The following is a 56360-nucleotide window of genomic DNA, read 5'->3' on the forward strand; positions in this document are numbered from 1 at the left end:
CACCTGGGCAGCAGCTACCTCGACGTCAACGAGCTACGCACCCGCGCCATCAACTGGGCCGACGCGCTGGCGGGGCGCAGCAGGGAGAGCGCCTGGATCGGCACCCTGCACGAGGGCCACGTGCTGGTGATCCATCACGTCTTCCGGCCCGACGACAGCATGCAGACGCTGCAGGTGGGCACGTACCTGCCGACACACGCCAGCGCGCTGGGCAAGGTCCTGCTGGCCTGGGACCCGTACGGCGAGGCCATCGCGCGGCCGCTGCAGCCCCACACCAAGAAGACGATCGTCGATCCCGGACATCTCGAGGCGGAGCTCGAGCTTGTCAGGACGCGCGGCTGGGCGGCCGAGATGGAGGAGCTGACCGAGGGCGAGGTGGCCATCGCCGCGCCCATCAAGGACTCGCGCGGCATCGTGGTGGGCGCCATAGGAATCCGCGGCGCGGTCGAGCGGCTGGCGCCGGAAGGACACCTGCACATGGAGTTCGTCTCCTACGTGCGGGACGCGGCCCGCACGATCACGCGCGACCTGGCCCGCTGATGAAAAGAGTTGAACGCCCCCGCGCGACCGAATAATATTTCTCATGTTGTTCGACATTGTCGAACCTGAACCTTGCGAGGAACCCCAGTGCCTCGACCGCACTACGTCGCAGCCATCGACCAGGGCACCACGTCCAGCCGGTGCATCGTCTTCGACCAGGCCGGCAACATCATCTCCGTCGCCCAGCGCGAGCACCGCCAGATCTTCCCCAAGCCGGGCTGGGTGGAGCACGACGCGGAGGAGATCTGGCAGGCCGTGCGGGGTGTGCTGGCCGAAGCCACGGGTGAGCTCGACATCGCCGCGCTCGGCATCACCAACCAGCGGGAGACCACCGTGCTGTGGGACCGGGCGACCGGCCGGCCCGTGTGCCCGGCGATCGTCTGGCAGGACACCCGCACGGCGCCGCTGACGCACGCGCTGGCCGAGCACGAGGGGCTGTTCAAGGAGAAGGCCGGGCTGCCGCTGGCGACCTACTTCTCCGGGCCGAAGATCCGCTGGCTGCTGGACGAGCACCCAGGGCTGCGGGAGCGGGCCGAGCGCGGCGAGGTGCTGTTCGGCACGATGGACAGCTGGCTGCTGTGGAACCTCACCGGCCGCCACGTCACCGACGTCACCAACGCCAGCCGCACGATGCTGATGAACATCCACACGCTGGCCTGGGACGACGAGCTGCTGGCGGCGCTGGGCGTGCCGCGCGCGATGCTGCCGGAGATCCGCCCGTCCGCCGAGGTCTACGGGCGCACGCCGGACGGGATCCCGGTGGCCTCGGCGCTCGGTGACCAGCAGGCGGCGCTGTTCGGGCAGACCTGCTTCGCGCCCGGCGAGACCAAGAGCACCTACGGCTCCGGCAGCTTCCTGCTGATGAACACCGGCCACGAGCCCGTCGTCTCCAAGCACGGCCTGCTGACCACGGTCGGCTACCAGATCGGCGAGACACCGGCCACGTACGCGCTGGAGGGCGCGATCGCGGTCACCGGCTCCCTGGTGCAGTGGCTGCGCGACAACCTCGGCCTGATCTCCAGCGCGGCAGAGATCGAGACGCTGGCCAAGACCGTCGACGACAACGGCGGCTGCTACTTCGTGCCGGCGTTCTCGGGCCTGTTCGCACCGCACTGGCGCTCGGACGCGCGCGGCGTGATCGCGGGGCTGACGGGGTTCGTCACCAAGGGGCACATCGCGCGGGCCGTGCTGGAGGCCACCGCCTGGCAGACGCGCGAGGTCGTGGACGCGATGAACGCCGATTCGGGCCTCGACCTGACCACGCTGCGCGCCGACGGCGGCATGACCGCGAACAACCTGCTCATGCAGACGCTCGCGAACGTGCTCGCGGTGCCCGTGATCCGGCCCATGGTGTCGGAGACCACGGCCCTTGGGGCCGCGTACGCCGCGGGCCTGGCGACCGGCTACTGGCCGGACATCGACAGCCTGCGCGCCAACTGGCACAAGGCCGCCGAATGGCGCCCGGCGATCGACGAGACCGCGCGCGAGCGTGAGTACCGCAACTGGAAGAAGGCCGTGGCCCGCACACTCGACTGGGTGGAGCAATAGATGGAAACCGCGATGGGGACATACCGTGCGGAGATCCGGGAGGAGCTGTCCAGCGCCGCCTTCGACCTGCTCGTGATCGGCGGCGGCATTCTGGGCACGTCCGTGACCTGGATGGCGGCGCAGGCCGGGCTGCGGGTGGCGATGGTGGACGCGGGCGACTTCGCCGGCGCCACCTCCAGCGCCTCGTCCAAGCTCGTCCACGGGGGCCTGCGCTACCTGCAGACCGGCAACGTCAAGCTGGTCGCCGAGAACCACCGCGAGCGCCGCGCGCTGGCCGCCGACATCGCTCCCCACCTGGTCAAGCCGCTGACGTTCCTGGTGCCGATCTACAAGGGCGGGCCGCACGGGGCCGCCAAGCTGGGCGCCGGGGTGTTCCTGTACTCGGCGCTGTCGGTGTTCGGCGACGGCATGGGCAAAGTGATCACCCCGCACCAGGCCATGGCCAGGGTGCCGGCCCTGCGCGGCGAGGGCCTGCGGGCCGCCGCCGTCTACGGCGATCACCAGATGAACGACAGCCGCGTCGCGGTCATGACCGTGCGGGCCGCGGTGGACGCGGGCGCGATCGTGCTCAACCACGCCGAAGTCGTCGGCCTGCGCACGACCGGCGGCACCGTGGCGGGCACCGTGACCGGGGCCGAGCTGCGCGACCGGCTCGACGGGACCGAGTTCGGCGTGTCCGCCCGCCTGGTCCTGAACGCCACCGGGCCGTGGGTGGACCACCTGCGGCGGATGGAGGACCCGGACGCGGCCCCGAGCATCCGGCTCTCCAAGGGCGCGCACCTGGTCCTGCGCCGGCACGAGCCATGGAAGGCGGCGCTGACCACGCCGATCGACAAATACCGCGTGTCGTTCGCCATCCCGTGGGAGGACCACCTGCTGCTGGGCACGACGGACGAGGCGTACGAGGGCGACCCGGCCGAGGTGCGTCCCACCGAGGGCGACATCGCGCAGATCCTGGACGAGGCGGGGCATTCCGTACGCGACTCGCAGCTCAGGCGCGAGGACATCACCTACGCCTTCGCGGGGCTGCGCGTGCTGCCCGGAGGCCCCGGCGACGTGGCGGCGGCCAAGCGGGAGACCGTGCTGACCAGGGGAAAGGGCGGCATGTTGTCGGTGGCGGGCGGCAAGTGGACGACGTACCGGCACATCGGCCGGCACGTCTTCGACATGCTCTCCCGCCTGCCCGGCCGGCCGCTGGGTGACGACCTGGCCGACATCCTGCCCGCCGTGCCCCTACCGGGTCTGGCCAGTCCGGACGCGGTGGCCATGCGGCTGTGGACCGACCGGGAGCGGAGCGCCCGCATGGACCCGCTGGTGGCGCGGCACCTGGCCACGCACTACGGGTCGATCGCGTTCGACCTGGCCAGGCTCATCCGCGAGGTCCCGGCGCTGGGCGAACGCATCCACCCGGACGGGCCCGACATCTGGGCCCAGGCGGTCTACGCGCGCGACCATGAGTGGGCGGCCACGGTGGACGACGTCGTACGCCGCCGCACCACGCTCACGGTCCGGGGCCTCGACACGCCCGAGGTGCGCGCCAGGATCACGGAGCTGCTCGGTGGCTAGACCCCGTACCTGACCACCGCATCGTCCTAGGGGATCGACGCCGCGCGACCGGCCCTCTGCCTCACGCCATGCACGCCGCCGCGGCGGAGTGGAGAGCGGCCGCTGCGGGGACGCTGAGTAGTTCGGCGAGATCGGTGGTCAATCCGCCTGTCGGGGAAGAAGGGAGTCATGCGCACTCCCATGAACGAAGCCCTGATCCGCCACTTCCGCGACCTGCGTGACGGCGTCCACGGCCGGGCCGTCTCCCGGGAGGACAAGGAGCGCCTGTTCGTCATGGCGGTCGAGCTGCTCGACCCCGTGGCACGGCAGGTGCTGGACGAGTTCAACGCCGACCTGCTGCTCGGCACCGGCGAGGTGGTGGCCAGCGGGGTCACCCGGTCCAAGGAGGGCGGGCTCAACGCCATGTGGTCGCTGACGTGGGCGGAGCAGCGCGCGAGCCACGTGCAGCCGATCGCGGTCGTCGCCCACTACGGCGTCGGCTTCCACCACCCGCACCTGCGAGGGAACACGGTCGGGGACTGGCCGATGAACGTCTTCGACGCGGCGGACGCGCGGGCGCAACTCGACATCCTGCGGGTGATCGCCGGCGGCGACGCCCACAACCTGGTCTTCCAGGAAAGCTACCGCCTGATGCCCGCCATCACCCAGTCGGCGGACACGACCCGATAAGGCCCACCGACCCGGGGCGAAAGCGTCCTCCGCAGACGCCACGGCCCACTCCGCACGTACGGGTGACGCGGACCTTCAGGCGCGGGCCGGCAGCGGCCGCGGTTGGCGTGCCCTTGGCCCCCGCCGTAACGAAAAATACCCGGCGGCAACGGACGAACGCATCGCCGCCGCCACGAGGGGGCGCGCTACGCCTCGGTGAAGCCGCGGGCGCGCCCGCCGGCCGATTCGCGCACCGCCGCCGCGACGGCGCTCGCCACGTCCGGGTGGAACACGCTCGGGATGATGTAGTTGGGCCCCAGCTCCTCCGGCGAGACGACGGCGGCCAGGGCGCCCGCCGCGGCCAGCAGCATCTCCTGGGTCACCCCGACGGCCTGCGCGTCCAGCAGTCCACGGAACACCCCCGGGAAGGCCAGCACGTTGTTGATCTGGTTGGGGTAGTCGGAGCGTCCGGTGGCCACCACGGCGGCGTGCTCCCGCGCGTCGTCCGGCGACACCTCGGGCTCCGGGTTGGCCAGCGCGAACACCACCGCGTCCGTGGCCATCGTGGCGATGTCGTCCCCCGTCAGGATGCCCGGCGCGGACACCCCCACGAAGACGTCGGCACCCTTGATCGCCCCTCGCAGATCCCCGGCGTAGCCCTCGGCGTTGGTGTGGTCGGCGATCCAGCGCAGCGACTCGTCGAGGTCGTCGCGGCCCTTGTGCACGGCCCCCAGGTAGTCGCAGACGATCACGTTGCGCGCCCCGGACGCGAGCAGCAGCCGCAGCACGGCGTTTCCGGCCGCCCCCGCGCCCGCCATGGTGATCTTGACGCTCTCGATGCCCTTGTTCACCACCCGCAGCGCGTTGGTCAGCGCCGCCAGCACGCAGATCGCGGTCCCGTGCTGGTCGTCGTGGAAGACGGGGATGTCGAGCAGCTCACGCAGCCGCCGCTCCACCTCGAAGCAGCGCGGGGCGCCGATGTCCTCCAGGTTGATCCCGCCGAACCCGGGCGCGATCACCTGCACGGTGCGCACGATCTCGTCCACGTCCTGCGTGTCCAGGCAGATCGGCCAGGCGTCGATGCCCGCGAACCGTTTGAACAGCGCCGCCTTGCCCTCCATGACAGGCAGCGCCGCCTCGGGGCCGATGTTGCCGAGCCCCAGCACGGCCGAGCCGTCGGTGACGACGGCGACCGAGTTGCGCTTGATCGTCAGACGCCGGGCGTCCTCCTTGTTGCGCGCGATCGCCATCGACACGCGCGCCACGCCCGGGGTGTACGCCATCGAGAGCTCGTCGCGGTTGCGCAGCGGCACCTTCGACTTCATCTCGATCTTGCCGCCGAGGTGCATGAGGAACGTGCGGTCCGACACCTTGTGGATGACGACGCCCTCGACGGCCTCAAGCTGGTCGACGATGGCCTGCGCGTGGTCGGTGTCCCGGGAGGCGCACGTGACGTCGATGCGGATCTTCTCGTGACCGGCGTTGGTGACGTCGAGGGCGGTCACCACGCCTCCAGCCGACTCGACGGCATGGGTGAGCTGGCTGACGGCCTTGCCGCCTGCGGGCACCTCGAGCCGCACGGTGATGGAGTAGGACACACTCGGGACGGTCGCCACGTCAATCGCTCCTTCGGGACTGACCAAGAAGTCCTCCCATGTTAGGGGGCGTCAGGTCAATCCAATGCCTCGGCCGCGGTCACGATGATATCGACGCAGGCAGAGACGGGAATCGTGGTGCTGTCGACGACCAGATGATATTGGCACGGATCCGCCGGATCCGTGCGGTAGAAGGTGCGCCAATAGGCCATCCTGGCGCGGTCGTTGTCGTCGATGATCCGGCGGGCCTCGCGCTCGCTCATCTCGCCCAGCGTGGCCGTCTGCCGGATCCGGCGCTTGACCGGGGCGTCGAGCCTGACGTGCAGCGCGCCGGGATGGTCGGCGAGGACCACGGCGCCGGCCCGGCCCAGGAAGACGCCGCCCTGAATGCGGGCGGTCTCCTTCATCATGCGCTCGGTACGCCGGACGAACTCCTCGGCCGCGAGGGGCATCGCGCCCGGGACGTACATGTCCACGCCCCCGAACGTGACGGTCGGCAGCCGCATCGCCCCTGACAGCAGCCTGCCGAGGCCGTGCTCGGCGCGGTCGTCGTGCGCCAGCGCCTCCTCGAGCGTGCAACCGAGCTCCTGGGCGACGGCGCTGGGGATGGCGCGGTCGACGAACGGCACGCCGAGCCGCTCGGCCACGGCCGGGCCGATCTGGCCGCCGGCCGTGCCGTATGTCGCCGATATGGTGACGACCTGCATAGAGCCAGGTTAGAACAGTGCGCTCGCCAAAGCTCTACGTGCTTTCGCCAAAGATGGGTCGTCGGCGGGCAATGCGTCGAACAGGCCGAGCAAATGACGCCTGGCCTTGTCGCGCTCGTCGCCGGAGGTGCGCTTGACCACCGCGATGATGCGGTCGAACGCCTCGTCGATCGCGCCGGAAAGCATCTCCAGGTCGGCGGCGAGCAGCTGCGCGTCGATGTCGGCCGGATCCTGCAGGCGCCGCTGGATGTCGGCGGGGTCGGTGCCCTCCGTGCGCTTGATCAGCTGGACGCCGGCGAGGCCCATCTTGGCGTCCTCGTTGCCGGGCACGCGGGCCAGCAGCCGCTGGTAGGCCTCGGCCGCCGCGTCGAGGTCGCCGCGCTCGACGGCCTGCTCGGCGGCCGCCATGTCGGGGTCGGCGGGCGGGCCGGCGGGCTCCTGCTCGTCGCCGTCGGCCGGGGGCCGGGCGTCGGGGTTGGCCTGGTAGAACTGCTCGACCGCGGCCATCAGCTCGTCGAGCCAGCGCCGCACCTCCTGCTCGGGCAGGACCTGCTGGAAGCCGGTGACGGCCTGTCCTTGGAAGATCGCCAGAACGGTGGGCACGGCCTGCACGCGCAGCGCCTGGGCGATCTGCGGGCTGGCGTCGACGTTGACCCTGGCCAGGACCGCCCGGCCGCCCATGTCGCCGACGACCTTCTCCAGCACCGGGCTCAGCTGGGCGCTGCCCGGCGCCCGGGGAGACCAGAGGTCGAGGACGACCGGCACCCCCATGGAGCGGTCGACGACGTCGGTCGTGAACGTCTCCTCGGTCACGTCGACGACCGAGGCCGACGCGGCCGCCTGGGGACCTGCCGCCTCCCGCCGGGTCTGCGCCTCCAGAGCCTGCTTGCGCGCGCCCAGGTCTATCGCTCCGTAGAGCGACCCGGGCTTAGAGAAGTCCGCCATGCTCCTCATCTTGCCGCATCGGAGGGACCTCGAAGTCACCGGCCGCGACGCGGAGCGTGCGCAACTGGTCGAACATCTGGTGAAGTTCGTCCTCGGCGTACATGCCCAGGCCGAAATCGGCGGCCATCAGATCGCCGGTGGCCCGCCGCACGACGGCTCTCCCCGCGTCGGTGATCTCGGCCAGGACGCCGCGACCGTCGCGCGGGTTGGGGAGCCGTCGCACGTATCCGGACTTCTCCAGCCGGTCCACCGTGTTGGTGACGCTGGTGGGGTGGACCATGAGGCGTTCGCCGATCTTCGACAGCGGGAGCGCGCCGGTCTTGCTGAAGGTCAGCAGGACCAGCGCCTCGTACCTGGCGAAGGTCAAGTCATATGGCTTCAGGAGCGAGTCAAGTTGCGACAGCAGGATCTGATGCGCTCTCATGATCGAGGTCACGGCCGCCATGGCGGCGGAGGGCCCGAAGTGGGCGCGCCAGCTCTCCGCGGCGCGGTCGATGGGGTCGAACGGCAGATTGAGAGGCTTCGGCTGCGACACAGCGCTACGGTAGCGCGCCGCTGATCCCGATTCGTCTGGCCACCTGGAGCGACAGGCTTTCTCGCTTGACCAAGAATACGGACATCAATCATCACGCTCAGTTATGGTTCTCGTACGTATGGTGACGCGGAAGCCAAGTCCATCAGCCTGTGGGGACCGGCCGGACTGATCGCTTCCGCCTTGCCGAGGGGCACGGGGGGTGCTTGATGAACTTCAACGGGACAAAGGTTGCGTGAGCACGCGGGCGTTTCACGAGAGGAGCTGAAGCAGAGCGCGGCCGTCACGGTTGCCGTGCTCCTGGCTGTCGGCCTGGTCGCGGCGTGGAACGTCCTCATTCCAGGCGTGGACGCATGGGAGAACATCGTGGCCGCGGTCATCGGGTCGCTCCGGCTGACCGGGCCCGTGGCCGCGGCCTTCGCCGCGTGGGTGGCGTTGCGAAAGCGCCGGGCGCTGCGTGGCCGCTCGCTCACGACGTGGCGGGCGCTCAAGGCGCCGCTGGCCATCGTGGTGGTGGTGCTGGGCTCGTTCGCGGCGACGGTGCTGGTGCTGGCGATCAAGACGGTGCTGACCGACCAGGCGGGCCGGCTGAGCCTGTCGGGGCTGGGCATGGGTATGGCGGGGCTGGCACTCTACTCGGTGATCGGGTGGGTGGCCGGGTGGGTGCTGCCCAGGACGTTCACACCGCCGCTGGCCGGGCTGGCCTGCTACGGGGCGTTCTCGTGGCTGGCCGACGACCGGGGCTGGGCGGACAAGCTGGCGCCCGGCACCGGGGAGCCGTACGACCTGTTCCAGGGGCTGAGCGGGGCGCCGTTCTTCGACCAGACGATCTGGCTGCTCGGCATCACGGCGGCGCTGCTGCTCGGCTGGGCGGCACTGGTGACCAGGCAGGCGCTGGTGCTGGCGTGCGCGCTGCTGGCGGTGCTGGCGGCGGGCATGGGTGTGTCGCGGGTGCTGACCCAGACCAGGCCGGCCGCCGCCGAGGACATCGCCTACAGCTGCCAGGAGTGGCCGATCACAGTGTGCGTGCATCCGGGGATGCGGGCGGGGCTGACGGAGCTGGGGGCGGCGTTCACGCAGATCGCCTCGAGGCTGGCCGGGACGCCGGCCGCGTTCACACGGGTGGAGCAGCGGCCGCTCGATGACGAGCTGAAGCCGTCCAGCGGGCTGGCGCCGATCCACGTGCCGGATCTTTCCGCGGGGTTCGCGGAGGAGGCGGCGTACGAGTACATCGAGTCCCTGGCGGCCAGGTGTCCCGGCACGGTGGCGGGCGGATACCGGGAGATCGTGATGGCCTGGCTGCGCGGGGAGCCGCTGCCCGGAGGGCCGCTGCCGGAGCACCAGTACGCGGCGTCGTGGTTCTCGTGGCTGAGCGAGCACCAGCGGCGGGAGTGGCTGCGGATGTTCTTCAGCGACTTCCAGAACTGCGGGCTGTCGAGCACGCACTTCGGCGGAGGGCCGGCGCGGGCGCAGGTGGCGCCGCCGCCGTCCGCGCAGCCGACCCCGGAGTCCAGCCACGTGTACCCGGTGTACCCGGACCCCACGCCGGCCGCGAACACGACCCCCGGTATGCCGGGGTCGGAGCCCGCGGCGGGGTGGGGACCGCACGACGGCCGGGGCCGGCCGCCGGGACATTCCCCGGCGCACGCCGACGCGTGGATCCCGGTCGCCGCCGGCGGCGACGCATCGTCGGTGCGACAGGGCTCGACGAACGGCGGTACGACCGGACCGGACGGCGCGCCCCACTGGGCGGCTCCGGGCGCCCCGGGCGCGGCAGGCACCGGCGGAGCGGCGGGCACGCCGCCGGTCAACGGAGCGAAGGGCAGCCGAGCACAGGGGGGACAGCGGGGCGGTCCGGCACACGGCGGGCCTCATAGCGGCCGGGCACCCGGCGGGCCCCACGGCGGCGGTGCGCACGGCGGCGCACACGGCGGGCCGCAGGGCGGCGCGCCAGGAAGCGGACCGCACGGCGGCAGGCCACCCGGCGTGCCCCACAGCGGCGGAGCACCCGGCGGACCGCAGGACGGCGCGGCACGGGGCGGAGGAGGACACGGTGGGCACCACAGAGGCCGGGCGCAGGGCATGCCGGCCGGCACCGCGCAGGGCATGCCGGCCGGCACCGCGCAGCGTGAGCCGGCCGGCGGAGTGAAGGGCGGCCGGGCGTTGGGCAGGTCGGGGGCCGGTTGGCGACCGGCGGAATCGGAGATGTCACCAAACGGCTGGCAATGATGATCGGTCAGCGGGTAGTCATGCCACCATGACGACTTCCCGTACGACGCTGCCCGAGGTCACTCCCGGGCGGCGCCGCAGGTGGCGATATGTGGCGGGTTTCCTGGTCCTGGCGGTCCTGCTCGTGGTGGCCGGCCGCCTGGCCTGGACCTGGCTCAACCCCATGGGCGAGCAGGTGATCGACCGCAGCCAGCCGGTGCTGCTCCAGTCCATCAAGGACCTCAGCCGGTTCGAGGCCGCGACAGGGAACTTCCAGGTGGTCGTGGACCTGGAGAAGGACGCGAACTTCCTGCCGGACGGAATCAAGGGCACCAGGACGCTGTTCGTGGGATCGGGCGGCGTGGACGCGTACGTGGACTTCTCCGGCATGGCCACGAACGCGGTGACGATCTCGGAGGACCGCACCCAGGCGACCATCCGGCTCCCGCGCGCCCAGCTCGAGAAGCCGAACCTGGACAACAGCCGCTCGTACGTGTTCGCGCAGCAGCGCGGCCTGTTCGACCGGGTGCAGGACTTCCTGTCGGGTTCCCCCGGTGATCAACGGGAGCTCTACCTGCTCGCCGAGAAGAAGATCACCGAGGCCGCCGTGGCGAGCGACCTGCGCGCCAGGGCCGACGCCAACACCAAGGCGATGTTGTCGGGCATGCTCAAGTCGCTGGGCTTCACGAAGGTCACGGTCAAGTTCGCCGACGAACCCTAGACCCCGAAGAGCGCGTGCTCGACGTGGTCGAGCGCCAGCCGTACGGCCTCGACCACATGCTCGGCCGCCTCCGCCGCGGGCACGTCGCCGCCGTAGGCGACGAAGCGGTCGTCGGCACGGCCACGTTCGCCAGTCCGTGGCGTACCGGGCGGCCGGTCCGGGTGGTACCTACACGGTGCGGCGGGCGTCTTAGAGGTCCTGTGCGCGCGCCTAAGGACCTTCCGGGGAGCCCATACGCCGCAACATAGGACATCCGCCCGATGTGGCGGGATGGGCCTTAGGACGACTCTTAAGAGTGCAGACGACAAGCCACAGCGCACAGGAGCACTCGACATGAACGCCGAACTCGAATACACCGTCATGCAACACCACGCGTCCGAACTCCGCCGGGCCGCCGCCGAGCAGCGGCGCGTACGGGAGGCCGTGAAGGGCCTGCGGTCCGAGCGTCGTCACCGCTCGGTCTTCGCCAGGCTCTTCGCCTCATGACCGCATACAAGCAGCCCGGCCGCAGCCTCCCTCGCGGCCGGGCTGAACAGCCCCCGTAGGGGGCACGCGTGATGGAGCCCCGGTCCGTTCTGGTCGGACCGGGGCTTCGCGCGTATGCGGAGACAACGGCCTGCGGCGTCCTGCACGGTGATGACCATCTTGCCGCGCGCGTGCCCTTTCGCCGGCTCCCGGACGGCTTCGGGCACGTCGCTCAGCGGGTACGTCCACTCGACGACCGGCGAAATGTTGCCGTTCCCCGCCGGCTCCGCCAGCGTCTGGAGGACCGTGCGGAGCCCCCGGTCCATCCCGCCAGCCACCGGCCGCCCTTCCCGCCGACGATGACCAGGACCCCCTGCCCCGGTCGCACCCGCCCGGCGTCGCGCAGGGCCGTCAGCGCGGTCATTCCCGACGTCGGCAGCGCCGCGGCCTGCTCGAACGTGATGTTGTCCGGGATCGCCGAGCCTGTCCCGCGGGGTGCGCGCGTACTCGGCGTAGGCGCCGTCGCACGTCCCGAACACCCGGTCGCCCGGCTTGAACCCGGTGACATTGGCGCCGGCCGCCTCCACCTCCCCCGCGACGTCGATCCCGAGCTGCGGATTCCTGGGCCTGCGCAGGCCGGTGGCCGGGGCGCATGAGGTACGGCACGCCCTACAGGAGATGCCAGGCGCCCATGTCGACGCCGGCCGCGCGGACACGTATCAGGACGTCGTCGTCGCCGGGCACGGGCTGCTCGACGTCGGTGAGGCTGAGGACGTCGGCCGAGCCGTAGGCGTCCCGAGTGATCGCTTTCATTTCCCCTGGTCTCCGTCCGGGTACTGGAACACGTCGTCGAGGGGGACCCCGAAAACCCGCGCGATCTGGAACGCCATCTCGAGGGACGGCGAATAGCGGCCCTGCTCGATGGCGATGATGGTCTGCCTGGTGACGCCGACACGGTCGGCCAGCTCGGCCTGCGTCATCTCGCCGTGCGTGAAGCGCAGGGCGCGGATCGAGTTCGTGACCTTCGTGGACTTCACCATGTCGGGAGCCCGCGACGGTAGGCGATGATCTTGAGTGTGGACCCGAGGAAGGCCGACAGGACGAACGCCAGGTAGATCGTGTTGGCGATCCAGAAGTGATCCAGCTCGGCCATCGCCATGACGAGCGCCGCGATCGCGCCGGCGACGAGGAACCACTGGCCGGCGAACTCGCCGTAGCGGTGGATCTCGCGGTCGCGCTGGTCCTTCTTGCCGATGTCGGCCGGCGAGGCCAGGTTGGCCGCGATGGACAGCACCATCGACGCCAGGCAGGCGCCGCCGATGGTCCACAGCAGCGGCGCGACGTACGACACCTCGGTGAGCGGGGTGGAGCTCGCCCTGCTGAGGATGACCGCGAGGTAGACCCCGTATCCGCAGAGCGAGACCACCACCATGATCCACGCGCTTTTCTCTTCCGATGCCATGCCTCGAATGTAAAGCATCACGGACATCATGTCTATAATTTTTTACATCGGCACGCATGGGAGGGGCGTCGTCGTGAACGGCGACGAGATGATCAACGAGCAGCCGCGACGGCTACGCCTTCGGGACGGTGATGAGCAGGGCGTCACCCTGGCCACCGCCGCCACACAGGCCGGCCGCGCCCAGGCCGCCGCCCCTGCGCTTCAGCTCGTGGGCCAGCGTCAGCACGATCCGCGCGCCCGACGCGCCGATCGGGTGGCCCAGAGCGATGCCACCGCCGTTGACGTTCACCTTCTCCAGGGGCACGCCGAGTTCCTTGGCCGACTGCAGGACCACGCTCGCGAACGCCTCGTTGATCTCGATCAGGTCCAGGTCGCCGGCGGTCACGCCCTGCTTGGCCATCGCCTGCTTGATGGCGTTCGCCGGCTGCGACTGCAGCGACGCGTCCGGGCCCGCCACGTTGCCGTGCCTGCCGATCTCCGCCAGCCACCGCAGGCCGAGCTCCTCCGCCTTCGCCTTGGACATGACGACCACGGCGCAGGCGCCGTCGGAGATCTGGGACGCCGAGCCGGCCGTGATCGTGCCGTCGGCGGCGAAGGCCGGGCGGAGCCTGGCCAGCGTCTCCACGGTCGTGTCCCCGCGTACGCCCTCGTCCTCCTTGACGATCACCGGCTCGCCGCGCCGCTGCGGGATCTCCACCGGGACGATCTCGTCGTCGAAGACGCCGTTCTTGGTCGCGGCGGCGGCGAGCTGGTGCGAGCGGGCCGACAGGGCGTCCTGCTCCTCGCGGCCGATGCCCAGCCTGGCGTTGTAACGCTCGGTCGACTCCCCCATCGCGCACTGGTCGAAGGCGCAGAACAGGCCGTCGTGGGCCATCGAGTCGACGACCTCGGAGCCGCCGTACTTGACGCCCTTGCGCAGCCCCGGCAGCAGATGCGGGGCGTTGGTCATGGACTCCATGCCGCCGGCCACCACGATGTCGAACTCACCCGCCCTGATGAGCTGGTCGGCCAGGGCGATCGCGTCGAGACCCGACAGGCAGACCTTGTTGATGGTGACGGACGGCACGGTCATCGGGATGCCGGCCTTGACGGCGGCCTGGCGTGAGGGGATCTGGCCGGCGCCGGCCTGCAGGACCTGGCCCATGATGACGTACTGGACCGCTTCCGGCGCCACCCCGGCCCGCTCGAGGGCGGCCTTGATGGCGACGCCGCCCAGGTCGGTGGCCGACTGGCCGGACAGGGCTCCCAGCAGCTTGCCGATAGGGGTGCGAGCTCCGGCGACGATGACGGAACGGGACATGACAACGGCCTCCTGTGCTCGCGCGTCGGTTGTTTGACACGATACCCACGAGTAGAACGCCGTCCGCTATGGAGGTAGGCCACACATGTTCATGCGGATCGACCACATTGGGATCGCGTGCAGGAACCTCGAAGAGAAGATCGCGTTTTTCTCGGAGACGTTCGAACTGACCGTCGTGGCCCGGGAAGTGAACGAGGAGCAGGGTGTCAAGGAGGCCATGCTGCACATCGCCGACGGCGAAGGCGGGGGCTCCTACATCCAGCTCCTGGAGCCTCTCACCGAGGACTCGCCTGTAGGCAAATTCCTCGCCAAGCGGGGCGAGGGCGTCCATCATGTTGCATTCGGTGTGCGTGACGTCACAGAATCGATGGCTAAGATCAATGAGAAGGGTGTGAGGCTCCTGGACGAGCGCCCCAGGCACGGGTCGATGGGCTCGCAGATCGCCTTCCTCCATCCGAAGGATGTAGGGGGAATGCTGACGGAGTTGGTCCAGGCGGCGCGGTCCCTTAAATCGCCATAAAAGGTTCAAATGTAACTAGTCACGCAGAAACTTGGACGGGGCTTCGCAGCTGGCAGCAGCGGAGTACGCTTGGCCTTCCCGGACATGGAGCCTGCCGCGAGGCACAGGCTCCTGGCTCGGATGCCCCGAACCCCCCGTCCGGCCCGTGTAGCCGTCTCGACAACCCAGGATCGAGCCTCCATGCAGTCCGACATCGACGCCCAGCTCAACAACTTCTTCGAGGATGCTCCAGCGCGCGAGTTCGACGTGGTGCTTCGTGGTTACGACCGTCATCAGGTCCACGATCACCTCAAGCAACTCGACCAAGAGCTACGCCAGTCCCGCGAGCAACTCGCGAGTCTGCAGCGGGATCTGTCCGACTCCCAGCGCCAGCTGCAGGAGCAGGAGCGCCCGACCTACTCCGGTCTGGGCGCCCGTATCGAGCAGCTGCTGCGCCTGGCCGAGGAGCAGGCCACGGAGCTCGTGCAGGCCGCCAGGTCCGAGGCCAACGAGATCAAGGCGGCCGCCAAGGTGGAGGCCGCCGACGTGCGTGCCGCCGCCGAGGCCGAGGCGGCGGAGAAGCGGGCCCAGGCCACGCGCGAGAGCGACGAGATGCGCACCGCCGCCGAGCGGGACGCCGAGGAGATCCGCTCGACCGCCCGCCGCGAGGCGGACGAGCTGACCAACACCACCGAGCGCGAGGTCTCCAAGCTGCGGGCCACGGCCGACCACGAGGTGGCGGAGAAGCGGGCCGACGCCGAGCGCGAGATCGCCAAGCTGCGCACGACCACCGAGCGCGAGGTCGCCCAGCTGCGCGCCTCGACCAAGCGTGAGCGCGACGAGGTCCTGACCACCGCCAAGCGGCAGGCCGACGAGATGCGCGCGCAGGCTCAGCGCGTGCTGGAGGAGTCGGAGGCCAAGCGGGCGCAGGACGAGGCGGAGTTCGAGATCCAGCTCGCCTCCCGCCGCGAGGAGGCCGAGCGCCAGGAGGCCGAGCGCCACGCCACCGCCCAGGCGGCCACACAGAAGCTGGTCGCCGAGGCCGAGCAGCGGGCCGCCACGGCCGAGTCGAGGGCCACGAAGGCGACCCAGCAGGCCGAGCAGACGCGCCGCGAGGCCGACCTGCACGCCAAGCAGCTCGTCGCGAACGCCCGCAAGAGCTCCGAGACCATCGTCGCCGACGCCAAGTCGAGCGCCGAGACGATCGTCACCGAAGCGAAGAACGAAGCCGAGCGCACGCGTGCGACGATGCAGCGCCAGGTCGACGAGCTCACCCGCCAGCGCGACAGCATCACCAGCCACCTGGCGCAGCTGCGCCAGTTGCTCGGTGGCGCCGCCCTGCCGGGCATGGAGCCGGAGCCCGCGGTCACGGCGGCCCCGCCGAAGCCCGCGCTTGCGGCACCCGCGCCCGCACCTGCGGTCGAGTCGTCTGCCCCGGCCCCGACGCCGGCTCCCAAGGTCGAGGCCAAGACCGAGGACGACGCGGAGTGGTGGCAGGAGTAGCCATTCGCGTCACGGGGGGGTTGAACGACGGCTGGAGAGAGCCTGGCGATCGGATGGTCGCTAGGCTCTCTCTTTGTTGCCGGGCACGTACGCATTGCACGCGTCCGTCGAGGTTTGTCGCCGACCTTCCTGGGGGTTGCCTTGTCCACTGAAGCCGAGCCCACGACCGGGCGGGATCGGGAGACGCCGGTGGCCGAGGGGCGGGAGGAAGCGGTGGCGGTCGAGGCCGAAGCCGCCCAGATCAGGGACCGGGCGGCGCAGGAGGACGCCGGCGCGCAGCCGTACGGAATCCCCGGCAAGCCGCTCGCCCGCGGCCCGTTCCTGTTCGGGCTGGTCGGCGGGCTGGGGGTACTGACCGCGATCGCGATCGCCCAGATGGTCGTCAAGTCGCTCAGCACGATCATCCTCATCGTGGTGGCGATGTTCCTGGCCGTCGGGCTCAACCCGGCCGTCGAGGCGTTGCAGCGCCGTGGCATGGCCAGGCGGGGCGCGATCTCGATCGTGTTCGCCGGCGTCATCGTGGCGTTCGTGCTGTTCGGGTTGGCCGTGGTGCCGCCGGTGGGGCAGCAGTTGTCGGAGTTCGTCGCGGCGGTGCCCGGCTATCTGACGGATCTGAGCAACCATCCGACGGTGAAGGAACTGGACGCCAACTACCAGATCATCCCGAAGCTCACGTCGTTCGTGACGAACACGCTGGGGCCGTCGCTGGCCTCCGGGATCATGGGCGCGGGGCTGGTGGTGCTGGACAGCGTGTTCACGACCGTGACGTTGCTGGTGCTCATGCTCTACTTCCTCGGCTCGCTGCACACGATCAAGACCTATCTGCTCAAGCTCGTGCCGACCTCGCGCCGGACGCGCACCAGCGCGATCAGCGAGCAGATCCTCACCGGCATCGGCGGCTACGTCGCGGGCAATGTGCTGATCTCGGTCATCGCGGGCGTGCTGACGTGGATCTTCCTGTCGATCGCCGGCGTCAACTACGCCCTCGCGCTCGCCCTGGTCGTCGCCCTGACGGACCTGATCCCACTGGTGGGCGCGACGATCGGCGCGGCGCTGGTCACCGGCGTGGCGCTGCTGCAGTCTCTACCCGCGGGCATCGCCTGCGCGATCTTCTTCCTGATCTACCAGCAGGTCGAGAACTACTTCATCTACCCCAGGGTGATGAAGCGCTCGGTGGACGTGACCCCCGCGGTGACGGTGATCGCCGCGTTGTTCGGCGGCGCGCTGCTGGGCATCGTCGGCGCGCTCCTGGCCATCCCGGTGGCCGCGGCGATCGCGCTGATCATCCGCGAGGTCGTCATCCCCCGTCAGGCGCGGGCCTGACGGACGCCGCCCAGCTCCGTCCTGAGGAACTCCGCGACCGCCGCGTTGAACGCCTCCGGCTGCTCGACCGCGCTCAGATGACCCGCCTTCGGGATGATCTCCAGCCGGCCACCGGGCGCGGCCCGCGCCATTGCCTCCGCGTCGGCGGGCGGCGACAGCTCGTCCTCCTCTCCCACGACGACGAGCAGGGGCACCTTCAGCGCGGCGAGCGTGTCGAACGAGTCGGGCCGCGCGGCCATGGCCCGCTGCGCCCAGGCGACGGCGCCCGGCGGCGCGGACTGCACCAACCCTTTGACGCGCCCGAACACCATGGCGCGCCGCTCCTTGGTCGTGGGCCCGATGAGCGCCGGCAGCACCTCGTTGACCAGCACGTCGCTCCCGTCGGACAGCACGGCTCGCGCGATGCGCTCTCTGTTCTCCCTCGCCGGAGCGGGGTCGGGGCCGGCTTTGGTGTCGGCCAGGATGGCGCCGAGCATCCGGTCGGGGTGCCGTCGGCAGAACGCCATGGTCACATAGCCGCCCATGGACAGTCCGCCGACCACCGCCCTGTCGATGCCTTCCTCGTCGAGCAGTCTGGCGACGTCGTCGGCCATGAGGTCGAGCGACGGCTCGTCCTCGCCCAGCCGGGAGCCGCCGAAGCCGCGCAGGTCGGGCGTGATGACGCGGCAGGCCCTCGCCAGCCCTTCCCGCTGGGCCAGCCACATGGCCGATGACAGCGGGAACGCGTGAAGCAGCACAACCGGGAGCCCGGTCCCGGCCGATCTCATGTAGAGCTGCACGGACCACACGGTAACGCGGTTCGCGGCGGCGAGCACTCAATGTCGTATGCCGATATACCCCCATAACGCGGACCGCTTCTCCGGCGCAATCCCCGACAGGCCGCGATCCACCCTCGTCCGGCACGCCACCGCCGGGACCGCCGTGCCCTCGCGGCCGCGCCCACGGGGCGTGCACCGATGGGTGAAACGGCCGGCCGGCGAGGTCAGATGGCGGTGGCGCCGCCGTCGATGAAGAGGACCTGGCCCGTCATGTACGCCGACGCCGCGCCGGCCAGGAAGACGGCGGGGTGGGCCATCTCCTCCGCGGTACCCCAGCGCCGCATGGGCACCGACGCGATCGTGGCGGCGCTCGACGCCTCGTCCTCCCACAGGTTGCGGTTGAGGCCGGTGGCCGTCCAGCCGGGGCACAGGGCGTTCACCCGCACCCCGGCCTGCGCCCATTCCACGGCGAGCGTCTTGGTGAGCGCCACCAGCCCGGCCTTGGCGGCGGCGTACGGGGCGAGGAAGGGGGCGCCGAGCGCGGCCGCCGACGCCACGTTGATGACGGAGCCCGAGCCGCGCTCCAGCAGGTGCGGCGCGACAGCGTGGCAGACGACCATGGCGGAGTCGAGGTTGAGCCGCATGAGCTTGTCCCAGCCGGACAGCCGCAGGTCCTTGAACTCGACCAGGAAGTTCGACCCGCCGGCATTGTTGACCACGATGTCGAGGTGGCCGAGCCCGTCGATGGCCGCCGCCACGGCGCCGGCGGCGGCCTCGCGGTCGGTGAGGTCGGCGGGGATGACGACGGCGCGCCGGCCCAGGGCCTCGATCTCCTTGCCGACCTCGGCGAGCGTGTCGGCCGACCGGGACACGAGCGCGACGTCGGCGCCCGCCTCGGCGTACGCGAGCGCGATGGCCCGCCCGATGCCCTTCGACGCCCCCGTGACCAGGGCCTGCTTCCCGCTGAGATCGAACGCGCCCACGCCTGCCTCCTCCGAACCGGAACCGAACAAGATTCTATGGACAGAACTCTCGGGAACGCCACCGGCGCGGGACCACGAGGGCCCCGCGCCGGTCAGCGCTCAGCGGAAGGAGGTGCTGTCAGCCCATTCCACCGAACCAGGTGTCGAACAGATCGATGACGTTGTCGGCGATCTTCTGGCCTCGGGCGCCGAGTTCGGCGGCCGCCCCTCCCCTCCGGTTCGTCTCGATCTCGATCTTCTCCGGCCTGAAGATCTGCTTCTCACCCTGGCCGGTGCCACCGCGCTGCGGCAGGTTCGACGGTGGCCTCCCCTGTGGGTACATCCGGCCGTTGCCGTAGACGGTGTAGGACTGGGTCGGCTGAACGGAGCCGTCGTTCCGGTAGACCTGGCTCGGCCGTGGCTGTGCCGGCTGCCGGTTCGTCTTCGGCGGGGACTGCCGCTGTGTCGCCCTGTGGCTGGTCGGCCGCCTGGCCGGGCGCGAGCGCGAGTGCTGGACTCCTCTGGGGATCCGGCCGGCCCGGTGGTTGCGCCGCTGAGCCGCCAGCGCCATCCGCCGCTTGGCCGCCGCCTCGCGAGCGGCCTTCCTCGCCGCTCTCCGGGCCGCTATCGCGGCCCGTCGCCTCGCCGCGGCCTCCCGCGCCTTCCTGGCCTTCTCTGCCGCCTTCCTCCTGGCCTCCGCCAGCCGCCGCTTCTTCGCCTCGGCGAGGGCCCGTTTCCTGGCGGCCTCTTTGGCCCGCTTCTTGGCCTCTTCCCTGGCCCGCTTCTTGGCCTCCTCCAAGGCCCGCTTCCTGGCCGCCTCCCGGGCGCGACGGATCATCATCTGCCTCAAGCGGCGCTGGGCCAATTTCTTGGCGATGTAGCGTGCGGCGATCCTGGCCGCGATGCCCGCGGCGAACCAGAACAGCTGCCCGTCGGGGTCACTCATGGTGACGGGGCTGTTGTTGGCGTAGGCGTAGGCGTTGAGCTGCTGCGGATCCACATCATCGATGATCGGGTCGACCGACAGGAACCGGCCGTGCTTCGGGTCGTACTCGCGAGCGCCGAGGTGAACCAGCCCGGTCGTCGAATCCTGCGTGCCTCCGACGAACCCGCGCTGTCCCGGCCACCATGGCGGTGGCGAGCCCCGGTTCTCACCGAACGGGGTCATCCTCCGTACGGCCAGCTCACCGGTCCCGGCGTTCACCGCGGCCTGCGCGGTGCCCTGGTGGTCGTTGGCCAGCAAGTAGACCTTGTTGTCGTTCGTGCGTACCGCGATGGGCTGGTCGTTGATGGTGTAGTAGCGAGTCTGCTCGACGGCGTCCTTGGCGAAGTCGAAGCGCAGCTCCATGTCGTCGACGTAGAGCGTGGCGTCGGTCGGCGTCTTGCGGATCAGCCGGTCGCCGTCCGCGTCGTACACGAACGACGTCGTCTTGCCCGCCTCCGTCACCGACTCCAGGTTGCCCTCGGCGTCCCAGACCAGGGTCTGGTCCGCGGCGCCGACCTTCCGCCTGGTGGTGTTGCCCGCGGCGTCGTACTCGAAGAGGTCCGCGCCTACGGTCTGCAGCGCGTGCGGCTGCTTGCCGCCCGCCGGCGGGTAGGTGTAGGAGCGGACCGACTCACCCACGCCGCCCCAGGCGTGCTTGGTCTCCTTGATCCGGTTGCCGGTGGAGTCGTAGGCGTAGCTGAACGCGTACGGGGCCACGCCGCCGATCTTGTCCGACTGCGGGCTCCCGCTGGCGCAGTCGTCTGTGCCCGTCCAGGCCGAGGTCATCCGGCGCAGATGGTCATAGGCGAAGCACTGCGTGTCCTGACCGCTCGCTCCCTTGTCGGCGATCTTGGTGATGTTGCCGACCGCGTCGTAGGTGTAGTTGAGGTCCAGGTCGGTCGCCGTGGCGCCCTCCCGGTCCAGCCGCATGCTTGCCGGCCTGCGGCTGTTCTCGTCGTAGCTGTAGGTGAGCCAGGTCTTCTTCCCGCCGGTGCCCAGCTCGTACTGCAGGGTCTCGCCCAGCTTGGAGTAGCGGGTGGCGGTCACGTACGACGACAGGCCGGTGACCTTGGTCGGCTGGCTCAGCTCGTCGTAGGAGTAGACGACCGACTCCTCCTCCAGCCCGCCGACCGCCGGGAAGCTGACGGACTGGACCTGGTCGTCGAGCGTGTAACGGGTGTTGAGCACGTACGAGCCCGCCAGCTTGCCCTCCCGCGCGGGGATGGTGACGGTCTCGCGCAGCGGCCGGTAGTCGATGTCGATCGCGTTGATCTCCGCCTTGTACGCCTGCCCGTCCACGTACCGGATGCTGGCGTTCAGATGGCCCTTGGCCAGCGCGTCGTATTTCCACTCGGCGAGCAGCGGGCCGGTCGCGGAGCCCTCGCGCTGTTCCTTCTTGCGGCCCAGCTCGTCGTAGACGTACCACAGGGTCTTGCCGCGGGCGTCAGTGGTGCTGACCAGCTCGTCGGCGTCGTTGTACGTCATCGTCGTGACGCCCTTGTCGGGGTCCTCGGTCTTGATCTCCCGGCCGCGCAGGTCGTAGTGGTGGCGCCACACGTTGCCTGCCGAGTCGGTCACCGTGGACAGCCGTCCGGCGTGGTCGTAGGTGTACTTGGTGGATTCGTACTCGCCTGTCGGGGTCGCGCCCTTGTACTGGCGCAGCTCGATCAGGCGGTCCTCGGAGTCACCGATGCGGGTGGTCGCCGTGCCGCCCGCGGGTGGCGTCACGTGAATCCTGTCACCCTCCTGCTTGGACGAGGCCCGGTACTTCTCCACGCCCTTCGCCTTGAGGATCTGGGCGTTGACGTCACCCGCCCCGTCGAAGACGGACACGACCTGCGTGGGCACGTCGGTGTCGGCCACCGCCAGCAGGTCGGTCGAGGGTGCCCCGGTGGCGAAGTAGCCGGTGTTGGTCTTGAACTGTTCGCCCTGGGAGTTGTAGAAGGTGTCGGTGATCGTGCGGCCGTCGCGCAGCGCGGGATCCTGCGTCTGGTCGTCCCTCGGCGCGGGTTCCTGGGTCTGGCGCTCGCGCGCCAAGCCGTCGTACAACTCGTGGCTGGTGGTGTACCCGCCGTCGGCGCGCAGCGTCTTCGTGGTGACGATGCTGGGGCCGTCGGCACGCATGACGTAGGAGTACTCCGTGCTGGGCGACTGTCCGGCCGCCTTGCTGCGGTCGGGCTGCCAGACCTTGACCAGGCGGCCGAGCGCATCGTGCTCCATGTCGACGCGGCGGTTGTTCGCGTCGACCTCGGCGACGGGCTCGCCCCAGGCCGGTTCGAGGATCGTGCGATCGACGTGGCCGAGCTGGTTGGTCTCGACGATCTCGGTTGGAGGGGCGCCCGTGGCCGGGCTGTAGGTGGTCACGGACTTGGTGCCGATCGCGTCCGTTTCGCTGGTCTCGCGACCGTACACGTCGTAACTGTGGGTGCTGTCGGTGATCGTCGCACCGTCCCCGGAGACGAGCTGCTGGACCGTGGTCACATCGCCCTTGCTCGGGGCCTGGCCGTACGCCTTGTTGTCGTACTGGACCTTCTCGTCGGAGATCACCTCACCGGCGGCCAGCGTGGACACGGCGGTACCGCAGCCGGCGGAGACCTTCTGGACACGACTGGGATAGTCGAGCATCCAGCTCGCGTCGTTCCGGGCGTAGGTGTAGCGGGTGCACTGATCGTCGTCGGCCGTGGCCAGATCGCCCTTCTCCTCCACCTGGGTGAGCAGACCCTTGGTGTCGTACGAGCGCTCCTCGCCGGTACGCCGCCATTTGCCGCCGGGCAGCGCGGTGCGGGTGACCATGGACTTGGCCTCGACCACGTACGCGGTCTTGGTGACGCCGCCCTGCGTGGACTCCGCGGTCTTCACCGACCACGGCTGCTCGACGGTCGCCTTCAGGATGGCCCCGCCGTCGCCGTCGTACAGGATCTCCTCGTGTTCGAGGCCGGAATACTGGTCGAGGTCGTCCAGCTTGCCGCCCTCGGAGTCCGCGACCTGCACGGTGCGCTTGGAACCGTCAGCCTGCTTGTCGCCGTGCATGCCGCGGAAATACCGGAACTCGGTCAGCGTGCGCTTGGTGTCCTGCCCGTCGCCCTCGCGCACCCGTACCCGGCCGAACCCGCGGAAGTCCGACCATGTGCGGTGCGCGGGCTTGACGAGGATGTTGTCGGCGTAGTGCCAGGCGGCGCCGTCCAGGTACTCGTAGCTGGTGACCACGTTGGGCGAGGCCGCGACGCGGTCCACCTCGACCGTCTGCGACACCACGTACTTGTGGAACCAGTCGGTCACCTCGGTTTCGTCCTGCGGCGTCCAGCGCTGCGGGAAGCACCGCCTGGTGTTCTTGTCCGCCGTGAAGGTCTCGCCCGGCTTGCAGTCGGCGGGGGCGTAGTTGATGCGCAGCTCGCCGCCGGTCCCGTTGTCGACCGACTGGACGCGCCACTTGACCAGCGGGGCGCGGCCCTCGTTGGCGTCCACCCGGTTGGGGAGCTGGACGCCGATGAACGTGGTCTTGGGCAGCGTGATCGTGCCGCCCACGTGGCCGGTCTGCTGGACCGAGGCCAGCCACAGCGACGGGCTGAGGCCGTCACCCGTGGCGGGGAACTGGTGGGTCAGCGCCCAGGAGTCCACCACGCAGTACTGTGCGCCGGAGCACTTGGCGGTGTCGGTGTTGAGGACCTGAGTGGTGACCTTGGTCAGCCGCTTGCGGGTGAAGAACGTCGCCGTCAGACGGTCGGTGCACTTCACGCCGGAGTTGCAGATCTGGTCGAACGGGACGTCCGGCCAATGACTGGCGGTCTCCTTCTTGAGCTGGTCGGGCGCGCAGGTGACGGTGCCGCTGGGCAGGCAGCGCTCGGCCACCTCGAAAAGCACGCGGGACGCCGGGGCTTTGGTGAACAGCTCGTTCTGCAGGTAGCCGTAGTCGATGCGGGTGAGATAGGCGCCACGTACGTACGGGGTGCCCAGCTCAGGCTTGGAGTTGCGGCCGTAGTAGTTGGTCTCCCGCTCGTACCAGTACGTGGTGGCGTTGCCGTGGGTGTCCACCTCGTAGTCGAGGTTCCACCGGTAGGCCTGCTGGCACCAGGCGTTGGCCGGAGTGCTGGAGTAGCAGGGTTCGCCGCTGTTGTTGCCGAACACCGGCACCGTCTGCACCGACTTGGTCTCCGGCTTGCCGGTCGCCCAGCCGGGCAGGCGGTTGAGGCCGAAGGTGTACTGGGTGCCGTCGGCGCTGGTGACGCGCCAGTACTCACCGTTGTTGTCGCCGTTGGTGGCCCCGGTGAGGTACTCGATCCGAGTGCCGTCGTCGCGCTTGGGCCGCCACTGCTTGGTCGTGGTGTCTTTGATCAGCTCGACGGCGGAGCCGCCGAGCGACAGGGTGGCGTTGTCCTGGTCCCAGCACAGGTCGCCGGTCTTCTTGCCGTCGAGCGTGCAGGACTTGTAGCGGCGCTCGATGAAGCCGCCGGGGTCGAGATCGAAGCCGTCACCGGCCCATGACGCCTGGTTGTTGGTGGAGGCGGTGCGGCCGTCCACGCTCTGCGAGGAGTAGGCCAGCGAGAGCTCCGGCTCGTCGCCACCCAGCGCGGGCGGCGTGCGCATGTCGTAACCCCAGGTGAAGTCGCCGGTCTGGGTGCCGACGCTCCAGTCCGCGGACGGTGACAGCGAGGTGGCCGAGTGGTCGCCGGACTGGCCGGAGGCGGCGGCCGTGAGCGCGTACACGGCGCCGGTCTGGACCTCGGCGGTCAGGGTGCCGGCCTGGGCATCGTTCTCGCTCTTCACCGGCTGCGGCTGCGGACAGTTCGTGGCGGCGGCGTCGAGCGCGCATTCGTCCAGCTTGACCATCCGCAGCCGGGCGCCGTAGTCGCCGCCGTAGGCGTAACGGAAGCCCGAGTAATCGATCTGCAGGCGGGTCTGCTTCGCCGCCTTGGCCGTCGCGACGCCCTGACCGGGGGAGACCCGCATCGCCAGGCCGAGCCGATCGGTGTCGAGCAGTTCCACGCTCACCGGCTCGACGGCCGCAGCCGTTTTGGCCTCCCCTTGCCGGGGTGCCAGCTTCACCGGGAAGCCGGCCGCCAGAGTGGTGGCGCCACCGCCCAGCTCGGCCTTCTGGGGTTTGGGCCAGGTGACGCCTGGTGGCGCTTTCCACGCCTGTTTCTGTACGGGATCGGCTAACGGCGGCAGCACCGGGACGGCTTTGCCCTTGACCGGCGTCTCCTTCTGCACGGACGGTGCCGGGCGAGAGGCGGCCGCGGCGGGCATGGCCTGCGCCAGCGGCGCGACCAGGACGACGGAGAGCATGATCGCGAGCCGGCGTGGCCAGGGCGACTCGCGCTTCGGCTCCTGGAATCGGTTCCAGGAAGGGTCGGGGAGATCGGGTTCTTCGGGCGGCGGAAAACGATTCCAGCGGGATTCGGGCAGCTCTAACTCATCCGGCAGTTCCATGAACCTCTCCCAGTCGGGGGTGCTGGTCGGGAATTACTGGGCTGCTAGCTGTGCGATCTGCTCGGCGCTCAGCACGCCGTCGTACGCGCGGACGTCGTCCACGGTGCCCGGCCAGTAGCCGGTGAGGACACCCGCGGCCTTGGTCCGGCCCAGGTGCAGCGGGCCGGTGGAGCTCCATTTGCTGACATGGCTGGTGACGGTGGTGGTGGACAGGCGGCCGTTGACGTAGATGCGGATCTGGCCGGCGAGGGGGTCGTACACGCCGGCCAGGTGGGTCCATTCGAGCGGGTTCGGGATGGCGTCGGAGCGGGTGCGGACGAGGGCCGCCGCGTCGGTGTCGTCGGCGGCCATGCCGAACAGCCACCGCCCCTGCCCCTTGTCGTACCCGAGCTGGAACCCGGCCGCCCGCGTCCCGGGCTGGGCGACGGCGGCCGCGTCGCCGGTGGGCAGGTAGTCGAGCTGGGTCCAGAGGGCCACGGTGAACCCGGCCCCGGTGGACACGGCCGGCTTGGACGTCTCTGCGGCGCCGTTGACGCCGTCGAGCGCGAGTGCGCCGTCCAGCCAGCCCGAGGTCCATGAGGAGCCGCCGACCAGCATCGCCGGCGTGGCCCGCCCCGAGGAGTCTGCGGCGGAGTAGCCGGACTCCTCGTCCAGCTGCCAGTGGCCGACCAGCGTGGCGGCGCTGTTGACCAGGTCGGCGACCTCGTCGGCGAACATGGCCCGGTCGTAGACGCGCACGTCGTCGACGTCGCCCGGCCAGAACTCGGCGGCGGCCCCGGCGGCCTTGCCGCGGCCGATCGTCAGAGCGCCGGTGGCGTTCCACGGCTGGGTGGAGGCGACCGTGGACTCCAGGCGGCCGTTGACGTAGAGGGAGAGCGTGCCGGCCGCCGCGTCGTAGACGCCTGTCAAGTGGGTCCACTCGTTCAGGCGCGGCGCGGCGGCCGACAGGGCGCGCGCGGACGTGGCAGCGTCCGCGTCGGCGCCGGCGCGGGCCAGGGCCCAGCGGTCGTGACTCTTCGAGTACTGCAGCGCGAACGCGCCGGTCCTGGCGCCCTCCTGGGTGACGACGGTGGCCGTGCCGGTGGTGGCGGTCAGGCGGGCCCAGGCGGTGACGGTGAAGTTGCGGGTGGTGTCGACGACGGGGGCGGAGGTCTGGGCGTAGGAGTTCGCCAGTTTCAGGCCCGAGCCGGTCCTGCCGGTCGTCCACGTGGCGCCGTAGAGCGTGGCCGGGCGGGTGTTCGCGGCATCCGCGGCCACGGTGCCCTGGCCCTCGTCCATGGTCCAGTGGCCGCTCGGGGACCGGCCGGCGTTGACGTTGAAGACGTACGTGCGGATCGGGCCGAGCTGGCCCGCGCGGTCCTTGCTGCGTACGGACAGGACGTTGGGGCCGTCGTGGCGCGGGGTGAGCTGGATCGTGGCGGTGCCGTCCGCGGCGGGCGCGACCGTGGTGCCGGGCGTCGCGTCGAGGCCGTAGACGTAGGCGGCCACGTCGCCGACGCCGTTGGGGGCGAACGTGAACGAGCCGGCCAGGCCCACGCCGTCGTTCCAGGCGTTCTCCGCGTACTGGGGCGAGGTGACCGCCGGCTCCTTGCCGGGGGCGGTGGCGTCCACGGTCGCCTCGCACCAGGGGCTCCACGCGCTGGTGGCCTTGCCGTCCTCGGCGCGGACCCTCCAGCGGATCAGCGCGCCGTCGGCGTACGCGCCCGGCGGGACGCTCGCGTAGAACGCGGTGCCGCTGGAGCTCAGGCTGGTGACGTGCTCGCCCAGCTTCGCACCGGCGGCCGACCACCACTCGAACCGGCCCTTGACCGAGTTGTCGGCGTCCTTCAGCCTGGCCCACAACTTCGGCGTGACGCTGCTGATGATCGGCCGCGTGTCGCCCGAGCCGCAGGCGCCTCCCGGGTCGGACCACGCGTCGGCGGCGACGGGCGCGGTCGGGATCGAGTTGTACTCGATGACCAGGCTCGGGTTGTTCCGGAACTTCTTCCAGGCGTAGACGTCGCTCTCGCTGGTGGCCCGCAGGCCGATGGTGATGTTGGGCCACTTCTTGGCGGCGGCGTTGACCACCTGCGGGGTGACGTCGAACTCGACGCCGCCGGGCAGGCAGGACGAGCCCCAGCCCTTGGCCACGTTGACCGTGGACAGCAGCGTGACCCACGTCGGCTGGTTCTTCCAGGTGGTGGTCTTGCTGATCGGGTTGGTCGCCCACGCCTCGACCTTGCGGGCGCTGCACGAGTACGACCACGTCTCGTACGTCCGCAGCGTCGCCTTGACGATCTGCTTGCCGTGGATGGTGGAGCCGGTGTTCATCTGGAAGAACGAGCGGTTCGTCTGCGACTCGACGTGCCCCACCCTGGCGACGTCGCTGGAGTTGAGGTAGTTGGAGTTGGGCCAGTTGCTCCAGACCGCCGTCCACGCGCCGCGCGCGGCCGAGAAGTACGGGTCCAGATAGACGGGGAACTTCGTCTCCGGGTCCGCCAGCATCTTCCGGTCCGGCTTGAGCCGCAGGTGCCGGCCCGTGAGCTCCACGCCCATCGCGGCCTCTCTGGCCTCCGGGGACCGGCCTTCCTTGAGCGCCCGCGGGCTCGTGATGCCCTCGGAGTCCCACATCTTCGGCGTGGGCGCGATGAAGATCGTGCCCCCGCTCTTGTCGACGGCCTCCAGGTTGCCCGCCTTGTCCGCCTTCACCGACAGGCCGTTGGCGGTGAGCGGGAACGCCAGCTCGGTCAGGCTCGCCGCGGCCGTCCGCGACTTGACCACCAGCAGGTGGGAGAAGCCGTCCACGTCCGCGGTGACCTGGAGGTCCACGCCCGGCATGACCTCGGCGTAGGTCGCGGTGTCACCGTTGAGCGCCGGCTTGGGCAGCGTGCCGGGCCAGCCGAGCTCCAGGGACTTGGCGCCGCGCGAGAGCCGGGCGAGCGGGGCATCGCCGCCGCCGGAGAACCTCAGCCCGGCCGCCGTGGCGACCGGCTCGACCGCGCCGTCCGGGCCCAGGCGGAGCGTGGTGTCCACGGGCACCCAGCGGCCGTCCTTGCGGACGCGTACCGGGCGGACGTGCTGCTCCATCGTGTAGGTGCCGTCGGGCTGGACGTAGACCTGCCGGGTCTCGCTCCGCATCGGCTCGACCTCGACGGGTCGCTGCTCGCGCCGGGCCAGGGCGAGCGCGTCCTCCTCCGGCTTCTGCGGTGTGCCCACCGCCGCCGGCGGTGCTGCGGGTGCCGCGACGGCGGCCTGGTTCGAAGGAATCGTCAAGAGGGGGACCGCCAGCGCCGCCGCACCCAGAACACGCACAACCCGCATCTGTCCTCGCCCATGGTGAGCAGGGGTTACGCGCGGGAGGGAGGAACCGCCCGGCGTCTCCGCGATCTTCGGTTGACGATCGGATTCTTACTTCCGTAAGCGCGAAGGTCCAGAGTTCTGCGCATTCTGCTCAAAGAATCCTTCAACGCCACGATTCACACGGAAAGAACCGTCAGACCTCCGTCGGCAGCGGCCACGCGGCCGGATTGACCCGCTTGACGATCTCGTCGAGCGCGATGCGCACGTACGGCTCCCCCACCCACAGGTGCTTGGCCCCGTCCACGCCGATGACCTCCGCCTGAGGCACTCGCGCGAACCGCCGTCGGGCCTCCTCCGGCCGCAGGTAGTCGTCGAACTCCGGCACCAGCGCCACCAGCGGGCGCCCGAACCGCGCCCACGCGTCCAGGTCGTCGTCCGTCGCCCTGTGCAGCGGCGGCGAGAGCAGGATCGCGCCCTCGACCAGCGGGTCGTGGGCCCACTTGAGCGTCAGCTCGGTCCCGAACGACCAGCCGACCACCCAGACGCGCGGCAGGTCGTGGTATTCGGCGTACTCCAGCGCGGCCGCGACGTCGTAGCGCTCCCCCTCGCCGCCGTCGAACGTGCCCTCCGACGTGCCGCGCTCCGACGACGTGCCCCGGGTGTTGAAGCGCAGCACGGCCAGGTCGGCGAGGGCCGGCAGGCGGTTGGCGGCCTTCTTGTAGACGTGGCTGTCCATGAAACCGCCGTGGGTGGGCAGCGGGTGCAGGGTCACCAACGTCGCCACGGGGGGCCGGTCGAGCGGCAGGGCCAGCTCGCCGACCAGGGTCAGGCCGTCGCCCGTGTGCAGCTCGATCGGCTCCCGCCGGGCAGGCAGCACCGTCGCCGCGCGAATCTCCACCTTGGATCCTCTCAGTAACGGCTGCGGCCGGGGCCGCGGTCGAGTCTCTTACGCCAGCAGGCCTGATGCCAATGGCGGCGTTCCTCGTCCCCTCCGGCCCAGTTGGGCCAGGCGACGAGGTGCGGCTGACCGCTGCGGATCTCCTGTTCGCAGCCGGGGCAGCGGTAGTCCTTCGTCGAGGACCCGCCGGTGAGCATGCGGACCTTCCACTCGCCGTCCGGCCATTCCTCCACCTTGTCCAGGCCGGTCGGGAAGCCGAAGGGGCGGGAGGACTCCTTTCGGCGGGCCCGTCGTGGGCTCATCCTTTACTGTCTCCAGACCCTTCGAACGCCATGCGTCCAGTTTTCCAGAGCCGCTAAGGTGGGTCGTCATGCGGCTGGTCATCGCGCGATGCAGCGTGGATTACGTAGGACGGCTCACGGCGCATCTGCCGATGGCGCCGAGGCTCGTGCTGATCAAGGCGGACGGCAGCGTGAGCATTCACGCCGACGACCGCGCCTTCAAACCGCTCAACTGGATGAATCCGCCGTGCAAGCTCAAAGAAGACGGCGAGACCTGGACGGTCACCCACGGCAAGACCGGCGAGAAGCTGGTCCTGACCATGGCCGAGATCCTCCACGACTCCAGCCACGAGCTCGGCGTCGACCCCGGCCTGATCAAGGACGGCGTGGAGGCCCACCTGCAGGAGCTGCTCGCCGAGCACATCACGACCCTGGGCGAGGGCTACTCGCTGATCCGGCGCGAGTACATGACGGCGATCGGGCCGGTGGACATCCTGTGCCGCGACGCGCTGGGCGCGACCGTGGCCGTGGAGATCAAGCGCCGCGGCGAGATCGACGGTGTCGAGCAACTCACCCGTTACCTGGAGCTGCTCAACCGCGACCCGCTGCTGGCGCCGGTCCGCGGCGTCTTCGCCGCTCAGGAGATCAAGCCCCAGGCGCGGGTCCTGGCCACCGACCGCGGCATCGGCTGTGTGACCCTCGACTACGACACCCTGCGCGGCATCGAGCCGGAGAACCCCACCCTGTTCTAGGTCTTCGCGATCTAGCCTCGGTTCCATGAGACCTTGGCGATTAACGTAGACCTTGCTCACGACCGTCGTCCTCCTCCTGGCCGCCGCCCAGCCGGCGACGGCCGAGGAGGCGGGCGGCGCTACCGTGCGGACCGACACGGGGTGGGTCCGGGGCGAGCTCGCCGCCGGGCACCGGCTCTTCCAGGGCATCCCGTACGCCGCCCCGCCCGTCGGCGAGCTGCGCTGGCGCTCGCCGCAGCCGGTGGAGCCCTGGACCGGCGTACGCGACGCGACCGCCCCGGGCGACAGGTGCGCCCAGAACACCGACCGCTGGAACCTCCCGGCCAGCGAGAGCGAGGACTGCCTCTACTTGAACGTGACCGCCCCCAGCTCCGCCTCCCGCGCCCGGCCCAGACCGGTCATGGTGTGGCTGCACGGCGGAAGCCTGATGACGGGCGCGGGCAGCGACTACGACCCGGCCCGTCTCGCGGCGACGTCGTCGTCGTGACCGTCAACTACCGGCTGGGCGTCTTCGGCTTCTTCGGCTATCCGGGACTGCCGAACGGCGGCGCGTTCGGGCTGGAGGACCAGCAGGCGGCCCTTCGGTGGGTGCAGCGCAACGTGGCCGCGTTCGGCGGCGACCCGCGTAACGTGACGCTGTTCGGCCAGTCGGCGGGCTCCCACTCCGTGTGCGGGCAGCTCGTCTCTCCCGGCTCGGCGGGCCTCTTCCACCGGGCGATCATGCAGAGCACGCCGTGCTCGACGGCGGCGTTCGACGGCGCGGGCTTCCGTCCGCTGCTCGACGTGCCGCTGTGGATCCCGGTGGCGGTGCACGAGGGGTACGGCCAGACGCTGGCCGCGTCGGTCGGCTGCGCGGATCCGGCGACCGCCATCGCGTGCCTGCGCGGCAAACCGGTGCGCGACCTGCTGGCGCTGACGCCGCTCCCGCTGCCCGGCTACGGCAACGCGGTGCTGCCCGAGGACCCGGCGGCCGTGCTGGCCGAGGGGCGCTTCCACCGCGTGCCGCTGATGAGCGGCATCACGCGGGACGAGGGCACACTGTTCGCGTCGGTGCTGTACGGGGGCTGGAACGAGGAGCAGTACCAGACCGAGCTGCGCCGGGTCTTCGGCGACAAGGCGCCCGCCGTCGCCGGACACTACCCGTCGAAGGGAAACCGACGATCGGTGCATGCCCGGCATTTCGCCGTGCACTGTTCCTGGGGATTCCCCAGGATCGCCAGCCGATCAGAGACGCTACGTGCAGGGGCTCGATCTCGGCCCCCGGGGCGTCGGCCCGTATGACATGTCGGCCCGGCACGATCTCCCGTTCTGGGACGCCCTGGCCGGCAGGTGAGAGAGGCTCCCGCGGCCTGTGCAGGGCCGTGGGGTCTTCCCCCGGCGTCCGCCCGCGATACCGGGCCCGGCCTCACACGCCGGACGCGACAGGCGATGGCGGCGAGCCGGATCCCGCCGCAGGATGCCCAAGGAGGCACCCGCGCTATAGTAAGTAATGTCTTACTCTTCTATCGTGACGCTATGACGACGCTGACGTTCGACTCACTCAACCCGGCTACCGGCGAGGTCGTCGGCAGTCACCCCAACCAGGGACAAGAGGCCGTGCGCGAGGCGGTGGGCCGGGCAGAGGGGGCGGCCGCGTGGTGGGCGGCGCTGGGCCAGGCCGAGCGCAGGTGGCGCCTGCTCGACTACAAGGCCGTCATCACCCAGCACCTGAAAGAGCTGGCCGAGCTGGTCCGCGAGGAGACCGGCAAGCCGGTGGGCGACGCAACGCTGGAGATCGTGCTGGCGATCACCCACATCGACTGGGCGGCCCGCAACGCGCAGAAGGTCCTCGGCCGTCGCCGTGTCTCGACCGGCATGATCGGCCTCAACCTGGCCGCCACCCTCGAATACCTCCCCCTGGGCGTCGTCGCCGTGATCGGTCCGTGGAACTACCCGGTCTTCACCCCCATGGGCTCCATCGCGTACGCGCTGGCGGCCGGCAACGCGGTCGTGTTCAAGCCGAGCGAGCTCACCCCCGGCGTGGGCGTGCGGATGGCGGAGCTGTTCGCCGAGTCGGTGCCCGAGCATCCGGTGTTCCAGGCTGTGACCGGGCTCGGCGAGACAGGCGCGGCGCTGGCGGCCGACCCGCGGGTGCGGAAGGTGGCGTTCACCGGCTCGACCGCCACGGCCAAGCGCGTCATGGCGGCCTGCGCCGAGAACCTGACGCCGATCGTGGCCGAGTGCGGCGGCAAGGACGCGTTCATCGTGGACGCCGACGCGGATTTGGCCAAGGCCGCCGACGCCTGCCTGTGGGGCGCGATGTCCAACGCCGGGCAGACGTGCGTGGGGGTCGAACGCGTCTACGTGGTGGACGCGGTCTATGAAAGTTTCATGCGCGAGCTGTCCGATCGCGCGGCGAAGCTGCGGGCCGGCGAGGACTACGGCCCGATCACGATGCCGGGCCAGGTGGAGATCATCAAGCGGCACGTCGACGACGCCGCCAAGGCGGGGAAGGTCGTCACGGGCGGCCCAGGCGCGGTTCGGGCGCCGTACGTGGACCCGGTGATCGTGGAGGACGTGCCCGAGGACTCTCCTGCGGTACGCGAGGAGACGTTCGGCCCGACGATCACCGTCCGCCGCACCCGCGACGCGCAGGAGGCACTGGAGCTCGCCAACGCCACCGCGTACGGGCTGGGAGGAACGGTCTTCTCCAGGAACGTGCGCCGGGCGATGGAGCTGGCCCGCATGATGCGTACCGGGATGACCGCCATCAACTCGGTCATCTCGTTCGCCGGGGTCCCGGCACTGCCGTTCGGGGGCGTGGGCGATTCCGGGTTCGGGCGCATCCACGGAGCCGACGGGCTGCGTGAGTTCGCCAGACCGAAGGCGATCTCCCGGCAGCGCTTCGCCATGCCCGGAATGAACCTGACGTCGTTCGCGCGAGGGCCCGCGGAGCTTGAGCGACTGATCAGACTTGTCACGTTCTTGCATGGACGACGTAAAAGATAATCTTCTTACCCTTTCCCAAAACCGATCATCCGTCCATAATTGTGTGCTCTGGGGGCCACGATCATGTTGGACGGGTGGAATGTGAACCGGTCTTACCGGGGAATGTCGGCTGAGCAAAGGCTGGCAGACAGACGGGAGCGGCTGATGACGGCCGCGTACACGCTCTACGCGAAGCCGGGTTTCGCGGCGACGACCATCGAAAGGTTGTGCTCAGAGGCGCGAATCTCCAACCGCGCCTTCTACGAATGTTTCGGCGGCCGCGAGGAGCTCCTTCAGGCGTTGCACGAGCGGTGCGTGGAGGAAAGCCTGGCCGTCGTTGCCAAAGCGTTACAGGAAGCGCCGAACACGCTCGACGGAAGGGTCAAGGCAGGGATTCGCGCCTATATCGAGTTCACCACGGCGGACTGGCGCCGCGGCCGCATCATGCATGTGGAGGTACGCAGGTCAGGGGATGTCCTGACGCTGTCCCGCCAGCGTGCCGTGGAGGCCTTCGCCCGTCTCATCCAGGACGCCTCCGCCGATTTCCCACAGGAGGCGCGGCTGAATCGGCGACTGCTCGCACTCGGCGTCATTGGCGCGTTACAGGAGTTGCTCATCGAATGGCTGGTCTCGGACGATCGACCGGAGATCGACGAACTCGTGGACGCGGCCGTGCACATCTTCATGCGGAGCCTGGCCAGCCCTGAGCCGGTGTGATGGCGCGCGTCAATAAATCGGCATTTCTGTGGTATTCGGTGCCATAGCCGACAGATCCGCGCCAACCATAATCGCTATTTTGTCTAAGTCATGAAAGAGCGGGCAACGGCTGATCGTCGCCCGCTCCGATATGTCACCTCAGGCCACCGCGGCCGCCGGAACCTCCACGTGCAGGACCCGATTCAGCCGGGTCACCGCGAGGATCCGCATGATCCGCGGTGGCACCCCCCGAAGAACGAGGCGGCGTTGCACGCCCAGCGCGCGCCGATGCGCCCCCACGAGCACCCCGAGACCGGTCGCGTCGATCATCTCCAGCTTGGAGAGATCCAGGATCAGGTCGCCCTCACCGGAGTCGATGGCCTTGTGCAACCGCTCGCGCACTCCGGCCGACGTGCCCGCGTCGAGCCTGGCCCCGATCCGCACCACCTGAGCCCTCGGATTGCCCCGGACGCGCATGCCACCTCCTCAATCACGCACACAGCGAGGTGAACCCCCTGCACAACACTCCTACCCACGCAGCGGCAATGACACGACAGCCGTGAGCAGGAACTCCCCATCGTCCGTCGGGTGCGCGACCAGCTTGCCCCCGACGGCGGCCACCCGCTCCCCCATGCCGGCCAGGCCGCTTCCCAGGTCTTCCGCCTGCCGCCGGGCCACCCCGTCGTTGCGGACGCTCAGCTCGGCCTCCTGCTCGGTGAAGCGGATGGTGATGTCACAGAACGTCGCGACGCTGTGCTTGAGCACGTTGGTGACCGCCTCGCGGACCGCGTAGGCCAAGACGGGGGCCACCCCGTCAGGCAGGTCGCGGTAGGGCAGGTGCACCTCGCAGCGGACGCCGGCCGCTTCGAGCACTCCTTTCACGCTATTCAGCTCCGCGGCCAAGTCAAGCTCGCGGTAGCCGCGCACGGCCTCACGCACCTCGCGCAGCGCCTTCCTGGTGAGCGCGTTGATCTCGGACATCTCGGCCTTGGCCGCCGCCGGGTCGACGTCCGACAGGCGCACGGCCAGCGCGGTCTTGACCGCGATGGCGGACAGCTGGTGCCCCACGAGGTCGTGTATGTCCCTCGCGAAGCGCAGCCGTTCCTCGGCCAGCGCCAGCCGCGTGTGCGCCTCACGGCCCTCGTGCGCCTGCACGGCCAGTGTCAGGATCCAGACCATCATCCGGTTGGACGGCGGCACGGCCGCGCACGTGACCCCGTAGGTCAGGGCGTAGAGCACCAGCGCCTCGGCGGTCCCCATGTCGATGGTCATGATGCCCGCTCCCGTCGCCACGGAGAGCATGCCGAGGGCCATGCCGGCGGCGAACGTCCCGAAGGCCAGCACCAGCATCATGCGTCTGGAGATCCACAGCGTGGCGATGGAGAGCCAGGCCACGAGCGCGAACCCCCAGCCGAACGGCTCGGCCCCGCCCGCACCGGCCCCGACCACCGCGAGAACCGCCGCCGCCACCACCTGCCTGGTGGGGTAGTGGCGGTCCAACATGGGGTTGATCAGGCGCGCGCAGAGCCACGTGAAGCCCACCATCGCGATCAGCGCCGGCACGAAGCGCCACCATTCGAGCCTGCCCTCGCGAAACTCGATCATGCTGACGACGGCGACGAAGACCCACGTCATGACGAGCGACAAGGCCAGTGCCACCCAGGTGTGGCGGCGCGCCCGCCCGATCTCGTCCATCTACTTCGCGCGCAGCACTTCGCCGAGCTTCAGCCGGGCGCCCGTCCGCAGCACGGCCCTCTCGTAGACCTTGGCGCTGAAGGCCAGCACCGCCACCACCGCCACCACCATGCCGGCCATGGAGGCCCCAACCTGCCACAGCGGCACCTCGGTCGCGGCCATCCGCACCGGCATGATCATCGAGGAGAACGGCGGCACGTACGACACGACCGTGGCGAACGTGCCCGTGGGATCGCTGGTGGCGTAGAAGGCGACGAAGTAGGTGGCCATGATGAGCATGGTCAGCGGCGTCATCACGGAGTTCACCTCCTCCTGGCGCGAGACCAGCGAGGCGAAGGCGGCCGACAGGGTGGCGAAGAAGGCGTACCCGAGCACGAACCAGATCACCACCGCGGCCACCAGCCCCGCGATGCCGGGCGGGAAGTCGGCGGCGACCCCGGAGGCCATCGCCGCGCCGAGGCCGACGACCAGGATCGTGACCAGGTTGATCAGGCCGAGCGCGCCCAATCCGATGATCTTGCCGCCGAGCAGCTGCCACGGCCGCAGCGTGGAGAGCAGGATCTCCACGATCCTGCTGCCCTTCTCCTCCACCACGCCCATGGCGACCATCATGACCTGGCCCATGAGCATCATGAAGAGCACGACGACGAGTACCACGGCGATTCCGGTGCGGGCGGACTCGTAACGCGTGTCCGCGCCCACGGACGCCATCTGCAGCGGCGGGATCGACACGCCCGCGGCACCGAGCCGCACCTCCCGGTTGACGCTCTGCATCAGCACGCCGAGTTGGTCGTCGATCTCGCCGTCGGTGAGCACCTTCGTGCCGTTGACCAGCACCGCGTCCACGTCCCCGTCGAGGACGGCCTGCTTGGCCGCGGCTTCGCCGGGGAAGGAGCGCCACTCGAACTTCGCCTCCGGCGCGGCCGCCTGCAGCGGCAACTGCTGGGAGTTGACGGTGCCGAGAGTGTAGGTTTCCGGGCCGCCGAACACCTTGGGCGCGAAGGAGATCGCCGCCACCAGCACGGCCGTGATTGCCAGGCCGATGACGAACGCCTTCGTGCGGATCTGCGTCACGATCTCCCTGCGGGCGACCAGCATCAACCCGTTCACGCCACGGCCTCCTTGAAGATCTCGGTGAGGGTCGACTGCTCGACGCCGAAGTGCTCGACGTGGCCTGCCTTGACGGCGCGGCGCAGGATCTCCTGGCCGTCGCCCTCGGTCGTACGCAGGATGTGCTGATCGCCGCGTACGGTGACCGTGCCCGGCAGCCCATCGGCCCAGCCGGGGGCTGGGTCGCGGACGACCACGCGCAACGTGTCACCTTCGGCCGCGCGCAAGCCGGCCACCGTGCCAGTGGCCACCATCCGGCCGGCGGAGACGATGCCGACCGAGTCGCACAGCCGCTCGACCAGCTCCAGCTGGTGGCTGGAGAAGATCACCGGAACGCCACCCCTGCACCGCTCCTGCAGCGCCGTGGCCAGCGCGTCCACCGCGATCGGGTCGAGCCCCGAGAACGGCTCGTCCAGCACCAGCACCTCGGGGTCGTGCACCAGGGCCACCGCCAGCTGCACACGCTGCTGGTTGCCCAGCGAGAGCGTCTGCACCGCGTCGTTCCTGCGCTCGGCCACCCCCAGCCGCTCCATCAGGTCCTCGGTGGCCTTCTTGGCGGCCGTCGCGCTCAGGCCGTGCAGGCGTCCGAAATACTCGATCTGCTCGGCGACCCGCATCTTCTGGTAGAGACCACGCTCCTCCGGCATGTAGCCGAAGCGGCGGCGATCGTCGTAGCCCAGCGGCTTGCCCTGCCAGGTCACCGCGCCGGAGTCCGCCTGTAACACGCCCATGATGATGCGCATCGTCGTCGTCTTGCCCGCGCCGTTCGCGCCGACGAACCCGAACATCTCCCCCGGCCGTACGACGAAGCTGATCCCGTCCAGGGCGACCTTGCCGCCGGGAGCGTCGGGGCCGCCCGCGAAGCGTTTGTGCAGCTCGCTGATCTCGAGCATCAGATCCTCTCCTTCATCATGGGTCAATGGTGGCTTTCACGCTGTTCGCCCTGGTAGTCGTGGAAATCACCACCCTGATGTGGATCCCGCGTCCGATCCGAATGACATTTGTCATGAGTAGGCTGAGCCCATGACGCGCGCCGACAAGGACAAGCCGGTCGTCCTCTCCCACATCTACACACGCACCGGAGACGACGGCACCACCGCGCTGAGCGACATGAGCCGCGCCTCGAAGACCGACCCCCGGCTGGCCGCCTACGCCGACGTGGAGGAGGCCAACGCCCATCTCGGCGTCGCCCTCTCCTACCGTACGTTTCCCGCCGATCTCGCGGCGGTCCTGGGCCGCGTCCAGAACGAGCTTTTCGACGTGGGAGCGGACCTGGCCACGCCAGTCGTGGAGAACCCCGAGTTCCCGCCGCTGCGGGTCGAGCCGTCGTACATCGACTGGCTGGAAGAGCAGTGCGACCGCTTCAACGAAGGGCTCAAGCCGCTACGCAGCTTCATCCTGCCCGGCGGCGATCCGGCCACCGCGGCACTGCACGTGGCGCGGGTCACCGTCCGCAGGGCCGAGCGCTCGACCTGGGCGGCACTGCACTCCCACGACGACATGAACGTACTGACCGCGAAATACCTCAACCGCCTGTCCGACCTGCTGTTCATCGCCTGCCGCGTGGCCCACGCGGGCGACGAGATCCTGTGGAAGCCCGGCGGCACCCGCTAAGGGTCGTCGCTATCAGGGCTGTCAGGCGACGTCCAGGTAGGCGCTCGGCGGGGCGGACTCCAGCCAGGCCAGGAAGCCCGTCAGCGCGTCCGCGCTCATCGCCAGGGACATGTCACGCGTGCTGCCGCCGCAATCCACCGCGTAGAGCTCGTCGCCGATCTCACGACGGGCGGAAACGACGAGGCCGCGCCTCGCGATCGCGTGGCGCGGCCTCAGTCGGACGCCCATGAGCGGAATCCAGTGGAGTTCCCCGTCGGCGTAGCGGGCCACCCCGCTCTGCCAGCCGCGGTCCCCCACGCGCAGCCGACAGGGGACGCTGCCGCGCGAGCGGACCAGCATGACCACGCGCAACACCATGAGGGCGGCCAGCAGCACCAGGAATGTCAATACCGTCGCTACCATGCCGCCCCCTGAAACGTGTTTCTGTTATACCTCTTCGCCAGCCGCGCGCAGCCGGGCCCTGGCACGCTTGGCCTCGATCGCCGCGTCGGCGTCTTCCTGGTTGGCCTCGATCGAGGCCTGGGCCCGGTCGAGAGCGTCGCGGGCAGCCGCGATGTCGACCTCGGAACCGAGCTCGGCCACCTCGGCGAGCACGGACACCTCATTGTCGGCCACCGAGATGAATCCACCGTGAACCGCCGCCACGAGATCGCCCTCGCCCTCCCGCTTCACGCGCAGCACGCCGCCCTCGACGAGGACGCCGAGAACAGGTGCGTGTTGCGGCATAATACCGATCTCGCCGTCCACGGTCTTGGCAATCACCATGTCGGCCTCGCCCGACCAGATCTCACGCTCGGGTGAGACAACCCCTACGCGTAGCTTCGCCACTTGTGTAGGTCCTTTCCGATCAGGTGATGGTGCGGTTCGTGGACCGCACCATCACCATGGGGCGATTACCGACGCTCGAGTTCCTTGGCCTTCGCGATGGCCTGGTCGATGCCACCGACCATGAAGAACGCCTGCTCGGGCAGGTGGTCGTACTCACCCGCGCAGAGGCCCTTGAAGGAGGCGATGGTCTCGTCCAGCGGCACGGTCTCGCCCGGCTGGCCGGTGAAGGCCTCGGCCGCGTACATCGGGTGCGACAGGAAGCGCTCGATGCGGCGGGCCCGCTGGACGGTGACCTTGTCCTCCTCGGAGAGCTCGTCGATACCGAGGATCGCGATGATGTCCTGGAGCTCGCGGTACTTCTGCAGGATCCGCTTGGTCTCCTGGGCCACCCGGTAGTGCTCCTCGCCCACGATCTGCGGGTCGAGGATCCGGGAGGAGGAGTCGAGCGGGTCCACCGCGGGGTAGATGCCCTTCTCCGAGATCGGCCGCGACAGAACGGTCTGCGCGTCGAGGTGCGCGAACGCGTTGTGCGGGGCCGGGTCGGTGATGTCGTCCGCGGGCACGTAGATCGCCTGCATGGAGGTGATCGAGTGACCGCGCGTCGAGGTGATGCGCTCCTGGAGCACACCCATCTCGTCGGCCAGCGTGGGCTGGTAACCCACGGCGGACGGCATGCGGCCGAGCAGCGTGGAGACCTCGGAACCGGCCTGCGTGAAGCGGAAGATGTTGTCGATGAAGAGCAGCACGTCCTGCTTCTGCACGTCGCGGAAGTATTCCGCCATCGTCAGCGCCGACAGGGCGACCCGAAGACGGGTGCCCGGAGGCTCGTCCATCTGGCCGAAGACGAGCGCGGTGTCCTTGAGGACGTCCGCCTCCTCCATCTCCAGCCACAGGTCGTTGCCCTCACGGGTGCGCTCGCCCACGCCGGCGAAGCACGAGGTGCCACCGAAGTTGCGGGCGACCCGGCGGATCATCTCCTGGATGAGAACGGTCTTGCCCACGCCGGCGCCGCCGAACAGGCCGATCTTCCCACCCTGCACGTACGGGGTGAGCAGGTCGATGACCTTGATGCCGGTGACCAGCAGCTCGGTGCGGGACTCGAGCTGGTCGAAGGGCGGGGACGGCCGGTGGATGCCCCACCGCTCCTCGATCTTGAGCGACGAGGTCGGCACGTCGAGCGTCTCGCCCAGCGCGTTCCACACGTGGCCCTTGACGACGTCGCCGACCGGCACCCGGATCGGGTAGCCCGTGTCGACCACGGCCTGGCCGCGGACCAGGCCGTCGGTGGGCTGCATGGAGATGGCGCGGACGAGGTTGTCACCCAGGTGCTGGGCGACCTCGAGCGTCAGCGTCTTGGTCTCGCCGCCGAGGGTCACCTCGACCTTGAGCGCGTTGTACATCTCGGGCATCGCCTCGACGGGGAACTCCACGTCGACGACGGCGCCGGTGACGCGTGCCACGCGGCCGGTGCCGGCCGCGGGCGTCTCTACAGTTTCAACAGCCTCTGCAGTCATTTCACTCTTTCCCGGCTGCGGCGTCAGCGAGCGCGTTGGCCCCACCGACGATCTCGCTGATTTCCTGGGTGATCTCGGCCTGGCGAGCCTGGTTCATCTGCTGGGTCAGCACCCGCATCAGCTCGTTGGCGTTGTCGGTCGCGGACTTCATCGCGCGCCGCCGCGCGGCCTCCTCCGAGGCCGCCGACTGCAGCAGCGCCGTGAAGATGCGGGACTCCACGTAGCGCGGCAGCAGCGACTCCAGCACGTCACCCGCGGTCGGCTCGAACTCGAAGTACGGCGGGATCACCGTGGACTCCGTCGCCTCGGTCTCCTCGACCTCCAGCGGCAGAACCCGCTTGACCACGACGTTCTGCGTGAGCATCGAGACGAACTCGGTCGAGACGATGTGGATCTCGTCGATCCCGTTGTCGTCCTTGAAGGAGTCGATCAGCGTGGTCGCGATCTCCTTGGCGTCGGCGTAGGCAGGCTTCCGCGAGAACCCGACCCAGCTGCCGCCCATCTCCCGCTGGCGGAAGGTGTGCCAGGTGACACCCTTGCGCCCGGTGACGAACGGCACCACGGTCAGCCCGCGGCTCTCCAGCAGCCCGCGCAGGGCCTCGGCCTCGCGCAGCACGTTGGCGTTGAAGCCGCCGCAGAACCCGCTGTCGCTGGTGACGATGAGGACGCCCGCGCTGGCGGGGTTCTCCTTCGCCACGGTCAGCGGATGGTCGACGCTGGCCGCGTTGCTGACGACGCCGGTGACGGCGCGAGTGATCTCACGCTCGTACGGCAGCGCCGCCTGCATCCGCTGCTGCGCCTTCACGATCCGTGAAGAGGCGATGAGCTCCTGGGCGCGCGTGATCTTCGCGGTCGACTTGACCGAGTTGATCCGCCGCCGCAGCAGCCTTAGCTGGGCACCCATGTCCTACTTCTCCGTCGCCGGACGGACGACCTTCTTGATCTTCTCCTGGCCGACCTCGTCGGCGCCGAGCGGCGCCACGGGCTCGTCCTTGACCAGCAGCTCGCCCGAGGAGGTGGTGAAGCCCTTCTTGAACTCCGTGATGGCGTCCTTGAGAGCGGTCACCGCGTCGTCGGTCAGCTCCCTGGTCTCCCGGATGCCGTCGAGGATGCCCTTGTGCGAGGACTGCAGGTAGTCGAGGAACTCCCCCTCGAACCGGCGGACGTCCTCGACCGGCACCTCGTCGAGCTCACCGGTGGTGCCGGACCACACCGACACGACCTGCTTCTCGACCGGGAACGGTGAGTACTGCGGCTGCTTGAGCAGCTCCACCAGACGCTGGCCGCGGTCCAGCTGAGCGCGGGAGGCCGCGTCGAGGTCGGAGGCGAACGCGGCGAACGCCTCCAGGTCGCGATACTGCGACAGTGACAGCTTCAGCGTGCCCGCGACCTTCCGCATGGCCTTGACCTGCGCCGAACCGCCGACTCGGGAGACAGAGATACCGACGTTGATCGCCGGGCGGACGCCGGCGTTGAACAGGTCGGTCTCCAGGAAGCACTGGCCGTCGGTGATGGAGATGACGTTGGTCGGGATGAACGCCGACACGTCGTTGCCCTTGGTCTCGATGACCGGCAGGCCCGTCATCGAGCCGCCGCCCATGTCGTCCGACAGCTTGGCGCAGCGCTCCAGCAGGCGGGAGTGGAGGTAGAACACGTCGCCGGGGAAGGCCTCACGGCCCGGGGGGCGACGCAGCAGCAGGGACACGGCGCGGTAGGCGTCGGCCTGCTTGGTCAGGTCGTCGAAGATGATGAGGACGTGCTTGCCCTGGTACATCCAGTGCTGGCCGATGGCCGAGCCGGTGTAGGGGGCGAGGTATTTGTAGCCGGCCGGGTCGGAGGCGGGGGCGGCGACGATGGTGGTGTATTCCATCGCGCCTGCCTCCTCCAGGCGGGCCTTGACCTGCGCGATCGTGGAGCCCTTCTGGCCGATGGCGACGTAGACGCAGCGGACCTGCGCCTCGGGGTCGCCTGAGGCCCAGGCCTCGCGCTGGTTGAGGATGGTGTCCACGGCGATCGCGGTCTTGCCGGTGCCACGGTCACCGATGATCAGCTGGCGCTGGCCGCGGCCGATCGGCGTCATGGCGTCGATCGCCTTGATGCCGGTCTGCAGCGGCTGCTTCACCGGCTGCCGCTGAACGACCGAGGGGGCCTGAAGTTCGAGGGCACGCGTGCCCTCGGACTCGATGGCGCCCTTGCCGTCGAGCGGGTTGCCGAGGGGGTCGACCACGCGGCCGAGGAAGTTGTCGCCGACGGGCACGGACAGGACCTCGCCCGTCCTGCGGACCGTCTGGCCCTCCTCGATGCCGCTGAACTCGCCCAGGATAACGACACCGATCTCGCGGGTGTCGAGGTTGAGCGCCAGGCCGCGCGTGCCGTTCTCGAACTCGAGCAGCTCGTTCGCCATCGCCGAGGGAAGGCCGGAGACATGGGCAATGCCGTCGCCGGCGTCGACGACGGTCCCGATCTCCTCGCGCGCGGCGCCTTCCGGTTCGTACGCCTGGACGAAGCGCTCAAGCGCGTCCCGGATCTCGTCCGGCCGGATCGTAAGCTCCGCCATCTCTACTCTGTCTCCCTATTCGCCCTAGCCGGCCAACCGGCGGCGGACTTCTTCGATTCGTCCCACAATGGTGGTGTCGATGATCTCGTCGCCGATGCGGACCGAGAACCCACCGAGCACTCGCTTGTCCACCTCGACGTTCAGGTGCACGTCACGGCCGTAGGAGGTGCTCAGCCACGCCGTCAGGCGCCGCTTCTGCTCCTCGGACAGCTCGACGGCGCTGCGAACCACCGCCACGAGGCGCTGGCGCTGCTGGGCCACGAGCTGGCCGACCTCTTCCAGGCCCGTATCCAGGCTACGCCCTCGCGGGTGTGCCACCAGCTGCGTGATCAGGCGCAGGCTGGTCGGCGCGACCTTGTCGCCGAGCAGGTCGAGCAGCAGCTGCCGCTTTCCCGCCTCTGGCGCGTTCGCGTCGGTGAGCGCGCGGCGCAGGTCGGGGTTGCCCGCGACGATGCGGCCGAAGCGGAAGAGCTCGTCCTCCACGTCGTCGAGCCTGGCCTGACCTTCCGCCTCCGCGGCCGCGGCGACCACGCCGAGCCGCTCGAGCACGTCGGCCAGGTCGCCGGCGCGCGACCAGCGCGCCGAGACCGCGGCCTCGGTGGTGGCGACCGCCGCCTCACTGACCTTGCCCTCGAGCAGCGCACGCGCGGTGCGTGCCTTCTGCTCGGCGGGCCTGGCCTGGTCGGACAGGGCCCGGCGCAGGCCGTGCTCGCGGTCGAGCAGATCCGCGACCGCGAACAGCTCGTCGGAGAGCGTTCCGAGGTCGGCGCTGCCGGCGACCGCGTTGAACTGCTCCTCGACCTCGGCCAGCGACGTCCTGCTCAAACCGCGCATCAGCGCACCGCCTGCGCGTCGCTGGTCTCCAGCTCGTCGAGGAACCGGTCCACGATGCGGCTCTGGCGGGCCTCGTCCTCGAGGGACTCGCCGACGATGCGGCCGGCCAGTTCGGTCGACAGGCGGCCGATCTCCGTGCGGAGCTGGGCGAACGCCGCCTGGCGGTCGGCCTCGATCTGCGCGTGCGCGGCCTCGACGAGGCGGCGGGCCTCGGCCTGGGCCTCCTCGCGGAGCTCGGCCTTGATCTGCGCGGCCTGCTCGCGGGCCTCCTCGCGCAGCCGGGCCGCCTCACGACGGCCCTCTTCGAGCTTGGCCTGGAACTGCCGCTGCAGGTCCTGAGCCTGGGCCTGGGCCTCTTCCGCCCTCTTGATACCGCCCTCGATCGCGTCGGTCCGCTCGGCCAGCGTCTTCTGAATACGCGGGACGAGGATCCTGCCCACGACGAAGAAGACGACGGCGAACGCGAAGATACCGACGACGAGCTCGTAATCGTGCGGGATGAGCGGACTGGCGTGCTCCTCCGGCGCGGCGAGAAGCGTAGCTGCCATGTGCGTCATGAGTGCAGCCTTTCGTCAGAAGGGCGGTCTATCAGATGCCCGCGAAAATGAACGGCGCGACCAGACCGATCAGGGCGAGGGCCTCGGTGAGAACGAAGCCGAGGAGCATGTTCTGGCGAATCAGGCCGTACGCCTCCGGCTGGCGGGCGATGGCCTGCACGCCCTGGCCGAAGATGATGCCGACGCCGATGCCGGGGCCGATGGCGGCGAGACCGTAACCGATGGCGGTGACGTTGCCGGAGACCTCAGCGAGAACGCTCATTACTGTTATTCCTTTACTGGACGGCCGGCGACTCGGGTGTCACCGGTCATGGATATTCCGGTATGTGGATCTCAGTGCTCTGCGTGCAGCGAGCCGCCGATGTACATCGCGGCCAGCATCGCGAACAGGAAGGCCTGCAGGAACTGGATGAACATCTCGAAGCCAGTGAGGATGATCGTCATGACCACGCCGATGACACCCACGGGGGCCCCCAGCGGCGAGAGCTGTTCGAAGAGGAACCAGTAGCCGACCATGCTGAAGAACGCCAGCAGCATGTGGCCGGCGAACATGTTGGCGAACAGTCGGACCGCGTGCGTGAACGGCGCGATGATCAGGTTCGACAGGAACTCGATCGGCGACAGCAGCACGTAGATCGGCTTCGGCAGGCCCGGCGGGAACATCATGTTCTTGAAGTAGCCGACCGCGCCCTGGTGCTTCATGCCGAGGTAGACCTTGAGCACGTAGATCGAGATCGCGAGCACGGCGGGGAACGCGATGTGCGAGGCCACCGGGAACTGCAGCACGGGGATGACGCCCATGAGGTTCCAGACGAGGACCATGAAGAAGAGCGTTACCAGCAAGCCCATCCACCGGTCGGCGTCCTTGCCCAGGAAGGGCCGGGCGACCTGGTCGCGGACGAACATGTAGCCGTATTCGACGACGTTCTGTATTCCCCTCGGCACGACCTTGGGGTTGCCGAAGGCGGCCCAGCAAAGGCCGATCACGACGACCGCGCTGAGCAGCGCGAGCAGGACCGGCTTGGTGAACCAGTCAACCCCCGGAATGATGGGCGGCAGGTTGAACAGCTCGTCAGGCGTAGGCGCCCCGAACTGGTCGGGTGGAGCGAGGACCGTCAGCGCACTCACGCGGCGTTCCCTTCAACGTCGTAGTAGATCACAAGGGTTTCCTCAACGAAGCGATCGCTGTGTCGGACTAGCGACCGAACTTCCGATAGACCAGGTAGCCGCCGAGCACAACCCCGAGGACGACGCCTATGGGGAAGAACGCGGACATGTCCAACCAGCGGTCCAGCAACCACCCGAGACCGCCGTAGAAGGCCATCCCCGCGAGTAGATAGCTGGGGACCGACCACATGGCGTCGGCGAAGTCGCGACCGTCTTCTTCCGGTCGGCGTTCCTTTGCGCTCATCGCGGCCCTGACGATAGCAGGCGAGTAGAGGACTAGTCATATCGGGCCCCGTCCAGCGCCAGCCTCATGAGTCGCCCTTTCCGGGGACCTTGGCTTCGGGGTCGACGTAAAGCAACTTGGTCTTCATGAAGGCGCGGACTTCGAAGCCGGTCCACACGAGCGTGCAGATCACGACGGACCAGGCGAAGGCCATGGTGTTCCAGGCCGTGGTGTCGCGGAAGGCGGACAGCACGACCATGATGGCGACGACCTTGACGAGATAGCTGACCATCGCCGCGATCGCCATCATCTGGGGAGACACCCGTGCGGCATAGGACACCGCTACCACGCTGATACTGAAGAAAACCCCGACCAGCAAGGTGCCGAGCGCCGCGCCCAGCGCTCCCTTGCCGCCGGCCATAAGGAGCGACACCACCACGGCGACCACTCCGGCCACAAGGGTCGGAATCGCGGCGCTCTTGAGTACGCGCACGTCGTTGGCCTGCATCGGTGCTCCATCAGCATGTTATCAAGCGAGCGTTTGCTACCCCCCGAGCAAGTACGTCTGGGGGTCCCTGCTCGTGAAAGATATCACAAGCTCATGGAAGACCGCTTTTACCTGCCGTTTCTAGTTCGCGATCACGGACGACTCGGAAATGCCGGAATGACCGGATTTCCCTCGGCTGACGCGCGTTCGGATGACGAGCCGTCCGCCGGTGGCATCCGCCGTCCGAATTCGTGGTCCGGCGGGATCGGCGGCATGGGACCGGTAGGCGGGCCGTCGTCGTCGGGCTCCCTCCCGCGCGGCGAGGCGTGCGCACCGCCCCTGCCCCGCCAGCGCGGCAGGGCCATCAGCACGAGCACGGCCAGGGCGAGAGCGATGACCAGCGGGAACAGCAGCACCGGCACACCGAGATAGGCCAGGCCCACGATGCCGAAGGCGAACAGGAACGCCCACGCGTACATGATCAGCACGGACCGGCGGTGCGAGTGACCGATGTCCATGAGCCGGTGGTGCAGGTGGCCGCGGTCGGGCGCGAACGGCGACAGGCCGCGAGAGGTGCGCCGCACCACGGCGGTGATCAGGTCGACCAGCGGCAGCACCAGCACCGCGAGCGGCAGGAGCATCGGCAGCACCACGGGGAACTTGTTGGTGTCCACGATGGCCGACGTGTCGACCGGCGTCACGGTGACGATCGAGGAGGCGAGCACCAGCCCGATCAGCATGGCGCCCGTGTCGCCCATGAAGATCTTCGCCGGGTGGAAATTGTGCGGCAGGAAGCCCAGGCACGCGCCGATGAGGACCGCCGCGATGGCGGCCGTGGCGGTGATGTTGCTGCCGCTGATGTCCTGGGAAATGATGATCGAGTAGGCCCACGTCGCCATGCCCGCGATGCACACGACCCCGGCGGCGAGCCCGTCGAGTCCGTCGACGAAGTTGACCGCGTTGATGGTCACGACCACGACCATGATGGTGATGATCGTGCTGAGCGTGTAGTCGAGGCTGGTGGAGCCGCCCCAGGCCTCGGGAAGCGGGATCGAGGTCAGCCGCATCCCGTAGGCCACCAGCACCCCGGCCGCGGCGATCTGACCCGCGAGCTTGATGAAGGCGTCCATGCCCCACCAGTCGTCGAGGAACCCGGTGACCGTGATGAGCCCGCCGGCCACGATCAACGCCAGGACCGGCTGGACGCCGGTGTCGGTCAGCGCTTCGCCCGAGTGGGGGAGGCTGTTGGCCGCCAGCAGTCCCACGACCAGCCCGCCGTACATCGCCAGGCCCCCCAGCCTGGGCGTCGGGGTGGTGTGCACGTCACGCTCGCGAACCTCCGGCATGGCTCCGATGCGGATGGCGAAGCGGCGCACCAACGGAACCAGCAGGTAGGTCACCGCTGCCGAGATGAGCGCCATGAACAGGTATTCGCGCACGGACCTAGTTTCCCGGATGCTCCGGCCCACTGTGACCGGAAAACGACACAGACCAGCTTAATATTCGTTCAGATATGGCCGATGGATGGCGAGGAGTGCCGCAACTCTTTCCCTGACCTCGGCCGCGCCGCCCGGATGGCGCACCGCCCGGGTCACCAGCGTCCCCACCTCTTTCAGCTCCTCGGGGCCCATCCCCTGCGTGGTCACGCACGGCGTGCCCACGCGGATCCCCGACGTCACCGACGCCGGCTCCGGATCGTACGGGATCACGTTGCGGTTCAGCGTGATCCCCGCCGCAGCGCACCGCCGCTCGGCCTCGGCCCCCGACACCCCCACGTCACGCAGGTCGATCAACGCCAGATGCGTGTCCGTGCCGCCGGACACCGCCCGCATCCCCTCTCCGGCCAGCGCCTCGGCGAGCGCCTGCGCGTTCACGATCACCCGCTTGGCGTAGTCGGCGAACTCCGGCCGCAGCGCCTCGCCGAACGCCACCGCCTTGGCCGCCACCACGTGCATCAGCGGCCCGCCCTGGATGAACGGGAACACCGCCCTGTCGATCTTCTTCGCCAGTTCCCCGGTGCACAGGATGGCCCCGCCGCGCGGCCCGCGCAGCGCCTTGTGAGTGGTGAACGTCACCACGTCCGCGTACGGCACCGCCGACGGGATCGCGCCGCCCGCCATCAACCCGATCGGATGCGCCACGTCGGCCAGCAGCCACGCCCCCACCTCGTCGGCGATGCCGCGGAAGGCCGAGAAGTCGATCAGCCTCGGGTACGCCGTCGCGCCGCAGACGATGAGCTTCGGCTGGTGCCGCAGCGCCAGATCCCTGACCTCGTCGTAGTCGATGAGTTCGGTGTCGCGACGCACGCCGTACGACACGACGTCGAACCATCTTCCCGAGAAATTCACCTTGGAGCCATGGGTGAGGTGGCCGCCGTGCGGCAGCGCCATGGCCAGCATCGTGTCGCCGGGTTGCAGGAGCGCGGCGTAGGCGGCCAGATTCGCGGTGGCGCCGGAGTGGGGCTGGACGTTGGCGTGCTCGGCGCCGAACAGTCTCTTCGCCCGCTCGATGGCCAGCCGCTCCGCCCGGTCGACCACCTCGCAGCCGCCGTAGTAGCGGCGGCCCGGGTAACCCTCGGCGTACTTGTTGGTGAGGGTCGAGCCCAGGGCGGCCAGGACGGCGGGCGAGGTGAAGTTCTCGCTCGCGATCAACTGGATGCCGCCGCGCACCCGGTCGAGCTCGTCGAGCAGCACTTGCGCGAGCTCGGGATCCTGCCGCTGCAGCACCCCGAAATCCGGACCGTAGTAGGGCTGCGTACCCATTTCCCCACTGTACGACCTAATGTCCGGTTCTCCCAGGGTGGGGCCTCGCCTTACTGGAACGGGCGCGGCGGGTCCGCCACCGTGACCGGTACCCAGCGGGGCGTGTCGGCCGCCTCGTCGCTGATCGCGGTCAGCACGGAATGGCGGTAGGCGGACAGCCTGGTGCGCCATTCCCGGATGTCCTCGACGTAGCGCTCGCCCACGGGGGCGTCCCACGTCTGCGGGCTCCTGGCCAGGCTGTAGGCCTTGTCGAGGGCCGTCTTGAGCGTCTCCAACTGGGGCACGACGGTCTGCCATGCGACGATGAGGCGCTGGTAGTCGGGGTTGAACTCGTAGGTCGTGGCCGTGTTCTCCAAGGGTCCCGCGATGGTGCGGGGCGGGCGCTCGTCCTGCCCCAGGGGTTTGGGGGCCGGTGGGTCGACGAACATCAGGCGCTCCTTTCCGGCGTGCCGGCCTCGACCTCACCGGGCGGGCCGTCCGGGCGGATGTCCTCGGGCGCCCATGCGCCTTTGCCGTACTCGCCGGGCGGGATCTGGACGGAGGGCATTCCCTGAGGCTGGATGTCTCGGTGGTTCTCGATCATCGACCTGATGGCGTCCATGTCGGGCGGCGCGACGTCCACGGAGACGACCTCACTGCCGTCGTTCGCCCACACGCCGGCCTTGGACCCGCCTTCGGCCCCACCACGCTGCCCGGCACCGTCGCACTGCTCGCCTACGTCGCCCTGTGTGGCTCCAACGTCCCGCTCGGCGCCCGCGCCCTGCTCGCCTGTGCCGGTGTCACCGGCGACCGGCGGCACGCTGTAGGCGTCCACGGGTGCGGTGCCGCCATTCGGGGCGCCTGTCTGCGGGTTGCCGTACGTGTCGGCGGGCGTCGTGCCGTACGCGCCGGCCGGCGTGTCCGATGGCCCGCTCCTGGGCTCGTCGGCGGTTCCAGTGCCCCGGGCGTCGGGTGTGGTGTCGTTTCCCGGCGTCGCGGCTCCTGTGCCGGCGCCACCCTCGCCTGCGGGTGGTGTGGGCGGGATCGTCACGCCGGTGCCGCTGTCCGGCGGGGCGCCGCCGGGCGTCGAACCCATGCCGCCCGGCGGCGTGTCCGTGTCCCGCGGCTTCCTGTCCGCGTCCCCCGGCCTGGCGTCCGCGTCCCCGGGCGTCGTCCCTTCGCCGTCCGGCGGGGTGCCTGTCCCGTCCGGCGGGGTGCCTTTGCCGTCCGGCGTCGTGTCCCCCGGCGTCGGATCCGCGCCGCCCGGCGTCCTGTCCGTGCCGGAGTCGCAGGCGGCGTCGGATCTCGGGGTGGAGGGCGTGTCGTCGATCGGCGTGACGCCTGCCGAGCCGTAGCCGTCCGGGCCGGCGGTGCCGGCGCCCGAGGCCGATGACACGGGCGGAAGCGTCACCTGGTCGCCGGCTCCGGTGGCCGGGCGGCCGGGGGTGATCGAGCCCGGGTCGCCGTCCGGGCGGATGTCGCGTTCGGCCCACTCGCCCCTGCCGTACTCGCCCTCCGGGACCTGCACCCCAGGCATGTCCTGCGGCTGGATGTCCCGGTGGTTCTCGATCATCGTCTTCAGCGCGTCCAGGGCCGGGGGCTGGGTGGCGGCGGAGACGACGTCGCTGCCGTCGTCGGCCCGAACGTTGACGTTCGAGGCGGCGGTGGTGGTGTCGGCGGGCATCTTCGGCATTTCCGCCGGTTGCACCTTGTCGGTGTTCTCGAGGAGGTCCTCCAGTTGCTCGGCCGTGGGCGGGTCGAGGGGAATCTGCAGAACCTTCACGCCGTCGACCACCACGACCTGCGGCTTGGTGACGTCGGTGTCGTCAGGGTGGTCCTTGACCGGTGTGTCCGTCGCGCCGCCGCCGTCCGCCTCGGCCCCGCGGTCGCGCCTGCTGTCCAGATCGTCGCCCTTGGGCTGGTCGGCGGGCTGATCGGCAGGCTGGTCACTGGTGTTCCCATCGTCTCTGGCGTCCGCGCCGGTCCCGGTCCCCGTGCCCGTGTCCTTACCGGTGCCCGTGTCCTTACCGGTGCCCGTGTCCTTACCGGTGCCCGTGTCCTTACCGGTGCCCGTGTCCTCGCCGGTCCCGCGGCCCTCGGCGTCGTCGCACGTCTTCCCGTCGGAATCGGTCGTCCCGTCCGAGCCGGTCTTGCCGCCTCTGTCCGTCCTGCCGTCGCGATCGGTCTTGTTCTCTTCACCCGTCTTGACGTCGTCGTCGCCCTTCGAGGGCACCTCGTCCTTCGAGGGCACCTCGTCGGACGTGTCGCCGGCGCGCGGGTTGTCGTACCTGTCCTGGTCCCCGCGCCTTTCCTTGGAGTCGCCATCGTCCGTGGTCCCCGCCCTGGACGGAGGGACGTCGCCCTTGCCGCGCGGCTCCTCCACCCGCTTCTCCAGCACCCCGAGCCGGGCGCCGACGTCCCTGACCATCTGATCGGCCGCGTCGGCGACCTGGACGGGACGGTGGGTGGTCTGAGCGGACAGCCTGGCCTGGCTCATCACGAGCCTGACCCGATCCTCGACCGTGCGCATCTGCGTGGCCGCGTGCTTCACCTCGGTCAGCAGATCACGGACCAGCTTGGGATCCATGCCGTCGTACTTGCCCATGAACCACTCCCGGACGACCACTAAGAAACCTGCAAACGGACTGCCGCTACGTTCTTGGCCGCACACGACAGTGGGGCGGCAGTCTGATGAGCAGGTTTCTTATTGGCAGCCGCTCCGGCCTCACCGTAATCTTGGCCGGAGCGCCGCCGCAGCCGGGATAAGCAGACGGTATACGTCGGCCAACGTCCGCGGGCCGTGTCAGCCGATCAGTCGTCGGTGGCGACGTAGCCGATGATGCCGCGCAGCTTCTCGACGGGAATGGCGCCGCGCCGCAACATCCTGGGCACGGCCGTGGTCAGGTCGAGGATGGTGGAGGGCGTGTTGTCGCTGGTCTTGCCGCCGTCGAGGTAGACCGCGATCGCGTCGCCGAGCTGCTCCTCGGCCTCCTCCGCCGTGGTGGCGGCCGGGGCGCCGGAGCGGTTGGCGCTGGAGACCGCCATGGGGCCGGTCTCCTTGAGCAGGTCGAGCGCGACCGGGTGGAGCGGCATGCGGACGGCCACCGTGCCCTTGGTGTCCCCCAGGTCCCAGGAAAGGGCCCTGTTGGCCTTGCAGACGAGCGTGAGCGGCCCGGGCCAGAAGGCGTCTATCAAGTCCTGCCCGTACGGTCCCATGTCGTCTATGAGCGCTGTGGCGGCTCTGACGGTGCCGACGAGCACGGGCGGCGGCATGTCGCGGCCGCGCCCCTTGGTGTCGAGCAGCGCGGTGACCGCCGACGGCGTGAAGGCGTCGGCGCCGATGCCGTAGACGGTGTCGGTCGGCAGGACCACGAGCTCGCCGCGGCGCACGGCGGCGGCGGCCTCGGTCAGGCCCTCGGTCCGTTGCTCGAGGTCGGAGCAGTCAAAACGTCTTCCCACGGTCCGCATCCTAGTCTTGACCCAGCCTGGCGGTGACGAAGCGATCCCTTCTCGTGAGGTCTTGGCGTAGCCGCACGTCGCGCCAGCCGTTGTCCTCCGGGAAGGTCAGATAGACGGCCCTGCCCTGCTCGTCGGCGTGCTCGACGGCGACCCAGCCGCCGGGACGCAGCAGGCGGCGGGCCGTGCGCTCGACCGCGCGCACCTCGCCGAGCCCGTCGTCGCCTGAGCCGAAGAGCGCGCGCCTGGGATCGTAGTCGCGCACCTCAGGATCGCGCGGGATCGCGCCGGGCGGGATGTAGGGCGGGTTGGAGATGACCAGGTCCACCTTGCCGTTGAGCTCCGGCAGAGCCTCGGCGAGGTCCTCCGGATGCAGATGGGTACGGCCCTGGCCCAGCTCGGAGATGTTGCGCTTGGCCCACGTGTACGCCGCGGGGTCGACCTCCACGGCGTGGACCTCGGCCAGCGCCACCTCCTGGGCGATCGAGAGCGCGATCGCGCCCGACCCGGTGCCGAGATCGACCACGAGCGGGGCGGTCACGTCCATCGCGCGCAGCGTCTCGATGGCCCAGCCGGTCACCACCTCGGTCTCCGGCCGCGGCACGAACACGCCGGGGCCGACCGCGAGCTCCAGGTAGCGGAAGTACGCGTGGCCGGTGATGTGCTGCAGCGGCTCGCGGGCCTCCCGCCGGGCGATGCCCTCCCAGAACAGCGCGTCGAAGTCGCCGTCCTTGACCGTGTGGAGCTCGCTCCTGCGCACGCCGTGGACGAACGCGGCGATCTCCTCGGCGTCGGTACGCGGTGAGGGCACGCCTGCCTCGGCCAGCCGAGCGGTGGCCAGGGCGATCTCGTCCAGCAGAAATGTCATGAGTGTTGTGCGAGCTTCTCCGCCATCTCGGCGTCGATGAGGGCCTGGGTGACGGCGGTGAGCTCACCGTCGAGAACCTGGTCGAGGTTGTACGCCTTGAAGCCGACGCGGTGGTCGGAAATGCGGTTTTCCGGGAAGTTGTAGGTGCGGATGCGCTCGGAGCGGTCCACCGTGCGCACCTGGGACTTGCGCTCCGCCTGCGCCGCGGCATCAGCCTGCTCCTGCGCCATCACCAGCAGCCGGGCGCGCAGGATGCGCAGCGCCGACTCCTTGTTCTGCAGCTGGCTCTTCTCGTTCTGGCAGGAGACGACCACGCCCGTGGGCAGGTGGGTGATGCGGACCGCGGAGTCCGTGGTGTTGACGCTCTGGCCACCGGGGCCGCTGGAGCGGTAGACGTCGATGCGCAGGTCGTTGGGGTCGATCTGGACGTCGACCTCCTCGGCCTCCGGGTAGACGAGCACGCCCGCGGCGCTGGTGTGGATGCGGCCCTGCGACTCGGTGACGGGCACCCGCTGCACGCGGTGCACGCCGCCCTCGAACTTGAGCCTGGACCACGCGCCCTCGTCGCCCTTGGCCTTGATGCCGACCGTGACGTCCTTGTATCCGCCCAGGTCGGAGGGCTGGCTGTCGATGACCTCGGTCTTCCAGCCGACCCGCTCGGCGTAGCGGAGATACATCCGCAGCAGGTCGCCGGCGAACAGCGCGGACTCCTCGCCGCCCTCGCCCGCTTTGATCTCCATGATGATGTCTTTGTCATCGTTGGGATCGCGCGGGATGAGCAGATGCTTGAGGCGCTCCTCCAGCTGCGGGATGCGCTCTTCGAGCTCGGCGGCCTCGGCCGCGAACGACTCGTCCTCGCCGGCCAGCTCCTTGGCGGCGGTCAGGTCCTCGCGGACCGACTCCAGCTCGCGGTAGGTGCCGACGACCGGTGTGAGCTGAGAGTAGCGCCTGCCGAGGGTCCGGGCCTTGTTCTGATCGGCGTGCACGGCGGGATCGGCGAGCTGCAGCTCCAGCTCGGAATACTCCTTGAGCAACTCGTCGAGATTCACCGTGGGTCCTTACAGTCTTTGGGTCGGGCGTTTCACCAACAACGCCGACCCGGTGCACGCAGGCGTGCACCCGGGCCGGCGTCAGGGAAGCTACTTGCCCGTGGCCTTCTTGCCGAAGCGCTTCTCGAAGCGCGCCACCCGGCCGCCCGTGTCGAGAATCTTCTGCTTGCCGGTGTAGAACGGGTGACAGGCAGAGCACACGTCGGCGTGGATCACGCCGTTCTTGGCGGTGCTGCGGGTGGTGAACGTGTTACCGCAGGAGCAACTCACCTGGGTCACGACGTAGTCAGGGTGGATGTCGGGCTTCATTGCTGTCCTTTCGGGCTGCGGCCGCCGGGTCGCCTTCACGCACGGCGTGAACCGGAACCGCAAAATGGTCAGCTACCAGTGTGCCAGATCGTCCAACCATCCCAGGCCATCGGGCATTCCCCTCGATCTTTACGGCGGGGGCGCTCGGGCCACACTAGGCTCCCTGGCACCATTCGTTACTTATCTAAGGGAACTCCACAAATGAAGAGAAGGGTGCGGTTGCTGCTCGCGACCGCCACGGGGGCCGCCGTTCTCCTCGGGGGCACCGGCCTGACCGCCACCAGCGCGTACGCTCACCAGGCGCTGGCCATGGCGGACGACTTCACGGGGGACGCCTCCTCCGACGCGTCCATCCCGCTTGAGAGCGACGTCGAGGGCACCGTCACGCTCAAGCTCAAGGACCCGGCCAACGTCACAAGCGTCACGGGCAGCATCGAACCGCCCGGCAAGTCGGCCAAGACGGTGACGTTCGACTTCAAGACCGGTGACACCGCGGCCACGAAGACGATCATCGGCACGTGGGCGATCACCAAGGACGACCCGGCCGGCGACTGGAAGCTGAGCGTCGTCGTCGCCCGCGACACCGGCTCCAACGCCACGCCGTTCGTGGTCAAGGTCGCCGGCAAGCAGGGCATCAGCGCCGGCCGGGTCAGCCCGGACCCGGTCCAGCTCGTCAAGGGCAAGGACGTCCAGGTCTCGGTCGAGACGGCGGTGAAGGACGCGGCCTCGGTGTCGGCGAAGCTCGTCAGCGAGTCCGGCGGCGAGCTCTATGACCTCGGTGAGC

53 protein-coding genes and 1 pseudogene (2 of these 54 only partly in view) are annotated in these 56360 nt (G+C 69.6%); 16 read left to right on the forward strand and 38 right to left on the reverse strand.

Annotated features, from left to right (window positions below; genetic code table 11):
* The 4 genes from ACIBX3_RS01100 to ACIBX3_RS01115 form a co-directional block, all read left to right on the forward strand.
* Positions 1 to 540: the 3' portion of an IclR family transcriptional regulator gene (locus ACIBX3_RS01100; protein ID WP_397111780.1), read on the forward strand. Its footprint begins 210 nt before the window's first position; only the last 540 of its 750 coding nucleotides appear in the window; its start codon lies beyond the left edge, outside the window; its stop codon occupies positions 538 to 540.
* An 87-nt stretch (positions 541 to 627) separates the two neighbouring features.
* Positions 628 to 2088, forward strand: a complete 1461-nt coding sequence (glpK, locus tag ACIBX3_RS01105) for a glycerol kinase GlpK (protein WP_397111782.1) — start codon at positions 628 to 630, stop codon at positions 2086 to 2088.
* Between the two features lie 12 nt (positions 2089 to 2100).
* On the forward strand, positions 2101 to 3654 hold the full coding sequence (locus ACIBX3_RS01110) for an FAD-dependent oxidoreductase (protein ID WP_397111784.1): 1554 nt from the start codon (positions 2101 to 2103) through the stop codon (positions 3652 to 3654).
* A gap of 168 nt (positions 3655 to 3822) precedes the next feature.
* On the forward strand, positions 3823 to 4323 hold the full coding sequence (locus tag ACIBX3_RS01115) for a hypothetical protein (RefSeq protein ID WP_397111786.1): 501 nt from the start codon (positions 3823 to 3825) through the stop codon (positions 4321 to 4323).
* 185 nt (positions 4324 to 4508) lie between these two features.
* On the opposite strand, the gene ACIBX3_RS01120 is transcribed toward ACIBX3_RS01115, so the two are convergent.
* The 4 genes from ACIBX3_RS01120 to ACIBX3_RS01135 are packed head-to-tail and all read right to left on the reverse strand — an operon-like array spanning position 4509 to position 8084.
* A complete protein-coding gene (locus ACIBX3_RS01120) occupies positions 4509 to 5918 on the reverse strand; it encodes an NAD-dependent malic enzyme (RefSeq protein WP_397111788.1) in 1410 nt (469 codons plus the stop codon).
* Between the two features lie 56 nt (positions 5919 to 5974).
* Entirely contained in the window at positions 5975 to 6604 is a 630-nt protein-coding gene (locus ACIBX3_RS01125; protein ID WP_397111790.1) for an AAA family ATPase, read from the reverse strand.
* A gap of 9 nt (positions 6605 to 6613) precedes the next feature.
* Positions 6614 to 7549 (reverse strand): co-chaperone YbbN, encoded by a 936-nt coding sequence (locus ACIBX3_RS01130; protein ID WP_397111791.1) that lies wholly within the window; start codon positions 7547 to 7549, stop codon positions 6614 to 6616.
* Positions 7533 to 8084 carry a MarR family winged helix-turn-helix transcriptional regulator gene (locus tag ACIBX3_RS01135; protein WP_397111793.1) on the reverse strand — a complete coding sequence of 184 codons (552 nt, stop codon included), beginning with the start codon at positions 8082 to 8084 and terminating at the stop codon, positions 7533 to 7535. The genes ACIBX3_RS01130 and ACIBX3_RS01135 overlap by 17 nt, the downstream gene beginning before the upstream one ends.
* A gap of 228 nt (positions 8085 to 8312) precedes the next feature.
* Here ACIBX3_RS01135 and ACIBX3_RS01140 point away from each other — a divergent pair, with 228 nt between their 5' ends.
* The 3 genes from ACIBX3_RS01140 to ACIBX3_RS01150 all read left to right on the forward strand — a co-directional run bounded on the left by ACIBX3_RS01140 (position 8313) and on the right by ACIBX3_RS01150 (position 11496).
* Positions 8313 to 10310 (forward strand): hypothetical protein, encoded by a 1998-nt coding sequence (locus tag ACIBX3_RS01140; RefSeq protein ID WP_397111795.1) that lies wholly within the window; start codon positions 8313 to 8315, stop codon positions 10308 to 10310.
* A 28-nt stretch (positions 10311 to 10338) separates the two neighbouring features.
* Positions 10339 to 11010 (forward strand): DUF4230 domain-containing protein, encoded by a 672-nt coding sequence (locus ACIBX3_RS01145; protein ID WP_397111797.1) that lies wholly within the window; start codon positions 10339 to 10341, stop codon positions 11008 to 11010.
* A 333-nt stretch (positions 11011 to 11343) separates the two neighbouring features.
* Positions 11344 to 11496 (forward strand): hypothetical protein, encoded by a 153-nt coding sequence (locus ACIBX3_RS01150; protein WP_397111799.1) that lies wholly within the window; start codon positions 11344 to 11346, stop codon positions 11494 to 11496.
* On the opposite strand, the gene ACIBX3_RS01155 is transcribed toward ACIBX3_RS01150, so the two are convergent.
* The 5 genes from ACIBX3_RS01155 to ACIBX3_RS01175 all read right to left on the reverse strand — a co-directional run bounded on the left by ACIBX3_RS01155 (position 11460) and on the right by ACIBX3_RS01175 (position 14237).
* The gene (locus ACIBX3_RS01155; RefSeq protein WP_397111801.1) at positions 11460 to 12191 is read right to left on the reverse strand and encodes an alcohol dehydrogenase catalytic domain-containing protein; all 732 of its coding nucleotides are present in this window, start codon (positions 12189 to 12191) and stop codon (positions 11460 to 11462) included. The two genes, ACIBX3_RS01150 and ACIBX3_RS01155, sit on opposite strands and share 37 nt — an antisense overlap.
* On the reverse strand, positions 12145 to 12288 hold the full coding sequence (locus ACIBX3_RS01160) for a hypothetical protein (protein WP_397111803.1): 144 nt from the start codon (positions 12286 to 12288) through the stop codon (positions 12145 to 12147). Before ACIBX3_RS01160 ends, ACIBX3_RS01155 begins: the two co-directional genes overlap by 47 nt.
* A complete protein-coding gene (locus ACIBX3_RS01165) occupies positions 12285 to 12515 on the reverse strand; it encodes a helix-turn-helix transcriptional regulator (protein ID WP_397111804.1) in 231 nt (76 codons plus the stop codon). The genes ACIBX3_RS01160 and ACIBX3_RS01165 overlap by 4 nt, the downstream gene beginning before the upstream one ends.
* Positions 12509 to 12937 (reverse strand): hypothetical protein, encoded by a 429-nt coding sequence (locus ACIBX3_RS01170; RefSeq protein ID WP_397111806.1) that lies wholly within the window; start codon positions 12935 to 12937, stop codon positions 12509 to 12511. The genes ACIBX3_RS01165 and ACIBX3_RS01170 overlap by 7 nt, the downstream gene beginning before the upstream one ends.
* Before the next feature lie 112 nt (positions 12938 to 13049).
* Positions 13050 to 14237, reverse strand: coding sequence for an acetyl-CoA C-acetyltransferase (locus tag ACIBX3_RS01175; RefSeq protein WP_397111808.1), 1188 nt, complete (start codon positions 14235 to 14237; stop codon positions 13050 to 13052).
* An 85-nt stretch (positions 14238 to 14322) separates the two neighbouring features.
* Between ACIBX3_RS01175 and mce the strand changes: the two genes are divergently transcribed.
* From mce to ACIBX3_RS01190, 3 genes are all read left to right on the forward strand, one after another.
* Positions 14323 to 14757: a methylmalonyl-CoA epimerase gene (mce, locus tag ACIBX3_RS01180; protein WP_397111810.1), complete on the forward strand. Its 435-nt coding sequence runs from the start codon at positions 14323 to 14325 to the stop codon at positions 14755 to 14757.
* Between the two features lie 180 nt (positions 14758 to 14937).
* Positions 14938 to 16239, forward strand: a complete 1302-nt coding sequence (locus ACIBX3_RS01185) for a DivIVA domain-containing protein (protein ID WP_397111812.1) — start codon at positions 14938 to 14940, stop codon at positions 16237 to 16239.
* A 141-nt stretch (positions 16240 to 16380) separates the two neighbouring features.
* Positions 16381 to 17562: an AI-2E family transporter gene (locus ACIBX3_RS01190; protein ID WP_397111813.1), complete on the forward strand. Its 1182-nt coding sequence runs from the start codon at positions 16381 to 16383 to the stop codon at positions 17560 to 17562.
* On the opposite strand, the gene ACIBX3_RS01195 is transcribed toward ACIBX3_RS01190, so the two are convergent.
* The 6 genes from ACIBX3_RS01195 to ACIBX3_RS01220 all read right to left on the reverse strand — a co-directional run bounded on the left by ACIBX3_RS01195 (position 17547) and on the right by ACIBX3_RS01220 (position 30173).
* Positions 17547 to 18341: an alpha/beta fold hydrolase gene (locus tag ACIBX3_RS01195; protein WP_397111815.1), complete on the reverse strand. Its 795-nt coding sequence runs from the start codon at positions 18339 to 18341 to the stop codon at positions 17547 to 17549. The two genes, ACIBX3_RS01190 and ACIBX3_RS01195, sit on opposite strands and share 16 nt — an antisense overlap.
* A 203-nt stretch (positions 18342 to 18544) precedes the next feature.
* Complete coding sequence (locus ACIBX3_RS01200; protein WP_397111817.1) at positions 18545 to 19303, reverse strand: SDR family NAD(P)-dependent oxidoreductase; 759 nt, start codon at positions 19301 to 19303, stop codon at positions 18545 to 18547.
* 118 nt (positions 19304 to 19421) lie between these two features.
* Entirely contained in the window at positions 19422 to 25694 is a 6273-nt protein-coding gene (locus ACIBX3_RS01205) for an RHS repeat-associated core domain-containing protein (protein ID WP_397111819.1), read from the reverse strand.
* 33 nt (positions 25695 to 25727) lie between these two features.
* Complete coding sequence (locus ACIBX3_RS01210) at positions 25728 to 28946, reverse strand: LamG-like jellyroll fold domain-containing protein (protein ID WP_397111820.1); 3219 nt, start codon at positions 28944 to 28946, stop codon at positions 25728 to 25730.
* 220 nt (positions 28947 to 29166) lie between these two features.
* Complete coding sequence (locus ACIBX3_RS01215) at positions 29167 to 29871, reverse strand: alpha/beta hydrolase (protein WP_397111822.1); 705 nt, start codon at positions 29869 to 29871, stop codon at positions 29167 to 29169.
* An 11-nt stretch (positions 29872 to 29882) separates the two neighbouring features.
* On the reverse strand, positions 29883 to 30173 hold the full coding sequence (locus tag ACIBX3_RS01220) for an ATP/GTP-binding protein (RefSeq protein ID WP_397111823.1): 291 nt from the start codon (positions 30171 to 30173) through the stop codon (positions 29883 to 29885).
* Positions 30174 to 30241: 68 nt separating this feature from the next.
* Between ACIBX3_RS01220 and nucS the strand changes: the two genes are divergently transcribed.
* The 4 genes and pseudogenes from nucS to ACIBX3_RS01240 all read left to right on the forward strand — a co-directional run bounded on the left by nucS (position 30242) and on the right by ACIBX3_RS01240 (position 34588).
* Positions 30242 to 30904: an endonuclease NucS gene (gene nucS / locus ACIBX3_RS01225; protein WP_397111825.1), complete on the forward strand. Its 663-nt coding sequence runs from the start codon at positions 30242 to 30244 to the stop codon at positions 30902 to 30904.
* A 124-nt stretch (positions 30905 to 31028) separates the two neighbouring features.
* A pseudogene (locus ACIBX3_RS01230) lies at positions 31029 to 32185 on the forward strand (carboxylesterase/lipase family protein).
* Between the two features lie 234 nt (positions 32186 to 32419).
* Positions 32420 to 33892: an aldehyde dehydrogenase family protein gene (locus ACIBX3_RS01235; protein WP_397111826.1), complete on the forward strand. Its 1473-nt coding sequence runs from the start codon at positions 32420 to 32422 to the stop codon at positions 33890 to 33892.
* A 144-nt stretch (positions 33893 to 34036) separates the two neighbouring features.
* On the forward strand, positions 34037 to 34588 hold the full coding sequence (locus ACIBX3_RS01240; RefSeq protein WP_397111828.1) for a TetR/AcrR family transcriptional regulator: 552 nt from the start codon (positions 34037 to 34039) through the stop codon (positions 34586 to 34588).
* A 138-nt stretch (positions 34589 to 34726) separates the two neighbouring features.
* On the opposite strand, the gene ACIBX3_RS01245 is transcribed toward ACIBX3_RS01240, so the two are convergent.
* Genes ACIBX3_RS01245 through ACIBX3_RS01260 form a run of 4 tightly spaced genes read right to left on the reverse strand, consistent with a single transcriptional unit; the run spans position 34727 to position 38265 of the window.
* The gene (locus ACIBX3_RS01245) at positions 34727 to 35044 is read right to left on the reverse strand and encodes an STAS domain-containing protein (RefSeq protein WP_397111830.1); all 318 of its coding nucleotides are present in this window, start codon (positions 35042 to 35044) and stop codon (positions 34727 to 34729) included.
* A 51-nt stretch (positions 35045 to 35095) separates the two neighbouring features.
* On the reverse strand, positions 35096 to 36262 hold the full coding sequence (locus ACIBX3_RS01250) for a sensor histidine kinase (RefSeq protein ID WP_397111832.1): 1167 nt from the start codon (positions 36260 to 36262) through the stop codon (positions 35096 to 35098).
* Positions 36263 to 37372 (reverse strand): ABC transporter permease, encoded by a 1110-nt coding sequence (locus ACIBX3_RS01255; protein ID WP_397111834.1) that lies wholly within the window; start codon positions 37370 to 37372, stop codon positions 36263 to 36265.
* The gene (locus ACIBX3_RS01260) at positions 37369 to 38265 is read right to left on the reverse strand and encodes an ABC transporter ATP-binding protein (RefSeq protein ID WP_397111835.1); all 897 of its coding nucleotides are present in this window, start codon (positions 38263 to 38265) and stop codon (positions 37369 to 37371) included. The genes ACIBX3_RS01255 and ACIBX3_RS01260 overlap by 4 nt, the downstream gene beginning before the upstream one ends.
* Positions 38266 to 38395: 130 nt before the next feature.
* On the opposite strand from ACIBX3_RS01260, the gene ACIBX3_RS01265 reads away from it, so the two are divergent.
* On the forward strand, positions 38396 to 38986 hold the full coding sequence (locus ACIBX3_RS01265) for a cob(I)yrinic acid a,c-diamide adenosyltransferase (protein ID WP_397111837.1): 591 nt from the start codon (positions 38396 to 38398) through the stop codon (positions 38984 to 38986).
* Between the two features lie 21 nt (positions 38987 to 39007).
* Here ACIBX3_RS01265 and ACIBX3_RS01270 read toward each other — a convergent pair whose 3' ends face one another.
* From ACIBX3_RS01270 to rpmE, 19 genes are all read right to left on the reverse strand, one after another.
* On the reverse strand, positions 39008 to 39388 hold the full coding sequence (locus tag ACIBX3_RS01270; protein WP_397111839.1) for a DUF2550 family protein: 381 nt from the start codon (positions 39386 to 39388) through the stop codon (positions 39008 to 39010).
* A 24-nt stretch (positions 39389 to 39412) separates the two neighbouring features.
* The gene (locus ACIBX3_RS01275; RefSeq protein ID WP_188190628.1) at positions 39413 to 39814 is read right to left on the reverse strand and encodes a F0F1 ATP synthase subunit epsilon; all 402 of its coding nucleotides are present in this window, start codon (positions 39812 to 39814) and stop codon (positions 39413 to 39415) included.
* A gap of 65 nt (positions 39815 to 39879) precedes the next feature.
* A complete protein-coding gene (gene atpD / locus ACIBX3_RS01280; RefSeq protein ID WP_397111841.1) occupies positions 39880 to 41328 on the reverse strand; it encodes a F0F1 ATP synthase subunit beta in 1449 nt (482 codons plus the stop codon).
* Position 41329: 1 nt separating this feature from the next.
* Positions 41330 to 42232 carry a F0F1 ATP synthase subunit gamma gene (locus tag ACIBX3_RS01285; protein WP_397111842.1) on the reverse strand — a complete coding sequence of 301 codons (903 nt, stop codon included), beginning with the start codon at positions 42230 to 42232 and terminating at the stop codon, positions 41330 to 41332.
* Positions 42233 to 42235: 3 nt separating this feature from the next.
* Positions 42236 to 43885 (reverse strand): F0F1 ATP synthase subunit alpha, encoded by a 1650-nt coding sequence (gene atpA / locus ACIBX3_RS01290; protein WP_397111844.1) that lies wholly within the window; start codon positions 43883 to 43885, stop codon positions 42236 to 42238.
* 24 nt (positions 43886 to 43909) lie between these two features.
* Positions 43910 to 44719 carry a F0F1 ATP synthase subunit delta gene (locus ACIBX3_RS01295; RefSeq protein WP_397111846.1) on the reverse strand — a complete coding sequence of 270 codons (810 nt, stop codon included), beginning with the start codon at positions 44717 to 44719 and terminating at the stop codon, positions 43910 to 43912.
* The gene (locus ACIBX3_RS01300; protein ID WP_397111847.1) at positions 44719 to 45267 is read right to left on the reverse strand and encodes a F0F1 ATP synthase subunit B; all 549 of its coding nucleotides are present in this window, start codon (positions 45265 to 45267) and stop codon (positions 44719 to 44721) included. Before ACIBX3_RS01300 ends, ACIBX3_RS01295 begins: the two co-directional genes overlap by 1 nt.
* 40 nt (positions 45268 to 45307) lie before the next feature.
* Positions 45308 to 45538: an ATP synthase F0 subunit C gene (gene atpE, locus ACIBX3_RS01305; RefSeq protein ID WP_188190622.1), complete on the reverse strand. Its 231-nt coding sequence runs from the start codon at positions 45536 to 45538 to the stop codon at positions 45308 to 45310.
* Between the two features lie 71 nt (positions 45539 to 45609).
* Positions 45610 to 46404, reverse strand: a complete 795-nt coding sequence (gene atpB / locus ACIBX3_RS01310) for a F0F1 ATP synthase subunit A (protein WP_397111849.1) — start codon at positions 46402 to 46404, stop codon at positions 45610 to 45612.
* Positions 46405 to 46471: 67 nt separating this feature from the next.
* Positions 46472 to 46687, reverse strand: coding sequence for an AtpZ/AtpI family protein (locus tag ACIBX3_RS01315; protein WP_397111851.1), 216 nt, complete (start codon positions 46685 to 46687; stop codon positions 46472 to 46474).
* Between the two features lie 64 nt (positions 46688 to 46751).
* The gene (locus ACIBX3_RS01320; RefSeq protein ID WP_397111852.1) at positions 46752 to 47174 is read right to left on the reverse strand and encodes a hypothetical protein; all 423 of its coding nucleotides are present in this window, start codon (positions 47172 to 47174) and stop codon (positions 46752 to 46754) included.
* Between the two features lie 131 nt (positions 47175 to 47305).
* Entirely contained in the window at positions 47306 to 48592 is a 1287-nt protein-coding gene (locus ACIBX3_RS01325; RefSeq protein WP_397111854.1) for a glycosyltransferase family 4 protein, read from the reverse strand.
* A gap of 57 nt (positions 48593 to 48649) precedes the next feature.
* The gene (glyA, locus tag ACIBX3_RS01330) at positions 48650 to 49915 is read right to left on the reverse strand and encodes a serine hydroxymethyltransferase (protein WP_397111856.1); all 1266 of its coding nucleotides are present in this window, start codon (positions 49913 to 49915) and stop codon (positions 48650 to 48652) included.
* A 50-nt stretch (positions 49916 to 49965) separates the two neighbouring features.
* Positions 49966 to 50343 carry a hypothetical protein gene (locus tag ACIBX3_RS01335; protein WP_397111858.1) on the reverse strand — a complete coding sequence of 126 codons (378 nt, stop codon included), beginning with the start codon at positions 50341 to 50343 and terminating at the stop codon, positions 49966 to 49968.
* Positions 50343 to 52499, reverse strand: coding sequence for a hypothetical protein (locus ACIBX3_RS01340; protein ID WP_397111859.1), 2157 nt, complete (start codon positions 52497 to 52499; stop codon positions 50343 to 50345). The genes ACIBX3_RS01335 and ACIBX3_RS01340 overlap by 1 nt, the downstream gene beginning before the upstream one ends.
* 206 nt (positions 52500 to 52705) lie before the next feature.
* The gene (locus tag ACIBX3_RS01345; protein ID WP_397111861.1) at positions 52706 to 53353 is read right to left on the reverse strand and encodes an L-threonylcarbamoyladenylate synthase; all 648 of its coding nucleotides are present in this window, start codon (positions 53351 to 53353) and stop codon (positions 52706 to 52708) included.
* Between the two features lie 10 nt (positions 53354 to 53363).
* Positions 53364 to 54218 (reverse strand): peptide chain release factor N(5)-glutamine methyltransferase, encoded by an 855-nt coding sequence (gene prmC, locus ACIBX3_RS01350; protein WP_397111863.1) that lies wholly within the window; start codon positions 54216 to 54218, stop codon positions 53364 to 53366.
* The gene (prfA, locus tag ACIBX3_RS01355) at positions 54215 to 55267 is read right to left on the reverse strand and encodes a peptide chain release factor 1 (RefSeq protein WP_397111865.1); all 1053 of its coding nucleotides are present in this window, start codon (positions 55265 to 55267) and stop codon (positions 54215 to 54217) included. The genes prmC and prfA overlap by 4 nt, the downstream gene beginning before the upstream one ends.
* Before the next feature lie 90 nt (positions 55268 to 55357).
* Complete coding sequence (rpmE, locus tag ACIBX3_RS01360) at positions 55358 to 55576, reverse strand: 50S ribosomal protein L31 (RefSeq protein ID WP_397111866.1); 219 nt, start codon at positions 55574 to 55576, stop codon at positions 55358 to 55360.
* Between the two features lie 201 nt (positions 55577 to 55777).
* Between rpmE and ACIBX3_RS01365 the strand changes: the two genes are divergently transcribed.
* On the forward strand, positions 55778 to 56360 hold the 5' portion of the coding sequence (locus ACIBX3_RS01365) for a hypothetical protein (protein WP_397111868.1). Its footprint extends 461 nt past the window's final position; 583 of the gene's 1044 nt are visible here — the first part of the coding sequence; the start codon lies at positions 55778 to 55780; its stop codon lies off the right edge, out of view.

The sequence above is a fragment of the Nonomuraea sp. NPDC049480 genome (genome assembly GCF_044465905.1).
Classification (GTDB): Bacteria; Actinomycetota; Actinomycetes; order Streptosporangiales; family Streptosporangiaceae; genus Nonomuraea.

Bases quoted from the DNA above. Each gene is read 5' to 3' on its own strand.
- atpA (WP_397111844.1), bottom strand. From the start codon at position 43,885: ATGGCGGAGCTTACGATCCGGCCGGACGAGATCCGGGACGCGCTTGAG.
- ACIBX3_RS01235 (WP_397111826.1), top strand. From the start codon at position 32,420: ATGACGACGCTGACGTTCGACTCACTCAACCCGGCTACCGGCGAGGTC.
- ACIBX3_RS01160 (WP_397111803.1), bottom strand. From the start codon at position 12,288: ATGAAAGCGATCACTCGGGACGCCTACGGCTCGGCCGACGTCCTCAGC.
- ACIBX3_RS01115 (WP_397111786.1), top strand. From the start codon at position 3,823: ATGCGCACTCCCATGAACGAAGCCCTGATCCGCCACTTCCGCGACCTG.
- ACIBX3_RS01205 (WP_397111819.1), bottom strand. From the start codon at position 25,694: ATGGAACTGCCGGATGAGTTAGAGCTGCCCGAATCCCGCTGGAATCGT.
- ACIBX3_RS01130 (WP_397111791.1), bottom strand. From the start codon at position 7,549: ATGGCGGACTTCTCTAAGCCCGGGTCGCTCTACGGAGCGATAGACCTG.
- ACIBX3_RS01145 (WP_397111797.1), top strand. From the start codon at position 10,339: ATGACGACTTCCCGTACGACGCTGCCCGAGGTCACTCCCGGGCGGCGC.
- ACIBX3_RS01315 (WP_397111851.1), bottom strand. From the start codon at position 46,687: ATGAGCGCAAAGGAACGCCGACCGGAAGAAGACGGTCGCGACTTCGCC.
- ACIBX3_RS01175 (WP_397111808.1), bottom strand. From the start codon at position 14,237: ATGTCCCGTTCCGTCATCGTCGCCGGAGCTCGCACCCCTATCGGCAAG.
- glyA (WP_397111856.1), bottom strand. From the start codon at position 49,915: ATGGGTACGCAGCCCTACTACGGTCCGGATTTCGGGGTGCTGCAGCGG.
- ACIBX3_RS01340 (WP_397111859.1), bottom strand. From the start codon at position 52,499: ATGGGCAAGTACGACGGCATGGATCCCAAGCTGGTCCGTGATCTGCTG.
- prmC (WP_397111863.1), bottom strand. From the start codon at position 54,218: ATGACATTTCTGCTGGACGAGATCGCCCTGGCCACCGCTCGGCTGGCC.
- ACIBX3_RS01250 (WP_397111832.1), bottom strand. From the start codon at position 36,262: ATGGACGAGATCGGGCGGGCGCGCCGCCACACCTGGGTGGCACTGGCC.
- ACIBX3_RS01110 (WP_397111784.1), top strand. From the start codon at position 2,101: ATGGGGACATACCGTGCGGAGATCCGGGAGGAGCTGTCCAGCGCCGCC.
- ACIBX3_RS01240 (WP_397111828.1), top strand. From the start codon at position 34,037: ATGACGGCCGCGTACACGCTCTACGCGAAGCCGGGTTTCGCGGCGACG.
- ACIBX3_RS01150 (WP_397111799.1), top strand. From the start codon at position 11,344: ATGAACGCCGAACTCGAATACACCGTCATGCAACACCACGCGTCCGAA.
- ACIBX3_RS01170 (WP_397111806.1), bottom strand. From the start codon at position 12,937: ATGGCATCGGAAGAGAAAAGCGCGTGGATCATGGTGGTGGTCTCGCTC.
- ACIBX3_RS01335 (WP_397111858.1), bottom strand. From the start codon at position 50,343: ATGTTCGTCGACCCACCGGCCCCCAAACCCCTGGGGCAGGACGAGCGC.
- atpD (WP_397111841.1), bottom strand. From the start codon at position 41,328: ATGACTGCAGAGGCTGTTGAAACTGTAGAGACGCCCGCGGCCGGCACC.
- ACIBX3_RS01165 (WP_397111804.1), bottom strand. From the start codon at position 12,515: ATGGTGAAGTCCACGAAGGTCACGAACTCGATCCGCGCCCTGCGCTTC.
- rpmE (WP_397111866.1), bottom strand. From the start codon at position 55,576: ATGAAGCCCGACATCCACCCTGACTACGTCGTGACCCAGGTGAGTTGC.
- ACIBX3_RS01270 (WP_397111839.1), bottom strand. From the start codon at position 39,388: ATGGTAGCGACGGTATTGACATTCCTGGTGCTGCTGGCCGCCCTCATG.
- ACIBX3_RS01220 (WP_397111823.1), bottom strand. From the start codon at position 30,173: ATGAGCCCACGACGGGCCCGCCGAAAGGAGTCCTCCCGCCCCTTCGGC.
- nucS (WP_397111825.1), top strand. From the start codon at position 30,242: ATGCGGCTGGTCATCGCGCGATGCAGCGTGGATTACGTAGGACGGCTC.
- atpE (WP_188190622.1), bottom strand. From the start codon at position 45,538: ATGAGCGTTCTCGCTGAGGTCTCCGGCAACGTCACCGCCATCGGTTAC.
- ACIBX3_RS01265 (WP_397111837.1), top strand. From the start codon at position 38,396: ATGACGCGCGCCGACAAGGACAAGCCGGTCGTCCTCTCCCACATCTAC.
- ACIBX3_RS01185 (WP_397111812.1), top strand. From the start codon at position 14,938: ATGCAGTCCGACATCGACGCCCAGCTCAACAACTTCTTCGAGGATGCT.
- ACIBX3_RS01260 (WP_397111835.1), bottom strand. From the start codon at position 38,265: ATGCTCGAGATCAGCGAGCTGCACAAACGCTTCGCGGGCGGCCCCGAC.
- ACIBX3_RS01295 (WP_397111846.1), bottom strand. From the start codon at position 44,719: ATGCGCGGTTTGAGCAGGACGTCGCTGGCCGAGGTCGAGGAGCAGTTC.
- mce (WP_397111810.1), top strand. From the start codon at position 14,323: ATGTTCATGCGGATCGACCACATTGGGATCGCGTGCAGGAACCTCGAA.
- ACIBX3_RS01125 (WP_397111790.1), bottom strand. From the start codon at position 6,604: ATGCAGGTCGTCACCATATCGGCGACATACGGCACGGCCGGCGGCCAG.
- ACIBX3_RS01285 (WP_397111842.1), bottom strand. From the start codon at position 42,232: ATGGGTGCCCAGCTAAGGCTGCTGCGGCGGCGGATCAACTCGGTCAAG.
- ACIBX3_RS01245 (WP_397111830.1), bottom strand. From the start codon at position 35,044: ATGCGCGTCCGGGGCAATCCGAGGGCTCAGGTGGTGCGGATCGGGGCC.
- ACIBX3_RS01300 (WP_397111847.1), bottom strand. From the start codon at position 45,267: ATGGCAGCTACGCTTCTCGCCGCGCCGGAGGAGCACGCCAGTCCGCTC.
- ACIBX3_RS01320 (WP_397111852.1), bottom strand. From the start codon at position 47,174: ATGCAGGCCAACGACGTGCGCGTACTCAAGAGCGCCGCGATTCCGACC.